The following is a 55,918-nucleotide window of genomic DNA, read 5'->3' as shown; positions in this document are numbered from 1 at the left end:
TGGCTTTTGGTCATGTTGCCCTCCTCGATCACGCAGAATTTTCTATTGAAACCTCGGAACGCGTCGGTTTAATTGGCCGCAACGGTACGGGTAAATCCTCGTTACTCAAAATCATCGCGGGCAAATTCAAACTCGATGATGGCCTGTTAGTCATGCAACAAAACATCAAAATTGCGTATGTCGAACAAGAGCCGCAATTTGATCCTGATCAGACCGTGTTTGATGCGGTTGCCTCTGGCCTAGGTGATTTACCAAAGCTACTGCAAGAGTACGAGGCGATCACGGGCCAATTTGGCGGTGATAATGACGAAGCGTTGATGGAACGTATGCACGATATTCAAGTGCAACTCGATGCCGCCGATGCGTGGAGTTTAGGCAATACAGTGGAGACGACTTTAGATAAGTTGAATCTCTCCAAAGACGCCATCATGAGCACACTGTCTGGCGGTATGAAAAAGCGCGTTGCGTTAGCTTGTGCATTGGTCAGCGCACCAGATGTTTTGTTACTTGACGAGCCTACCAACCATTTGGATTTTTCCTCAATCAAATGGCTAGAAGCCTTACTAAAAGACTTCAAAGGCAGCGTACTGTTCATCACCCATGATCGTAGCTTCCTCGACAATGTCACCACGCGTATTATCGAACTCGATCGCGGCAAAATCACCTCATTCCCAGGTAATTTCTCTACCTACCAAGTGCGCAAAGCTGAGCAATTAGAAATTGAAGAAGTTGAAGCCGCGAAATTTGATAAATTCTTAGCGCAAGAAGAAATCTGGATACGCAAAGGCGTCAAAGCACGTCGCGTACGCGATGAAGGTCGCGTTAAACGCCTTGAACAATTACGTCTGCAACGTGCAGCGCGTCGTGAGCAACAAGGGCAAGTACGTCTGGATGTTACAACCGGTGAACGCTCGGGCAAAATCGTGGCGGAATTGGAAAACGTCTGCAAGAGTTTTGGTCCTAAGAATATCGTCAATGATTTCTCCAGCATCATTATGCGTGGCGATAAGATTGGTTTGATTGGTCAAAACGGTGCGGGTAAAACCACTTTACTCAAATTAATCTTGGGTGAAGATCAACCAGATAGCGGCACAGTCAAACAAGGTAGCAAATTACAAATCGCCTACTTTGACCAAATGCGTACGCAACTCAATGAAGAAGTCAGTCTGGCAGAAACGATTTCTCCGGGTAGCGATTTTGTTGAGATTAATGGTCAGCGTAAGCACGTCATGTCTTATCTCGGCGACTTTTTATTCGCACCAGAACGCGCTCGTTCACCTGTCAAAACCTTGTCTGGTGGTGAACGCAATCGACTGTTATTAGCACGCTTATTCGCTAAGCCGGCAAACGTCTTGGTCCTTGACGAACCAACAAATGATCTTGACATCGACACACTAGAATTGCTCGAAGAACTATTAGAGGATTACGAAGGTACCGTGTTTTTAGTAAGCCATGACCGCATGTTCTTAGATAACGTGGTCACGCAAGTGATCGCGTCTGAAGGCAATGGTTTGTGGAAAGAATACATAGGCGGTTACACCGATTGGGAGAACTACAAAAATTCTCCAGCAGGCAAAGCAATTGCGGCACCAATCAAAGCAAAGACCGATAATAAATCTCCAGTCAGCAGCATGACTGCACCAGCGCCTAAAGCCGAAGCGAAACCAAAAAAACTCAGCTACAAAGAGCAAAAAGAACTGGATGAATTGCCGAATTTGATCAGCAATTTAGAAGCCGAGCAAAAGACGATTTCTGAAAAACTGGCAGACGGTGATTTCTACAAAGATGCAACACCTGATGACATCAAAAAACTCAATGAACGCTTCGCTGAGATCGACGAATTGTTGATGGCGGCTTTAGAAAAATGGGAAGCGATTGGCGGATAATTTGCTCAAATCTTAAGCGTAAAAAAGAGGAGCCTTTAACAACGGCTTCTCTTTCTTATTGGGTTCGGAACTAGTCGTGGCTAGTAGAACTTCATCAACGAGACGTCCAGCAAACCGCACAAGCAAACGTGCGACCTAGCGAGCAACCTTTCTAAAATCACGCAAGCGAAAGCCCATCACAAACAAAGAACTAAAGTACACCAACATACAGGTCAAAATCACACCACCCATGAAAGCAGCTCTGATCCAACGATGACTTTGCAGCGCAATCCAATCCAATTGCGCCGCCAAACCAAGGGCAACGCCGCCCATCAACAACAGCGCCACACCCAACTTCACAAAAAACTTGAGCCAGCCACTAGAAGGCGTATAAAGCTGACGTTGACGTAAGCCACGATACAGCAAGGCAGCATTAAAACACGCACCCAAACCCACGGACAAAGCCAAACCAGCCTGATGGATATAAGGCACAAACAGCACATTCATGATCTGCGTGATCACCAATACGATCAAAGCGATTTTGACTGGCGTACGAATATCTTGCTGTGCGTAAAACCCTGGCGCTAAAATTTTCACCAGAATCAAACCCGTTAAGCCAACACCATATGCAGCAACGGCTTTGGCCGTTTCATTTACCGCATGCGCATCAAATTTACCGTTATGAAACAATGTCGCCGTCAATGCATCCGACAAAGTCAACAGACCAACCGCCGCAGGCAATGCCAATAAGCAGGTTAAACGCAAACCCCAATCCAATAAGGAGGAATACTCAGTTTTATCCGCGTTCGCTTTGGCGGCAGACAGGCTAGGCAGTAAAACCGTACCGAGCGCGACGCCCAACATCGCCGAAGGAAATTCCATCAAACGATCAGCAAAATTCAATTGCGACGCACTTCCGTCTGGCAAGAACGAAGCCCACGTTGAATTGATCATGATACTAATTTGCGTTGCCGACACCGCCAACACCGCCGGCCCCATTTGTTTCAATACCCGACGGACCTTAGGATCACGCAATGCAAATGCCGGATTCCAAGACAGCTTTGGCAACATGCCAATTTGAATCAGGGAGGGAATTTGTATCGCCAACTGCAATACGCCCCCCACAAAAACCGCGCATGCGAGCGCATAAATCTGCTTTTCTTTTCCAAACAAAGCGAGCGAAAAATACGCTGCAAGGATGAAGCAAAGATTCAATAAAACTGGCGTAAATGCAGGAATCTTAAAACGTCGCCAAGTATTCAAAACACCACTCGACAAAGCAACCAAAGACATGAAACCAATATACGGAAACATGATACGGGTGAGATTGACGGTCAAATCAAATTTTGAGGTTCCCAAAAAACCTGAAGAAAACATCAGCACCAACAACGGTGCACCAACTACACCAATCACGCAAGTAATCAACAAGGCCCACACCAACACGGTAGCAACATGATCGACCAATTCTTTCACTTCAAGATCAGAACTCTTATTTCGATATTCAGCAAGAATCGGCACAAAAGCTTGCGAAAATGCACCTTCGGCAAATAAGCGTCGGAAAAAATTCGGAATTTTAAATGCCTGTACATAGGCATCCATCATCGCTGTCGCACCAAAATACGCGCCAAATAAAACATCACGAATCAAGCCCGTGATGCGCGACAACATAGTCATACTGCTAATAGCAGCCAGTGTTTTTAATAAGTTCATAGGGCGAGATTATAGCCGCTGCACAAGTTGAAGATTCATATTCATAGAGAGAAAAGAAAGCAAATTCGCAGAAAGCCGAAAATTGGGCATTTACCGTGAAATTAAACTCTGCTATACTTTCGAGCTTCCCAAATGGCTTTAAGCAATTAAAGGCTTTTGACGAATTCGGAGAGATGGATGAGTGGTTTAAGTCACACGCCTGGAAAGCGTGCGTAGGTTCATAGCCTACCGGGGGTTCGAATCCCCCTTTCTCCGCCAGAATATATAAGGCTCTCCACGTGAGAGCCTTATTTTTTGCGCTATTCAAACTGATTGCGCTATTCAAAACCAGTTCCCACAATAAATGTCCGGAACAACTTCAGAATATTATTTTTTTGTGTGAGGGGGTGTTTATTTTGTCACCAAGTATAAAGTATCAAAAAAGGTCAAAATCCCGCATCCTATATACGTTTGCGGGTTTTTTTATTGGTTTTTCAGTTTGGCACTAATTGATGAAAAATGATTAGTTTATAGTTGGGTTATAGAAAGAGTTTGATTGGAAAATGGCACCGAATGACTACTTCTTGCTCATTACCGCCCGATAAAGTGTCTCTAGGTCGTCATCTGACAGTGCAATCATTGTAGTTTGATTGAATTTTTCCTTCATATAAGCGATACGCCATGTGCCAAAGTCCCTCTCTTTGCACCTAGAATGGATCGCGGAGATGCGAGACTTGCGCCAACTTGGCATTTTCTTCGGTGCCGAAGCCATGCTTTTGGTAATGGCGGCCTGTTTTATCAACCAGGCTTTCGCTTTATCAAAGTTTTCAGCCAGAATCTCATCGTACTTATTGACCTTCATGTGCTTATTTAGCGAATACATCACTGAGGCAGGCGTTTTGGGAGTCTTTCTTACCACTGAGGCTTCGACTACTTTATCTCTCAAATCCAGCAATTGCCGTTTTTGCTCAGCACTGATCACTCCAACGCCAGTTTGTACTACTACCGTAGATTTAACGCTCTGAGGCGCGTGATAGTGGTTTGTCGTATGGTTTACAGTCTTGTTTATCGTCTGCTGACCGTTATTTATCTTCACGCCTTCGCCACCACTCACCAGGATACTCACGCCTGGTATGAAACTCTCTTGTTTTGGCTTTGTCTCCCTAGGTTTTCTTGGCTTTGGGCTTTCTTCCTTTGGTTCAGTATTGTGTGTAAGCAGCTCTTTTAATTCTGATAGTGGTGATTGAGGCTCTTCGATGATTGCAGTTGGTTTTCTTGGGAATTGGATTATTTTTGCTTTTGGTCGATCTGTCATAGTGTTGCTGGTAAAGGTTATGCGGTCAATTGGGTGATTATTTCTATTACAGCTGGATCAATACGGTTTTTCTCAATAGATAACTTATACAAAGCTTCCACCGCCTTGCGTTTATTAGCAGGGGACATTGTTTTGCGTGATTTTTCAAGGTGTAGATCAATTACTTCCATTGCTTCGGCAAATAGAGACAAATCATCCGATTTAGGCTGCAAAGTAGGTACTTCAGCCTGAAGCATCTCGCCATCTCCACTAATAAGCCAATTAATGTTTAGTCCTCTTTGGTAAAGCTCTATCAGCAGCTTACTGTTAGGTAATGACCTGTTGGCCTCATTACTTTGAAGTCCTGTCGTTGACATATCCATCTCGTTGGCAAATTGAGTCTGCGTCTGTTTCCTCGACTCCCTAAACATGCGCAATCTATCGCCAATTGTTTGCTTCGCACTTTTATCCATATCGACCCAATTTGAAGTGCGCAAAAAATTGCGCACTTATTTGTGCGTTTAACACAAAAAATTAATCTTTAAAATCAAACACATACATTATTTTGTATTCAACCCATGTATTTTTTAAGTGCGAAACACAAAAAATAGATTGCACACACAATTTTGTGTGTTTATAATTCGTTCACTAGCCCGATTTTTTACACCGTTTATACAGGAAAAAAAACCAATCATGAAAACTTCACTCGTTAAAGAAAAGCCACAAGATTGGCACCCTGCAGATATTAAAGCAGCGTTAGAAAAACAAGGTTATACATTGCGTCAACTGTCCATTGAGTATGGCTACGCTGGTGGCATTGTCCAAAAAGCTTTGACGCAACCCTATCCTTCCTGCGAAACCATTATCGCCGACGCAATCGGCACTAAACCTCAAACGATTTGGCCAAGTCGATATAACGAAGATGGCACTCCAAAACGTCTTAGAAAGTTTGCTAACACTGTTAGACATAAGTGTACCACTGGCACAGTAGTTGGCAACGTTGAAATTGCTGTGGGGATTTGACCATCATGCGCCGTCGCGTTCTTCCACAGCCTGGTCAAGTCGAAATAAATTTTTTTGACGTGCCTGTGGCACCAAGTAATGAAGCAGGGTCTTTGGATATTGCTCATGCGGTTCGTGACGTTCTGGTCGATATGCTCGCCGCTGCCAGAGTGGCTGAAATGGATCGCTTTGAGATTGCTACTGCGGTCTCACGTTTAACGAATCGCGGTATGACGAAAGATATGCTTGATCAGTATTGCGCAAATAGCGCAGACAGTAAGCGTTTTCCGTTAGAAGCGTTACCCGCTTTAACGGTAGTAACTGGTGACTACCGTCTTTTAGAGTTTATTGCTGAATGCTGCGGTTGTCGGATTCTGCGCGGTGAAGAAGCCATGGTGGCTGAGCTTGGCGCATTGGCGATGCAAGAGAAAGCGATTAAAGATCGCCTGAAACATATCAATACACACTTGCCCATAGGGGTCGCTGAGAAGTTATCTGCTGAAGCGTTAAAGCGCTTGGGAGTGAAATGATGAATGTCGATTTTAAAACACTCGCAGCAGCGTTAAAAGTAAGTAAACGTGCGGTAGAGATGCGTTCAAAACGCGAAAACTGGATTTTTATTGAAGAGACTGGACTTGGTGGAAAAAGAAAGTTATTCCCCGTCGAGAGGTTACCTAGAACTGTACAAAATTTCTTAACCGAGCACACCAAAGCTGAGGCTGCTGTTTTAAATCACAGCGTCTATCTTAGTTTAAAAGAAAAAGCTGCCAAGGAAAAAGAAGAAAAACGCCTGCGTGGTGAGCAAAACCTATTGACGTTAATGACGCCGCTGGCATCTGCACGTCAAGCACGATTTGATGGTCGTTTGGCGATCATTCAAAGCTGGGAGCGCTTTTGGCATACCCAGTATCCACTTAAAGCGAATGGTAAGCGCCCTGGTAAGAAAGCGAGCATGCAGAGCTTTGCCGAAGCCTATGCTGAACGTAATTTAAAAGGCTATATGGCGATTTCTGAAGCTGTATACGCTGAGTTTAACACTGTCAGCCTACGTACTTTGATACGTTGGGAAGCTGCTTATAGCGAGAATGGCCAGGCAGGATTGATCGATCATCAAGACGGCGAAAAGCAAAAAGCCAAAGGTATCTTCACCCGTCAACCTTTATTAGAGCAAGCCGTGGTCTCTTTGTTGCTGGCCAAACCGCATATATCGGCAATCGATTTAATGGAGGTCGTTCGTAGAGCCTCCGTTGATCAAGAAACAGGTGAAGTGCTGTTCGAAGTGCCTAAGTATGACGTGACTTGCAGCTTCATGAATCAGTGGAAAGCGAAGAATGCCGAGCTGTTTTGTGCCGCGACTAATCCAGATCAATGGAAAAACAGTTTCATGGTCGCCTATGGCGATGCTGATGAGGATGTGGTGCGTTTAAACCAACGTTGGGAAATGGACGCGACTCCAGCAGATTGGATGCTTATTGATGACTTTGGTACTAAGAGGCGTTACAGCGCATCCGTTGTGATCGATGTCTATAGCCGTCGATCTCTAGTGGTGCTGTCACCAACACCAAGAGCGGAAACGCATGCCCTAGCTTTGCGTTTGGCGATGTTGTTATGGGGCGTACCTGAACAGGTTGTGACAGACAACGGTAAGGACTACTTGGCTAAGAATTTTGTTGGTGCGCTTGATTTGCTGGGCATTGATCACTTTCGCACTAATCCCTTTAGCCCATGGGAGAAGCCGTTTGTTGAGCGTATGAATCAAACGATGCTGCATTCTATTTTAGAGGTCTACAGCAGTTTTATTGGACACAACGTGGCCGAGCGAAGCGCAATTGAAGCGCGTCAAAGCTTCTCGCAGCGCCTGTTTGATAAAGAAGTCAAAGAAATTGAAATGGCGATGCCTGCGGCACTGCTCCAGGAACGCATTAACTTATGGTTAAACGGTACGTATGAACAAAACAAGCACGAAGGGATCGGTATGTCACCGTTTGCACGTGCAGCCAGTTATCAGGGTGAGATTCGTCGTATCCAAAACGAACGCGCATTAGATGTACTGCTTGCCCCGCCTGCCGGAAAAGGTACGTACACCATCACTAAGAAAGGTTTGACGATACAGAAAGCCCAATTCTTAGCAATGGAATTGGCAGTGATGACTGGTAAGCAGGTTCAGGTCTATTTAACGGATGACTATGGTCAAGTCGTGGTCTATTACGAAGGCAAGTTTGTTTGTGTGGCGCGTTGCCCTGAACGGACTGGTATTAGTCGTCAAGAGATTGCCGTAGCTGGGCGCAAAAAACAAAGAGCATTTATCGCAGATCAGAAAAAATCAGCCAAGAGCTTCAAGCTTGACCCTGATCAGTTGGTCTCCGACATCTTGCAAGATCGCGCTTTGGCTGCAGGGAAGCTGGCTATGTTACCGAAGGCCGCGAAGGCTTATTCAACTACAGCGCTATCAGCTTCGGCAGATGCCGCCAAAACACTGGATGGTGCTGTAGCCCACACACCAATCCCTGCTGATTTGCAGCGCTTAATTGATAAGCGCAAAGATGAATTAGATGCACCAGTCTCTAAAAATGAACCCGCGCCAAGCAATGTGAAAGTGATTCCTGATACGCCTGAGTTGCGCTTCAGGAAGTGGTTGGGCTTAGATGAAATTATTCAACAAGGGGGAACTATCGACGATCCAAGAATCGCTAAATGGCATAGCAGTTATACGCATACACCTGAATTTCCAGGACAAATGCGTCGCTGGCAAGAATCGAACGCAGTAAATGAAAAACGCAATACGGCTGCAACCGTACTGCGTCTGAACAATGGCACTACTAACTAAGGAATCATTATGAGTAAAAGCGTCTTAAATAGCAATAGTAAGAGTCGGCCAAATGGCGGCATCGCGGCCATCGCAACGTTGGATGTAGTGACAGCTTCGCTGGAAAAATTAAACGGACGTCGGCAAGGTGTGCCTGGCATTGGCGTCTTATATGGACCTAGCGGCTGGGGGAAAACGTTTGCCACTAACTCATTGGCGAATGAAAGCCGTGCGTACTATGTGCAGATGCTGTCTGCATGGCGCAGCAAGGATTTACTGGCCAAGATTTTGGCGGAAATGGGTGTGTCGCATAAGGTAACGACGACATCTAAGATGCTTGATTTGGTGACTCAGCAGTTATCAGCATCACGTCGCACTTTGATCATTGATGAATTTGACCATGCCGTTAAATCCGATACGTTGATTGAACTGGTACGGGATATTTACGAAGGATCACAAGGCTCTTTGCTCCTGGTTGGGGAAGAAATGCTGCCGCGCAAACTGGAGGCATGGGAACGCTTTCATAACCGCGTTTATGACTTTGCGCCAGCGCAACCAGTGAGCCATAGCGACACCGTTAAATTGGCACCTATCTACTGCCCTGATGTCGATTTGCATAGTGATGTCGTCGATAAGCTGGTGACTATCTCTAAAGGATCTGTACGTCGCATCGTGACTTGCCTGGCGACGATACACCAGCATGCTCAATTGTATGCATTAGACCAAATCGACGTGGCCACTTTGACTGAGATTGATTTGCCAGCCAATCGTGCACCTGATCGGAGGGTGTAAACATGGCGAGAAAATCAGCCTGTGTCGAAATGGTTGGCGGCAAATCGCCACGGCAGCGAATTTGGGAAACTATTCGCTCAGTAGGCTTGGATTGCGACGAGACCTTTACACAGCAGGAAATCGAGCACATTTCTAAAGTCGATGAAAGCATGGTGAAAGACTATTTTAAAGCCCTCTTGAAAGCGGGTTTTATAACAGTCTTTAACAGTGAGGTCGTCAAGGGCATCTGCAAGCGTAACTACTATCAATTGAAAACTGACAATGGGATCGAAGCGCCCCGCATTGATAAAAAGGGAGCGTTAATTGAAGAAGGTAGCGGCAATGAGCGCATGTGGGGAACGATAAGACGCTTATTTGTGAATCAGTCGTTTAACTATCGGGAACTGGCTGCGTTCGCTTCCACAGCAACTAATTTAGTGTCAGATGAAACTGCTAAGAGCTATGTATCTGCTTTGTATAGCGCGGGGTACTTGGAATGCACTGTACCTGCAGTACGCGGACACAAAGCTAAACCAGCTAGTTACCGCCTAATGCCAAACATGAATAGTGGAAGGCGTGCACCAATGATTCAAAGAACAAAACGTGTGTTTGACCCCAACTGGAATCGTGTTGTGTGGACAGAAGAAAAGGAGATTGATGATGAGCAGTAAAGAGAAAAAGCCACAGCCTTATGTCAATGAATCATGGTTTATTGGCTTGATGCGTGAAGTGAGTATGTCGAGTAAAGCTGCTGTTGGCGCAAAGATGGGCATTAAACGCACTGTGATTTCCCAAGTGTGTAATGGATGCGGCCCCTATGGAGATGGACGGTCTAGCGTTAAACGTATTGAACAAGCCTACCGCCGTACCTATGAGCAAATTATTTGCTGCCACACGAAACAAGTGGTCAACGTTGAGCATTGCCGAGAAATGGCTTTATGCAAGGCACCAACACACAACCCTTTGCGGATGATCCAGTGGCAGGAGTGCCAACGTTGCGAGTTTAAGCCGATGGCAGAAACCGATGGCAAAGCAAAGAAAGGATTTTCGGAAGATAAGCCAATGCAGCAAGCAGGAATCATTGACAAAGTAACTTTGCCTTTGCCTGAAGTTGGCGCGCCTCAAGTGATGGAGTTTTTATGAAACCATTTATCAACTCAAAACCAATAGTGAACGCCATCCGCCGCGCTGCTATCTCGATTCATATTCATGTGATTGATATGAAATATCAAGCCCTAGGAAATTATTTAACGGATGCAGAACAAAACAAAAAAGAAGCAGAAGCAGCGCGTAAAGAATTACTCATGCGTCGTGTTGAAGCCAGAACCGAATTACTCAAGTTAGGAGGTCGTTAAATGGAAACGCCACTGGAACTACTCTCTAATAAGTTAAGCGCTGGCTTGAGTCCAACCTGTGACGACCTCGAAGCAGCACTTAAGCAATCTTTAGTTGAACGTGATGAATTTCAAAAATCGACAGTTGATTTAAGTCAATGGTTAATGAATATGGTCGTCGCTCACGTCGCAAACGATCTTCCAAAGGTCGAAGCCATTCTTGTGGATTTCATCGTCAATCGCGTCAAATTTGAAGTAGAGCCTGCCTCTCCTTCAAATGAGGAAGCGGTGGTGCATTAATGCGTACAGCATGCCCAGCGTGTGGCGCTGAAATGAGCCTTGACGCGATGATTAATCACGATGCTGCCCGATCTGCGATTGCGGCAGCAATGGGAATGGATTTAACGCTTGGCAAAGCTCTGGTGCAGTACCTCGCGTTATTCCGTCCATCTAAGCGCAGTTTGAGTTTTGATCGTGTAGCAGCGCTATTAGAGGAACTGGTGCCTATGGTGCAAGCAGGCAAAGTAACACGCAATGGCCAACACTACGCCGCACCGCGTGAAAGTTGGAAGCTGGCGATTGAAACCGTATTGGCCAGCCGAGGCACATTGCAACTACCGCTTAAAAGTCATGGCTACTTACTCGCGGTATTGATCGGTGCAGCCGAGAAGTTAGAAGCGAAGTTAGAGCAAGCAAAAGAAGCGCAACGTCAAGGCGTTGCGGGAGCTGGTAGCCATCGCCAAGACGTCGTGCAAGGTGTGACAAAACTTGAAGTACCACAACCAAAGCAACCGATGCCTGAAAGTGTTCGTCAGGCATTGAAACCCAAACCTAAATAACAGGAGAAAGCGTGAATTTATTTGAACCGCATTACCCGTGGCCACCGCCACCAGAAACAGATGAAGCACCCAAGCAGCAAGAACCAAAACCCAATGATCGCCGAATACCAATCGGCCCTACTGATGTGTAAGGAGAAATGATGAATACAGCAGAACAATTTGAAGTGCCAGCAGGTTTTATGAAAAATTCCGTTGGTCACTTGGTGCCAGTGTCACTGGTAGCACCTATCGATAAGCAGCGCGATCAATTGGTGCAAGAACTTATTCAAAAAGCGGTAGGCGTTAAAGAAGCCTTGACCGCATTTAAAGCGCAAGCATTTGGTGATATCGCCGCGTTTGTTGATTTGAGTATGGAGCAGTACCAAGCCAAGCTTGGCGGCAAGAAAGGCAACGTCACACTGTTTAGTTTTGATGGTAAATACAAGGTGCAGTTTGCCGTATCCGAAAAGATTCAATTTGACGAACGCCTGCAGGCCGCGAAGTCTTTGATTGACGAATGCATCAAGGATTGGAGCCAAGGCTCCAGCCCTGAAATTCAGGTCTTGGTGCAAGACGCATTTAAGACTGATAGCGAAGGCAATTTGAACCATGCCCGTATTTTGGGATTGCGTCGTTTAGATATCAAGGATGAACGCTGGAACAACGCCATGAAGGCAATTGGTGAATCAGTTCAAGTAGTCGGAAGCAAGCAATACGTGCGCTTCTATGAGCGTCGAGGCGATACCGACCAATACGACGCTATTCCATTGGATATGGCTGCTTTGTAATTTGTGCTGTAACTGCCTAGCTGCTCGTGGCATAGCCAACAAAACGAGCATCAGCGCAAAGGGTAAAACTGGATGCGCCGAATGACCCACGACAAGGGTCGATTTTTATAACTATTTAACGCTATGAGGTAACAACATGAACAAGCAAGAATTAGTAAAACACTTAGCAGAATCCGCAGATGTCACTAAAGCACAAGCGGAATCGGTATTGAACACCTTGGTGACAACAGTAGTAGACACGGTACGTTCTGGTAATGAAATTTCCATTACCGATCTAGGCAAGTTTGGCACGAAAGAGCGTGCTGCACGTAAAGGCCGTAATCCTGCAACTGGTGAAAGTATTGAAATTGCTGCAAAACGCTCACCTAAATTTAGCCCTGCCAAAGCGTTAAAGGACGCGGCTGCAGCTTAGACAGTAAGAAGCGAAACAAAGCGGCCTAGCCGCTTTGTCTGCAAGCCGTGGTGGCCTTGCACTGAAGAGCAGCCGAAAGAGAGATATGGATAAGAAAACCGCAATCGAAAAAATACGCAAATGCCTGGCATTGGCGAAATCTAGTGAGCCGCATGAGGCTGCTGCAGCGTTACGTCAAGCGCAGAAGCTTATGGAGAAGTTTGGTATTGATCATCCTGAAATATTAGCTTCTACGATTAGTGAAGACTTTGTTAAAAGCAGTGCCAGCAAAATACCAGCGCGTTATGAAGTGCATCTGGCAGTTGTTATCTGTGAAGTATTTGGATGTCAGATGATATTTTGCCGTCGCCTAAGCAGATCAAGAATGGCGATTGAAGGTGGCTATTCGTTTATTGCGGCTGCACCTATTCCGGAGATTGCGACTTACACCTTTGCGGTATTACGCCGCCAGTTGACTAAGGCGCGTGCCAACTACATCGCGACAGCGTTAAAGCGTCATCGTAAGAATAAGACCGCAGCAGCTGATATGTTTTGTGTCGGTTGGGTTGAAGCGGTGCATAACCAAATCCAACAGTTAAGCCCAACGCCAGAACAGGAAGAAGCGATTGCGGCTTATATGAAAGCCAACCATGCAAAGCTATTACCGTTAAAAGAACGTGAGCGTAAGGTCAGCGGCACTAGTGGTCATAATCATCTTTGGAATGGCTTTGCTGAGGGTAAGAAGGTCACGTTAAATCGTGGTGTTGGCAATCAAGAGCAATCATTGATTGGAGCGTGACATGATCACGAAAGAACAGTGGAAAGAAATTGAAAACAATTTAAGTAGCTCATTCGGACAGGTTGAGTTGCTCATTGATGGTTTTAATGTGCTATTGGCAGTTATGTGTGTCAAACCAAGGAAGTATGAAATTGTCACTTATGTAAATGGCTGGGTTCGTGGAGAATTTATGTCCGAAGGTAGTGATGAAGGTCGTCGCTTTTATCGACCTGTTACCAAATTTATTTGGAGCGAGAAAGAACGCGCACAATTCATAAAAATATATGGCGGCAAACGTTGCCCTAAAGAGAAACTGGCAGACTTTAATAAGTCTATTACCGTATTGCACTCGAATTGGACGAACGTAACAGCAATGCGTCGTCACTTCGAGAAAAATAATAACGAACTGTCTGTAGTCAGAATTGGACTTTCACCATGACATTGAAGAACGCCGATCAAATGCGCAAGGCAGAACTAGCACAGATACATATTGCTAAAACACAGCTTGGCCTTGCTGATGATGAATACCGTTCCTTGCTGTTGAGCGTGACGGGCAAGACATCTAGTAAGGATTTAACGTGGCAAGGGCGCAAGCTATTACTTAATCACTTTAAGAAGATAGGCTTTAAGGTAAAGGCGAACAAAGCAGGTAGACCTGCTCCAGTTGTGACCGGAGATAAAACTAGTCTAATAAGCAAAATCGAAGCACAACTTGCAGAGGCGCAGTTACCGTGGGCGTATGCAGATGGTATGGCAAAGCGTATTTGCAAGGTTGATCGTATTGAGTGGTGTGATCCTGAGCAACTGACCAAGATCATTGTGGCGTTAATCAAAGACGCAAAACGGAAAGGTAGGTACACAGAATGAGTGACCCAAATACAGATCGAGTTTTGTCCAGCGCGGAAGGAACCGTGCAGCTATTGATTCGATTGATCGGTGAAGGTGCTGCTATGCGTATGATGGACCCGAAGGCTTTGGGTGGCGCTCGTTATGCTTTTCCAAAGAAAGAAACAGGCTTGGGTGCGCAAAGCTATGCTTACTTGGTTGATGTCGTTGGAACTGAAAACGCAAAACGGTTGTGTGAACATTTTGATGGTGATGATGTTTATATCCCAAAAATGACCGAGCATTATCGGCATCAACGTAATGTTAGGATAGTAAACGCTTATAATAATGGTACTTCGATACGAGAGCTGGTGCGTGATTTTGAAATCAGTGACCGTCGCGTTTGGGAAATATTAAAGACCACAGATATGACAAAGAAAGATCATCATCTGGATGAAGGGCAAGCAAGTTTATTTTGACCAATTGAATCGTTAAATGGAGAGATGGAAGAATGTCTAAGTTATGTTTGAAGTGTAACTACACCCGCCAACCATCAGATACCTCTCCTGAATATGAATGCCCAAAATGTGGCGCGATTTATGCGAAAGTGGAAGAGTATTTAGCTTCTCAAAAAGAAATTCAGAAGAATGAACAGGCATCCTTAGCTCAAGCCAGACTAACTAAAAATTGGAGTAATGTAGATCCAACGCTCATCAAGAAAGAGCTGAAAAAAGTAATTTTCTCGACAATTGAGAGTGTCCCAGGTTACGAGATTGAGGAAATTGTTGATGTGGTATGTGGCGATTTTACACATGCTTTTGGTGCCATGAGTGAAGCTATTGATGGCTTAGCTAGAAATTTGGTGGGGTCTGGTAGAAGCCATCATACTGAGATCTTAATTACTAAAGCAAGAGCCGAAATTTTAAAAATCTTACAGCATGAGGCTATGGCTGCTGATGCACATGCGATTATCGGATTGCGTTTTACTTATGAGGAAATAAGTGGAGCCAATGGGCATGGTGTCTTTATTGTGACTGGCATGGGTACTGCAGTGAAATTGAAAAAAAAGCCGAGTCAGTAGATAGCGAACATGCATTGCATGAGAATTGAATCGAACTACACTAAAGACCGCCATGACGCGGTCTTTTCTTTTATGTGAAGCCCATCATCTAGGGCAAGTATGTCACCCCTCCTAAACTGGGGTCTTGATTTGTTTAATTAATTAAATCTTGATAACCGTTTAGGAGCCCCATGAAAAACTTTCTCAAAATTCGCATGATGGACTGGCTGCTGATCGCGCTGGCGCTATCATTGGCAATCTTTTTCCTCTACCCACAACAACTACCAGTCAGTCTTTATAAACTCAACCTGATCGCAATGGGTGGATTTGGCGGCTATTGGCTAGATCGCTCTTTATTCCCGTATGCACGTCCTGACCGCTTTCATGCAGCAGATGATGAAAGTGATAATGCCAACATCGATGGCGGCGGTCTAATTTTTAACCTGGAATGCCAAATTCCAAATGACTTGCTTTTTGCAGTCGCGCAGATACGCCGAGCTTTAATTGTCTCCGCATTCATGATCGCCATTGGGTTGGGTGCTTAAATGCGCTGGCTGATTGCCACTTTTATTTGCGCCATGTGCTTTACTGCGATGGCGCAATCCATCCCGCCCGCTGCTTTCAAGCACAAAGCGGATTTAACGCGCATCGCCCACGCTGAATGGGGCTTGGATGCGCCCATTGCTACCTTTGCTGCGCAGATACAGCAAGAGAGTGGCTGGAACTCACAAGCAGTATCCCGTGTTGGTGCGGAAGGCATGGGGCAATTCATGCCAGCTACCGCGAAGTGGTGGTGTAGCAAATACAGTATCAGCGTAATCAATTGTCAGCCTAAAAATCCAATTTGGGCAATGCGCTCGCTCGCCCAATACAACCTATGGCTATATAAACAGATCAGAGCAGTTGATCACTGCCAGCGTATGGCAATGACCTTATCCGGTTTTAACGGTGGATTGGGATGGGTATTCAAAGATAAGGAACTTGCATTCAGTAAGGGACTGAATCCGCAAATCTATTTTGAACAGGTAGAGCTAGTCAATGCTGGCAGGTCTACAGCCAATTTTAAAGAAAATCGGGATTATCCAAGACGCATCTTGTTTCGTTACGAAGCTTTGTATCTAACGTGGGGTAAGGGTTCCTGTACTAGTGAGGTGTTGCGATGATCCCTAATTTTTCAAAGCCGTTGCTCGTCGTTTGTCTCTTTCTATTGGTTGGGCTTGGTCTAATGACGAGGAAAGCGGAGCGATTAGAAACTAGTATCAAGTTACTAAAGGCCGAGCACAAAGCGAACCTAGATGCTACCGAGAACGCAGGTAAAAAACGTTTGATTGAAGCAAATGATAAAGCGAATTTACTCGCTGAAAATTTGCGCTCAACGCAAGATGAACTTAAAGAAGTGAAAGAAAGGAAGCAACATGAAATCGTTAAGTATGCGACTAATCGCACTTGTTTTAACGCTGACCTTGTCCGCGTGCTCAACAGTGGAACCGAAGCAGGAGGTGACTCTTCAGGAATGTCCAAGGCCATCCCAAGCGTTGACGCAACGGATGAAGCCGTTACCACCGATACCGACGTCGCGCTCTGGATCAACAACGCAAAAGAACAATACGAAGTCTGCCGCGCCCGATACCACGCGCTGATTGACTTTAATCCATCTAAACCCATCGTCCCGATACAGCATGACTGATATGAATGATCGCGCAAGTGCGCTTGAAGAACAAACGCGTGAGCGTGCATTGGCAGCGCAAGTGCAGCGTGCCGGATTGATAGGTAAAACTATTGAAGACAGTCGGCAACATTGCTTAGATTGTGGCGACGACATTCCAGAGGAGCGCCGTCACGCAATGTTAGGTTGTAAACGTTGCACCCATTGTCAAGAGATACGCGAAAAGGATTTTTATGAGCGTTGAGATTTCGACTGGCGTAATTGTAATGGGTGCATTTAATTTGCTCATGTTGTGCCTCGCCTTTTTTGTGCGTCAGTGGATGAATCGGCAGCAGCTTGAAACCGATAGCGTTAAATCCAAGATGAACAAACTGACGGACGATTTTCATCATTATCAGTTGGATTCTGCTTTGCAGTTCGCGCAAAAGTCAGAAGTTACTGATGGCAGAAAAGAGCTTCTCACTGCGTTGGGAAGTATCAACGCAAAGATCGATCACATTACCGACAAACTAGACAAGAAAGCCGATAAACCATGAGTACACCCGACAACAAACCAGTAAGTGAAGAACTCGCCTTGCTGCGTTCGATTAATCATAAGGTGGGTGAGGTCTCACATAAAGTCGATGACATCGATGCTCAAATGAGTAAATTTAAACGACAAGCAGCCCTCTACGGAGCTGGCGCTGGTGCCGTGTCTGGTGCGATTGTCACAGCTGGCATTTTGGCAGCTAAATATAAATTGGGGCTGTAATGGCACATCCAGCAGAGACACGTGACAAAGTACGACGTGCTTATGTGTTTGACCGTCTGTCTTTGGAGTTGGCGGCGGTTAAGGTTGGTGTGTCCTACGGCACAGCGTCGCGATGGAAAGCGGCAGCATCGGAACAAGGTGACGACTGGGATAAAGCACAAGCAGCCCAGTTGATGGCTGGTGGTGCGATTGAAGATATAGGCCGTCAAATGTTGGCAGGCCTTGTCATCCAATACCAATCAAGCATGGAAGAACTTACTAAAGACAGTAAATTGAATCCAACTATCAAAGTTCAATTACTGGCTAGTTTGGCTGATGCGTTTAATAAAACGATCAGTGCCTCTAAGCGACTGTTGCCTGAAACCTCTGAATTAGCTACCGCGATGGAAGTGATGCAGAATCTGGCAACCTTTGTACGTCAACGTTATCCACAGCATGCCAACGCCTTTACTGAAATCTTAGAGCCATTTGGTGAGGAGCTAGGAAAAACGTATGGCTAATAGAAGTAGCAAGTCAACCAAGCTGACGAAAAAGGAATTTTTGACCCAGGTCGCGGATCTGGCCGCAGGGATGCGCCTAGCGATTGAGTCTGAATGTGATGGATTCGACCCTGATCCAGATAAGATTCAGGCGCGTCGATTACAGGCCTTCGGGTCTTTTCGTTTTTTTGCGCAGACCTATTTTCCGCACTACATCAAACATTCACCAGCGACGGTACACGACTACCTTTTTGATCGGTTTCAAGAGGTTGTCGACAATGATATCGGTGATCATGACGCCATTGCTGCGCCGCGTGGACACGCTAAATCAACCATCGTGACTCAGATAGGTACTTTATGGTGCATCGTCACAGGCCGTAAGAAGTACCCGTTAATTGTGATGGATGCTCTTGATCAGGCTTTGCCAATGCTAGAAGCAATCAAAGCCGAACTTGAATTTAATCCGCGTTTATTGATAGATTTTCCTGAAGCTACAAAACAAGGTCGGGTTTGGCAAGTAGGCGTTATTGTCACGGCCAATGATGTCAAAGTCGAGGTTTTTGGATCAGGCAAAAAGATTCGTGGTCGCCGTCATGGCCCGTATCGCCCTGACCTCGTTATTGGCGATGATTTAGAAAATGATGAAAACGTTCGAAGCCCAGAGCAGCGAGACAAGCTGATGACGTGGGTGTTAAAGAGTTTACTATCGTTGGGCTATGCCGACGACAGTTTAGATGTATTTATCATTGGCACCATCCTGCACTATGACTCTGTACTGTCTAGACTCATTAATAACAAGCTGTGGCGCGGCAAGAAGTTTAAAGCGGTGGAGCAATGGCCGGAAGATATGGAGCTTTGGGATAAATGGACTGAGGTTTTGTTAAATGAGGGTGAGGCCGAAGCGTTAAATTTTTTCCGGTCACATCCTGGTATGGATGCAGGTGCGAAGATCTGTTGGCCAGGTGGGACGACGTTTTATAAATTGATGATCAAACGTGCTCGCGATGGTAAAGAGGCGTTTGACTCCGAGCAGCAGAATGATCCAGTGTCCGGTGAGGATGCACCATTTGCCAACTGTATCCATTTTTGGGTCAATCGGTTGGCTGAGTGGGTTTTCTTCGGTGCTTGCGATCCATCTCTTGGCAAACAAGGCCGCAGCCGAGATCCGTCAGCTATCTTGGTCGGAGGGGTGAACCGTGAGACGGGTGTGCTGGATGTAGTTGAAGCCAGTATTAAAAAACGCTTGCCAGACAAGATCATTGAAGACGTAATCTCATTTCAAAAAATATACCGTTGTTTGCTGTGGGGTGTTGAATCAGTTCAGTTTCAAGAGTTTATGCGAACGGAGTTAGTCAAACGCTCAGCTATCCAAAAAATACCGGTTCCTGCACGTGCAGTTATCCCGAATAGCGACAAGATCCTGCGTATAGAAACTTTGCAGCCGCATATGGCGAACAAGCTCATTCGCATTCATAGCACCCACATAACGCTGCAAGAGCAGTTACGTCATTTCCCGAAAGCGGATCACGACGATGGTCCCGATGCACTACAGATTCTTTACATGATCGCGACAACGGGTTTTGCTAGTTTTGATTTTCAGGCAGGTGGAAATAAGCGAGATCACAGCAGTGAAGATGAACAAAATGACGATGAGATCTACACAGGCGCTGGCGCTTGGTAACAACTTTTAACGGAAAACATCATTATGGCAACGATAGTAGATCAACACGGCAATCCAATCCAAAGTCAGATTTTGCACGAGCCACAAACGGCGAAACTTATGCAGTTGCATACTGAGTATGCTAATCACCCCAGTCGAGGTTTAACGCCTGTCCGACTTGCTGGCATTTTGCAGCAGGCCGAGCAAGGTAATTTAATTGCGCAAGCGGAGCTATTCGCAGATATGGAAGAAAAGGATGGACATCTTTATGCGGAGATGGACAAGCGCAAACGCGCCATCTTGACAGTCGATTGGGAAATAAGACCACCTCGTAACGCCAATGCTAAAGAAAAAGCGCAGACAGAATACTTGACGGAAGTAATTCAAGATTTTCCTAGTTTTGATCAACTACTACTAGATGCATTCGATGCAATTGGTCATGCATATTCGTGTATCGAGTTAGATTGGACTTTGAGCGGTAGGGAGTGGTTAGTTGGATCAGCAGTGCATCGGCCTCCTACATGGTTCACTGTTAACCGCTTTGATCAGAATGACCTCCGCTTGCGTGACAATACGCCTAATGGTGCAGAGCTGATACCGTTTGGATGGATCGTGCATAAGCATCGTGCGCGGACTGGCATACTTTCCCGCTCTGGATTGCACAGGATATTAGCATGGCCGTTCCTTTTTAAAAATTATGCCATTCGTGATTTGGCCGAGTTGCTGGAAATCTATGGAATGCCAATTCGCCTTGGTAAGTATCCACCAGGTACTAGTGATACCGAGAAAGCGACGTTGTTACGCGCTGTGACTCAGCTAGGGCATTCTGCTGCAGGTATTATTCCCGAAAGTATGGCGATTGAATTTGAAGCTGCTGCGCAAGGTAATCATGATCCTTTTCAGGCGATGATTACGTGGGCTGAGCAGACCATGTCAAAAATTATCTTGGGTGGAACCTTATCCAGTCAAGCTGATGGAAAATCGTCCACCAATGCACTTGGCAAAGTCCATGATGATGCTAGGCGAGAAATATTGGCATCGGATTCTAAACAGCTTGCACCCACATTGACGCGAGATCTCTTGTATCCACTGTTGGTGTTAAATGGCCACCAGGTTGAAGACATGCGTCGGATGCCACACTTTCATTTTGATGTTCGTGAAATCGAAGATTTCAAGATGCTTGCTGATGCTTTGCCCAATTTGGTCAATATGGATATGCCTGTTCCTATCTCATGGGTTCAACGTAAGCTGTCTATTCCTTCTGCACAAAATAACGAGCCGATCTTAAAATCAGTTAAAAGTGCCAGCCCTGCGTTAAATGCAATGAGCGTTAATCGTCTTGCAGCTTTAAAAGCAAATAATCAAAACCCTATTGACCAGTTAGAGCAAACGACAAATCAAAGGAATGATGCGGTTTGGTCGCAAGTGATTGAACATATTTCGACGATGGTTGAGTCAGCAAATAGCTTGGAAGAGCTGCAGAATACCCTACTTGCTGCCTACGGCACATTACCTCTGGAAGATCTTCGAACGGTAATGGCCGAGGGCTTAATGTTAGCTGAGTTGGCAGGTATGGCGGATGTAAAGGCCGGAAAGTAAATGGCTGATTATATTCAATATCCGCCATGGAATAAGCCGTTTGCTGAGCAAGTAGCATTCTTTAAGAAGAAGCTGAACTTGCCTTCAGAGCGCTGGGATGACATTCTAAAAGCAGCTCATGATAAGGCGTTCATGGTCGCAGGTGCGCAAGGGGCTGACCTCTTACACGACCTCAACGGGATCGTTGCTAAAGCGATCGAGAAAGGAACAGGCTTAGCAACATTTCGAAAAGAGTTTAAAGCCATTGTCGCTAAGCACGGTTGGAGCGGTTGGACTGGTGAAGGTAGCAAAGCGGGTGAAGCTTGGCGAACTAAAGTGATTTATCAGACGAACATGTCTACCAGTTATGCGGCAGGTCGATGGGCGCAACTTAAAGACCCTGAGCTACTTAAAGTTAATCCGTACTGGCAATATAAGCACAGTGATGGATTAATGTACCCAAGACCAAAGCACGTTAGTTGGAATGGTTTAACGCTTCCACACGATCACGTGTTCTGGACGACGCACTTCCCGCCAAATGGCTGGGGTTGTCATTGTCGTGTTATCTCTGTCAACAAGTCTGTCTATATGGAAGCGATAGCAAACGGACGAGGCCCGGCAAATGCCCCAGCTACTGATGACATTGCTGGGATTGATGATGGCTTTGCTTACGCACCTGGCGCAGGCGTAGACTCTAATTTTCGTCAATTGGTGCAAGATAAACTCATCACTTATCCTCCTGCGATTACCAAGTCGCTCACGCGTGATATCAATCGGTATATAAACGCGACTGATACTGCCCCCGATTTTGTTAGGCGAGCACTTGCAACTCCGACGCTAGTTGAAACCTTATGGCTAGGTTTTATAGAAGATGCTGCTGCCCTTAGTAGAACGCTTGGTGAGGATTTAACGGGGTATATGGTGACTATGCGATCCGATGCGCCTAGGCACGTTGAGCGCTCGCATGGCGGCGATAGCGGCACGCAGCGGCCTGCGGAACCCAAGGATTACGTGCACCTAATCGATGTTGTGAATCAACCTGACACGATAATAAAGGGGAACGATAGCGGCAAATTTGCCAGAGTTGTTTTAATGAAGCTGATCGACGGGGAAATGTTTCGTGCGGCGTTTGAAGTGCAGCCTGGGAAAAGAAATAAAGCTTTAACGCTGGTTTCGCTGGTCATTAAGACTGGTAAGTAGCTGCGGAAGTTAATGCTGCACTATGTGCCCTCTAACCTGACGCTCAAAGCGAGGCCGCATCTGCTACTTACCAAATATGAATAATAGCATAGGAAAAATATGTTAAAAACAGAATTTAACGGTGATGTGGCGCAAGCAGCATTGACACGCCTTATAGAAGTGATGGGTAATCCAGCGCCTATCATGCGAGAAATCGGTGAGCGACTGATGGAGGTATCTAAGCAAAGCTTTGAGACATCTTCCTCGCCAAGTGGCGTGCGTTGGGCGTCAAACAGCGAAGCGACAATTATCGATTACTTAAATAAGTTCAGCGGTAGCTATAAAAAGGATGGAACAATCTCAGCAAAGGGAACGCGCCAAGCTATTAGTAAAAGACCTTTGATTGGATTAAGTAAGGACTTATCTCGTCAATTTAGTTACACGGTAGATGCCAGCTCAGTGACGGTTTTTAATACAATGCCTTACGCAGCCATGCAGCAATTCGGTGGAACAAAAGCGCAGTTTCCTAATTTGTGGGGCGATATTCCGGCTAGGCCTTTCATGCCTATGGATGCGGCTGGCCAAGCAGACGAAACCGCTGAAAATATTGTTCTCGATATCGCTCGATACTACATTGATAATGCAATTCCAGACTAAAATTGAAAATGGGCGCTCAAGGCATTTTTAACGTGCTCTTCGCTAGTTTCCTTGTCTTTGATCTTTGCATGCCGTTAAACATGCGTTAAATTCAGTTTAAACGGCAATCCCGTTTCATATTCTCGGTGCTACTTACGGTTTAATTCGAATAAGCGATTACATAACCCTCTGAAGCACATCACCTCCGTTGCCACAGATTTACCGCCGATCATGGCGGCATGTCAAAAAATACTACTCACCAAATTGCCGCTGCAACACTCTTTTTTGAAATCCCTGAGGATCAGTCTAAGGGGCTTCAAATTCTGCCAGCGGGTTCATTTAGAGCACAAGATGGTCGCCCTGACGATTGTGCAGCATGGATCACTACACGTGAGATTGCAGCAGGAATCATTGGTATTGCATCGAATTCGCAGAACCGCTTGGTGATCGACTATGAACATCAGACGCTTAATGCGGAGAAGAATGGGCTTCCTGCACCAGCCTCTGGTTGGTTTAAGCAAATGGAGTGGCGTGAAGGCGAAGGCCTCTTTGCAACCGATGTCGAGTGGGTCGCCAAAGCAGCGGCCATGATTAAAGAAAAAGAGTATCGATACCTTAGTCCTGTCTTTGCGTATAGCAAAGTGACGGGTGAGGTTAAAAAGATTCTACATGTTGCCCTAACCAACACACCAGCGTTAGACGGCATGCAAGAAGTTGCGTTAAAAAATATTCAATCTAGCTTATCGCTAACCTTTCCTGATGAGGACACTATGAATCCAACTTTGAAATTACTCCTAATCGCACTCGGCTTAGCTGAGACGACAAGCGAGTCCGATGCATTGACCGCTGTGACAGCTTTAAAGGCGAAGGCTGATCAGTTGCCAGCAAAAGATCAAGAAATTGCTGCGTTAAAAGCGAAGGCAGACCAATTGCCTGCTAAAGATCAGGAGATTGCTGCATTAAAAGATGCCTCTTTGAACGCTGGCAATCCTGATCCGGCAAAGTTTATGCCTGTGGCTGCGGTCAAGCCGCTCCAAGACCAATTGGCCGCATTGTCTGCATTAGTCAAAGGCCGTGAGGTTGATGAAGTTATTACCGTGGCACTGAAAGAGGCTCGTTTATTGCCAGCTCAGGAAGCATGGGCGCGCAATTTGGGGGCTGAGAACATGCAATCGTTAAAAGACTACTTGGCCAATACAACCCCGATTGCCGCGTTGACTCAGCAACAATCAAAAGGCAAGCAATCCCAAGCCCAGGCAGATGCATTAGGCGAAGATCAAGTTGCGATCTGCAAAGCATTAGGTATTCCTCAAGACGATTTCAAGAAAACGATGGTGGCCACTTAATCGGGTCAGTCGTAGAGCGCTGTTTTAAACGTTTTTTCAATTACTAATATTAGGAGTCAATTATGGCGGCTGCAACAACAGATCGGAATACGGCTCGCCGTAGCGGTGTCGTATCCGAATTCGCAATGAAGGGTGCGACTAAAATTTTTGCTGGCACGATGGCGGCTATCGATACTGCCAATGGCTTGGCAATTCCAGGTAAAACGAGCACAACTTTAAAAGTGGTTGGCGTAGCCCAAGCATTTTTTGATAACAGTGCTGGAGCTGATGGTGACCTCCGTGTACGTGTTTTTCGTGGTCCTGAAAGCCTATTTCGCATGGCAAATTCCGCCTCAGCTGATTTGATTACCTTGGCAGATGTTAATTCAGATTGCTATGTGGTGGATGACCAGACTGTAGCAAAAACCAGCGGTGGTAACACTAGAAGTATCGCTGGAAAGATTCGTGACGTTGATAGCGGTGGTGTGTGGGTTGAGTTTTAACTATCCACCTTAGATTCACGTTCTATTTTGTCGATTATCAATATATATAACCAATGAGGTTCACATGATTATTAATCAAAGCAATCTTGCAGATCTGTTCAAGGGCTACAAGTTAATTTTTCAAAACGCGTTTAATGAAGTTAAAAACGACTACGAGCAAATCGTCATGACCGTGCCTTCGGGTACATCAAAGGAAGTCTATCCGTGGTTAGGTAGTACAACCCGCTTTCGTGAATGGATAGGCGCACGTGTTTTACAAAATCTGACGACTCATGATTTCACGATCAAAAATAAGTCTTGGGAAAATACGGTCACTGTAGATCGCGAAGCAATTGAAGATGACACCTATGGGATATTTAAGCCCATGTTCGAACAACTGGGGCAAGACGCTAAGAAACACCCTAACGAGCTTATCTTCTCGTTGTTGTCAGCTGGTTTCTCTTCTCTGTGCTTCGATGGTCAATATTTCTTCGATACCGATCATCCCGTGTTGAATGACGACGGCACGATCTCTTCTGTATCGAATTTTGGTGGTGGTTCTGGCCCTGCGTGGTTCTTGCTCGATACGAGCCGCTTTATTAAACCAATCATCTACCAAGTGCGCAAAGACTATAACTTTGTTGCGATGGATAAAGAGACTGATGACAACGTCTTTAATCGCAAAGAGTACATCTATGGTGTCGATGCGCGAAGTAATGTGGGTTTTGGGTTGTGGCAGTTGGCGTTTGCATCTAAACAGCCATTAACGCCAGAAAACTACGATGCCGCACGTACAGCCATGCTCAGCATGCGCGGCGATAACGGTAAGCCGTTGGGAATTAATCCATGTCTTTTGGTTGTACGCCCAAGCCAAGAAAGCGCGGCTAAGAAGATTCTGCAGGCGGAAAAGAATGATGCTGGTGCAACCAATATCTATCAAAACACCGCTCAACTGTTATCGACACCTTGGCTCTTGTAGGCTTAGTCAAAGGTAATCGGGCGATTTGATTTTACTTCGCCCGATAGAGAGAAGTAGATTGGGAAATTTCAAATTCAAATAGGAGCATGGCATGGCTAAAATTAAAGTGTTGCGCGTTGTGAGTCGCGCAAGTTCATTTCGACGGGCTGGGTATCAGTTTTCTGCTGAGCCAAAAGACATTCCGTTGGCAGATCTGAAGAAAGAGCAAATTTCCGCAATTTGCAACGATCCAGGGCTGGTGGCTTATGAGGTCGAAGTTGAGGCTGACGAAGCTGAAGGCGTTGAAGATAACAAAACTCCAGCGCCAAAGACCACCACAACGACTACACCCAAGAAGAAGTAACGATGATGTATTGCAGCCGCTCCGATTTGATTGCCGCGTTTGGTGCAGAAGAATTGATTCAACTCACTGATCGTGAACATGCAAGTAGTATTAACGACGATACCTTGGACAAGGCAATCAGAGCGGCACAGGCTGAAATAGACATCTGGCTTGCAGGTAGTTATAAGCTGCCGCTTCCCGCCGTGCCTGAGGTTTTAACGAGGATGGCATGCGATATCACCCGTTATATTTTGTCAGGCGATATTGGCGAAGACCATCCAATAGCGCGGCGTCATCGTGATCAACTGATCAAACTGAAAGCAATATCACGAGGACAAGCATCCTTAGGATTGGATCAGGCAGGATCTCAAACAGCGAGAGTTGACCTTGTGCAGATTGCACCTGGTCGAAATGATTTTGGTGATCGGGGGCGCTGGTAATGAAAGAAGATGATGATTACTTGATGCTTGAGGATCTTCTGGTTGAACGCATTAAATCGGAATTGCCGGATATCAAGGCGGTAATGACGGCCATGGATCTGGCAAGTGTGCAAGGGGCGCGACAGATTGAGCCTGCTGTACACGTTGTTTATCTTGGCGATGAAGTCGGTGACGATAGTAGTTCCCAAGGCGGCAATGGTGCAGCGCAAGTCGTGACGCAGCAATGGATGGTGGTCTTGGTCGTTAAATTTGCTGGAACCGTCGCCTCTGGTAAAGGTAATCGAAAAAAGGCAGGTCCACTTATTACTAAGCTGCTTCGGACGCTTAGCGGATGGCAGCCCAAAGGTGCATTTAGGCCATTACGTAGAATTCGCGCTCCCAAGGTCGGTTATGACAATGGATTCGCGTATTACCCCTATGCTTTTAAAACAACTCTGGTACTTAAGGGTTCTACTTAGGAAATATCATGAAAAAAATCAAAGTTGCATTGCTCAAACCACATACTGACGCAGGAAAGAGTTATGGCCAAGGCGATGAAATTGAAGTCGATGAGCCGACTGCGGACTGGTTGTCGAAAAACGGCATTGGTGAGCGGTCAGACTCTTCAATTGCCGAGGGGTCACCTACTAAAAAAAGTAAGTGAGCGAAATCTTTTATATAAATTGTAGGAGTACATAATGTCTAATTATTTATTAGGGCAAGGAAGTATTTATGTCGCGGCGCGAGATGCGAATGGCAAACCTAAGGCATTGCGCTGGTTGCGCGACGTCTCAAGTGCAAAAATCGCTTTAAAGACTTCTGAGGTGAATCATAAAGAATCATTCTCTGGTCAGCGTGCGACAGCGAAAGTGATTACTACGGGCAAAGAGGCATCCATTGATTTAACGTTGATGGAAATGTCGGGCGAGAATTTGGCCATGGCTACGCAAGGCAAACTTGCTCAGGTCACAAACGGTAGTATTACCAATGAGGTGCTACCTGCGGGTCTTGTCGCTGGTGATCGCGTCGCTTTGAAGTATCCAAAAGTATCTGCCGTTGCCATTACCGATTCGACGGGTACACCTGTCACACTAGATCCGGCTAAGTATCAAGTCAACGCAGAATATGGTGCTATTGTATTGAATGATTTGACGGGTGTTACGCAACCGTTAAAGGTTGCTTACTCATACGCCGCACTAGAAACCGTGGCTATCTTTGCGGAAGGTCAAAAAGAGACCTTCTTACGATATGAAGGCATTAACTTGGCTGAAGAAGGTAAGCCAATCATCGTTGAACTGTATCGGGTCACAGCCAAACCGTTAAAAGATCTTTCTTTGATTACCGATAAATTGTCGGATATGAATATCTCTGCTGACGTGTTGATCGATACGACAAAACCTGCAAATTCTGACCTGGGACAGTTTGGCCGGATTTTGCAAGGTGCGCCATAAAACCGATTAACTAACCGCGATAGCGGCATCCCTCTGAAGCCCCTCTACTGGGGCTTTTTTTATTCGATCTTCATACTTGGGTCTAGCACTATTTATTCAGACCAATGGAGATTGACATGTCAAATACAACACCCGCTACAGCATCAGATTCCGTTTCTAACGACGACCTAAGTCAAATAATTCCAACTATCAAAACGAGAAAATTTAACGGTGTCGATGTCACTATCGCACGCTTTAAGATGGGACGCCTTCCTGCTGTCTTAGCAGCCATCGCTCCATTAAAAGAGATGCTCACGTTGAAGGACAAATTAGATATCACATCGCTGTTTATGTTGCATGCAGACGAGTGTTTAACGTTGACCGCTGTATTGGCGAATCAACCGCGTGTCTTTGTCGATGAATTAGAACTCGACGAAGGGGTGGAGCTTTTAACTCAATTGCTGGAGGTGAATGCAGATTTTTTTGTCCAGCAAGTCCTGCCGTTGTTGACAGGCATGTTCAAAAAAATAGCCGCCGAATTGACTCAACGAGCCGAAGCCCTTGGGCAGAACAATTCCAACTCTTAATTGAGTCTGGTCATAGTCTTCAAAGCATATTGGATTACACCTGGTCGCAATTCTTGGCATTTACAAAGAGTGCTGAACGACGGCGTAAACAGAAGCAAGAAGAGTTGTTCGTGCTTACCTTTGTAGCCACGCGAGGCGACGAAGATGGTGTTAAAAAAATGCTGAAAAGCTTGGAGTGTTAAGTGAATAGTCTCGCGCTCGAACTGAAAATTAGAGCAATAGTAGAAGGCTTGGCCAATGTGTCTACATTGACCAAAGAGCTGCTGTCGATTGGCACATCCGCGACGGAGGCAAGTTCGACAGCAGTTTCTGCCGCAAAACGCACTGAGGCGGCGTATGACGGATTAGGTGAGCGCTCTTTCGCTGAAATACAAGCTGAAATCGTCAAGGCAAAGAATGCCTACGAGGCTTTGGCTACCAGTGGTAAGACTTCTGCTGCAGAGCAGTCTACTGCGGCATCCTCGACGGTTAAGCATATCGACGAATTGAACGAAGCACTGCAGGCTAGTGCTGCTGCCGCTGCTGAGGCTGAAGCTGCAGCGATTGCTGCTGCGAATAAAACAGAAGCGGCGTATAGCAATCTGGGGATACGTTCATTCTCGAAAATTCAAGCAGAAATTGATAAAGTCAAAGCGTCTTATGAGCACTTAGCTAATAGTGGTCAATTATCTGCAGAGGAGCAATCCACCGCCAATGCAGCCCTAACGAAACGTATTGCAGCGTTAAATGCGGAAATTCGATCTACCGCTACTACTGCAACAGAGACGGGCAATGTTGCTGTATCGTCCGCGCAAAAAATGGATGCGGCATATAGCACGCTGGGTACGCGTTCATTTGCAGAGATTCGCGCAGAAATAGCTAAAGTTAGGACGGCCTATAACGTCTTGGCTACCAGTGGTCAGTTGTCTGCAGGTGAGCAGTCTGCCGCGCTGGGTGCGACGACTAAGAAGATTACTGAGTTAAATCAAGAGATGCGCGGAGTAGCACCTGCTACCAAAGACGCGGAACGGGGCATGTCTGGTTTAACTAGCTCAACACACAGTTTACTTGCTGGCTTAGTTTCGGTTACCGCTGCGATTACTTCTACCAAAAATGCAAGTGAAGCAGCGATGGAATTGGATCGCATGCGCAATGCGATGCAGGCGACTATCGGTTCTGCTGAAGGCGCGGCCAAAGAATATGCATTTGTTCGTGCAGAGTCTGATCGCCTCGGATTGTCACTACAAAAGACAGCGCAGGACTATACCTCTCTAACAGCGGCAACGAAAGGCACCACACTAGCTGGTGAACCGACGCGCAGGATCTTTACTGCAGTCGCAGAAGCTTCAGCGGTTTTGGGGTTATCGGCAGAGAACACATCTGGGGCGTTGTTAGCTGTAAGTCAGATGGTTTCAAAAGGCACTGTGTCAGCGGAAGAGCTGCGCGGTCAACTTGGCGAGCGGTTGCCAGGGGCGTTTCAAATTGCGGCTCGTGCAATGGGTGTCAGTACCGCTGAGTTAGGAAAAATGCTCGAGACGGGATCTATCGCGACTGATGTCTTCTTACCTAAGTTTGCAGCCGAGTTAAAGAAAACATTTAACGATGGATTGCCTGGCGCAGTCGGAAGCGCTCGTGCTGAATTTGCACGTTTAAGTAACACCATCTTTGAAACTGCTGCAGCAGTCGGTCAATCAGGTTTAAATCAAGGGTTGGCTGAAGCGGCGAATATCTTAAGAGGGCAATTATCTGATCCAGCCGTACAAGAAAGCTTGAAATCGTTAGGACGGGTAATCGGTGAACTAGCTGTAGCAGCAGCTAAGATGTCTCATGAATTATCAGTCATTGCTGAAGTGGCGGTAGGTAGCTATCTGTTTGAAAAAATAGCTACAAGTGTCATTAAGATGACCACAGTCACTTCAGGTGCCGTTGTACCATTCGCGGGGCTTGCGGCGGCTATCAGAGGTGTGGCCTCAGCATTATTAAGTATAGCGCCCTATATAGCGGCGCTAGTGGTCTTTTATGAGACGACGAAAGCCGTTGCTAATGCTGTCGTAGAGCATGCAATAGCAACTCGTAAGTTATCCGATGCTGAGAAACAGCGCGTGACTGACTTGCAGGAACAAAATGCAGTGTTACGCGCCAGTATCACTTCACATCAACAATACTCGGATGTGCAAGTGAAGACCGCTCAGCAAGTGTTGGCGCTCAGCCCTGCTCAATTAGCGGCTTACAAAGAACAGCTGGAAGCAAAAAAACAACTGGAATTTCAAGAGTACGTCCTAGCAGCCAATATGCGGGACTTGGAAGCGCTGCGAGCACAGGAAGCAGCATCCCTTGGAAAAAGCAAACAGGAAATAGAAGGTCATGCCAACGCTTCAAAGGCCGCTGCTGCCGAAGCAGCCAAATGGGGTGCAAAGGCTGCTGAAACACGTATGGCTATTGATGAGTTATCGACAGCTAGTAAAGTTGCAGCTTTGGCCGTTAGCGATAAATTGACCCCTGAAGCGGCAAAATTGATTGTCATGTTTGAGGAGATGATCAAGAAAAGCCCTGATGTCTCTGCAGCATTGAAGAAGATGTTCGAAAGCTTCAATCCAAACAGCTTATCAAGCGTTAAAGCGTTGATGGAAGCGTTGGATTCTATTGGTAAGAAAGGTGAGGCATCAGCCAAGCAAATACATGATGCTTTGGAAAAAGAGATCAATTCGCTGGATTACAAAGGACTGATCAACCTGCAAACCATGTTGGATCAAACAGGCGAGAAAGGTACTGTAGCTGCAGGCTTTGTAGTTCAAGCATTAGGGAAAGTTAGTGACGCTGCAAAAGAAGCAGCAGATGACTTCGTGCGCCTATCAAAACAGATGACAGCACTATCAACGTCTGAAGTCAATGTGGCCAAGGCACATTTGGACATGGTGAAGGCTGAAATAGAAGTAAGGCGAGCCAAACTTGATGTCACAGAAAAACAAAACACTTACTTGAGGGAAGGCACAGAAGTCGCTCGTTTGGAATTAGATCTGGCCAGAACCAATCTGGAAATATCTAAAGCGAAATCCATTGAAGCAAAGCTGCAGTTTGAACAAGCAGTCGCGGCTAAAAACGTATTGATCGCTCAACAGCGTCAATTGAATGCAGAGATTGACATTGAGCTGCATCGTGGTGACGAACTGTATGTGCAGAAAGCCCGCCAGGCACAAGAAAACACGGCTGCTGCTCAGCAACAACTTGAGGTGGCCACTAGAGCTGTCAATAAGCAAGAAGAAGCGGTGCTAAAACTAGAAGAGCAAGGTATTCAGCAAGAATTCTTGGTTGACCAAGCCAAGGCCGCTGAGGAAGAGACTCGGCGAATCAAAGACAACATGAATGATGCGTCGAAGGCTACGGACAAAGCGGCAAAGTCAATGAATGACCTAGCTGATGCATCTAAGAATGTAAAAGCCCCGCCAGACCCTAACACTAACAACACGAACAATCGACAAACGCCGAATTCGAAGAAAGAGGAAAACGAATTTATAGCGGAGACGGTCGATTCTTTAACGCGCAAATTTCAAGACGCAGGGCTTAGCTATGGTGGTGCGCGGGTTACCGCAGAACGTTTGGTCAATAAGCAAATGTATGTTGATGTGAACGCGGAGATAGAAAAAGTCAAAGCGGACATCAAAGCCAATGCTAATGGCGCCACAAATGGTTTGAAGGGTGTCGGTGCCAATGCTGGTGGAAGCGGTGGTTTTGCATTTGACTTTAATCAAATGGGAAAAGTGTCATCCCAATCTCTATTAAATCAACTGCCAAGTAGTTCCAGTTCTATGTCAGCACCGAACACTAGTAGTGCGCCATCCAAAACAATCCAGGTTAATTTTACTGATGGAAGCGGTAAAAGTATCCCTGTCACGGTAGATGCAGCAAATGAACAGGCTTTATTAAACATGCTGAAGAAAGCCAAAGGAGTATCGAATTGATTCTTAAAAATTTGGTGACCAATACTAGCCTCAGTCTATCGCATGATTTGCGTTGGATCGATGAGCATAGCTGGTCGAAAGTCGTATCTAACGCTCAGTACAGCATAGCTGGTGCGCTGATCATTGAATCGGCTGTCAAGCAAGCTGGGCGCTTTATCACCTTGCAACATCCTGAGCCAGAAATGGCTTGGCATACCAGAGACATACTTGATCAATTGTTAGCCTGGGCTTCAGTGCCCGACTTGCAAATGCAATTGACGTTAGATGATGGCCGTATGTTCGTCGTTGTGTTTCGTCATCAAGAATCACCTGTAATTGAATCTGAGCCAGTGACGGGCATTGCTTCCTCAGATCCAGATAGCTGGTGGCGCTTTACTTTGAAATTAATGGAGATTTGATCAATGGCAATCTTAGAAGGTGACATCAAGTTACTGAAATCGCAAGTGATGGACGACGTGGATGAAGGCGGTGGCCGTGCCACTGGTGTTGAAATAGTGGACGGTGCAAGCAATGGCATCTTTCCAGACATTTCAGAGCTTGATCGCGCCTATGGTCGTGTCAACTTGCGCAAAGTTTTTCCTAAAGTTAATGTCCCATCGGTCGAGAGCTACTATGGGGCGAACATGATTATCTCAGACCCGCCAGATGATCCAAAAGTGACTTGTACACTCTTTACCACTCGCGATGGTTTTGATAAGCGTAGTGATGCCAAATTACAGCTTGAATCGTATGTCGTCGCCGGGCCACTCGACAATATGATACCGTATGGCCAGCAAGTAATTGGTCAACGTGCAGTTTTAGCTTATCAGCGTGTAGAACATGCAATGCCTGAAGTGGGTCAGGTATTTGCACTGGTTACGGAAACAGGTGTCATTAAACAGCAATATTTTCGAATTCAGGAGATAACATCCAGCGTCCAAACTTTTGAAGATGGACAGGGTACGTTTGATCGACGCGTAATTTTAATTACGACTAGTGACCCTCTGCGTTATACATTCCCAGGTGAAGAGCCACAGCGTATATTCAATTCTGCCCTATATCCAAATAGTGCGCGTATTCGCAAGACCTCTGTAGTTGATTTGGCTCGTTATTATGGTGCACAGGCTTTAACGCAGGCGTCGTTGCTTGGTTCGCTTGACGTTAAAGTGGATTCGCTTTACACGTCACTGGTGCCAAGTTCGACTATCGAGACTCCTGTTGTGTCAGCGACGATCCAGGGCGCGACAATCACTGTTGCATCAGGTACGACGGTTAGTCGCCCTTCGGCAGATTGGTTAAACAATGCTCCCATGTACTTTGGTGGGGGTATCGCGCCGAGATCTTTAACGCTTACCGCTGTTGGCGGAACCAGTACATACAATCCAAAGACGGACGATGGTGCTGGGAATATCGTTAATGCGGCAGGAAAGGTCTTGGGCGCTGTTGATTATTTAACTGGGAGCATCACACCGGATCTAACTGTGGCTGGTGCATGGACAATCGGATCGCATGCTATCGCTTATACATACGGTGCAGCTCAACAGCAATCATCATTTACTGACAGCATTGAAGTAACACTCGCTAATCGTGGGTCTGTCTATACAAAGAGTATGCAACCTCATCCATCTCCTGGAACGGCATTTGTAGACTTTATGGCGTTAGGCAAGTGGTATCGATTACGAGATGTTAATGGTGACGGCCAGCTTAAAGGCGATGAAACCGCTTACGGATCGGGGTCGGTCAATTACACGATGGGAACCCTTGTTGTAACACTTGGTGCTTTGCCTGACGTGGGTAGCCGCGTTATCTTTTCTTGGGGTTCGAAAGTCGATACTTTTGTTCGTAGCACTAGTGTATCGGGCTTATACAATAAGGTGACTGTGGCACAAGGAAATATTGATCGTTCCTCATTGTCAGTCACTTTAACCAAAGCTGCAGCGAACATAACATTGACAGACAGCGGAAGCGGCGCTTTGTCGGGCGGTGGTTTAACGGGTAAAGTCAATTATTCGACAGGTGAGATTGTCATTAATGGTGCACGTGACTACAACACAAATATCGTTGTTAGTTACTCTAGGGGTGCTGTGGCCGGAACACCTGGCACAGTAGAAAAGAACTTTCCAAGTGGTGACAGAGAACCAGACAATTCGTTAAAACTCTTGACGAATACACTGTCACCTATTAAGCCGAGAACGCTAACGATTGATTACTACGTTAGCCGCGTCGAAAATATCTCAGCATCGCCAACTGGCGAAAACCGTTTTGTAACTTTGATCGATGACGGCTCTGGTAATGTCATGAAGTCGCGTGACAACGCGATCATAGGTACGATCAACTACACGACAGGCGTTATCCAATTTCAACCGCGTGGTTTAGAGACTTTATACGTTCGTGATTTGGAGCCTGACGGCGATTTAATATCGGTTATACCAACTGCCGTGCAATGCGACATCAACATACATAGTGCCGTATTGGTGAAGTTTCAGACTGTCGCCTCGATGGCCACTGTGACGACTGAATCCGAAATGTTTAACCCGCCTTTGAAATTCAAGATTTCTGAGAATGAAAAGATTGTATTGGGTAGTTTGGTCTTCACTCTAGGGGCATCGCGCTATATTGATCGGGCAGGACAGCTTTTCAGCTCGATTGACCTATCAACTGGATCTGGGGTGTTATCTGGCACAGTTGATCACACATCGGGAGAAGTATCTGTTACCAAATGGGATGTAGACACGACACTTTCAATCAAATCCTGTTTAACGTTCGTGGATGGCCGCGGTGTCTGCAAGGCGAGTTTTAGAACAACTGGAGCACCAATACGTCCAGGTAGTTTCTATCTGCAGGCAACTGCAATAGACGGCACATTGGTTACTGCTACTTCTAATGCCGATGGCGACATCACAGGTGCATTTGTTAGCGGAAAGGTTAAAAATGGAACAGGCGCAGTAACTGTACGTTTCGGGAAGATGGTCGCTGCTGCAGGCAATGAGGCGGCGTGGTGGTATGACGCTGCAAGTGTCGTCGGTGGTCAAATCTTCAAACCATTACTCGTTAATCCTGAGACCATACAGTACAACACCGTAGTTACATCAACACTACCACTCGACGCAAGCGTTTTAGGTATTGATCCTGTCCGGTTACCGAGTGATGGTAGGGTGCCAATTTTACGCACTGGCGATATGTGCGTCATACATCACACGACGAAGACAACCGCGCAGTCGGTGTCCAACAGTGATGTAATTAGTGTTGGTAGAACAAGGCTATCCCGCATGCGTGTGTATGGTGCTAACGGCGCTTTAATCACATCCGGTTATACGGCTGACCTTGATGCTGGAACGGTTACTTTTACTGATGTGAGTGGTTATAGCCAGCCTGTGCGCGTTGAGCACCGTATCGAAGATATGAGTTTGCTAGCGGATGCACAGATCAATGGCAGCCTGCGTCTTACTCAACAGCTCACACATGATTTTCCGATTGGCTCTTATATCAGCTCTGCTTTAATTATCGGTGATATGAAAGCTCGCGTCCCAATCAATTTTGATCAAGCGACGTGGACGGGAAATGCTTGGTCAGATGCTGTCAATGGATCGCCTGCAACGCCAACTTTTAACGATGCTTTATATCCAATCGTTGTTAGTAATACTGGTGCGATAACAGAACGTTGGGTAGTTCAATTTACTAGCACTACGGCTTTTCAAGTAATCGGGGAACATGTCGGTGTAATCGCGATTGGTAATACTGCGACTGATTGCGTACCGCTCAATCCTGCTTCGGGTGATCCTTATTTCTCCATACCTGCATTGGGCTGGGGTTCTGGCTGGGCGGCAGGCAATATTCTTCGATTTAACACTGTAGGAGCACTGTTCCCCGTTTGGATAAGTAGAACCATTCAGCAAGGTCCAGCGACATCGCAAAACGATTCTTTCACTGTTTTAATTCGCGGCGACATTGATCGCCCATAATAAGGAAATGCAATGACATCACCAGTTGACACAAGCGTTAAATTCTTTAGCTCACTTATGGCGAACTCCCCTGTTCTAAATGGGGTAGCGGGGTCATTGATTGCATTGCTCGATGCAGTTTTGGTAAATGGTTTTGGACTCAAGTCCGCAGATAGCTTAGTTGTATCGGGAGGCGTGGCCACGATCAGTGTATCCACAGGGCACTCGGCGGTGGTGGACTCTGTTATTTTAGTAGCGAATGCAAGTCCATCAGATCTAAATGGTGAGCAGCGCGTCACGGCTGTGACCGGAAATACCGTCAGCTTTGCAACATCGGTAACGAACCAGACAGCGACTGGCGCAATCACTTTTAAGATCGCGGCGGCGGGTTGGACAAAGGCGTTTTCGGGTACCAATTTGGCTGCGTACAAGTCACCAGACTTAACCGCTACTGGTAGCTACTTGCGCGTTGACGACACTAATCCACGTTTTGCTAAGGTGGTAGGGTACGAAACCATGACCGATATTAATACGGGGTCAGGCGCTTTTCCAACTACTGTACAGATGGCGACAGGGTTATGGTGGTCAAAGAGCCAGTCAGCAGACACCGTGGCGCGTCCTTGGTTTTTTATTGGCGACACCAAGAGTTTTTACACACTCAGAGCAGCAGCCTCAGCGAACTACCCAACGTCTTACGAAATTTGCTTCTTCGGGGATATCGGTACATTCAAAGCTGGCGATGCTTACCACTGCACGATTCATGGTATGACTTCAGATATATCGAGTAGCTATGCTTCAAGCGATCACTTACTGAACTTTTCTGCTACGAGTTCTACAGGTATTTATATGGCTAGATCCTACAGCACATTGGGGTCAGCTATACCTATTGTCAAGTCCTGCCCAACGGTAACGGGGTCAACTGGTTTTTATTCAGGGGACGGCACAACATCAGGTTTTAGCTACCCTAATCCTGTTGACGGCGGTTTATTTACAGCGCCAATTTATATCAGTGAATCATCATCTAGTTATGCTCTGCGCGGCACTATGAGAGGGTTGCTTGGGGTTCCTCAGCGTGTACCTTTGGGATCATTTGCGAATGGGGATATGATTACAGCCATAGCTGGCCTACCAAATCGTAGATTTAAGACCTTCACTATAGGTCAACAAATGACCTCAACCGGCTTATATGTAATAGACGTAACGGGTCCGTGGGCGTAGTGATATGAGTAAAGATTACAGCCTTTTACCTATTGCTGCCAGACTACCCTTGACGGGTAGTGCTGGTGATACCGTTAAAATGTACACTCCCTGCCGAATCAATGTGGGGATGTGGGTAAGGGATGGCTGCGACTTTTCCGCTTCCAGTGGTAGGTTCGGTGGTAGTGGGTTGCAGTTTTCTACAACCACCAATCGACTGTATTTCAGAGAAGGGTTCATTGGGGATGACGTTAGCGGCGGCGACTTCACTGTCTCGTTTTTCTTTAGAACTACTACAGTAGCGAGGGCGTATCAAACCCTAGCGGGTATCGACTCTTCAAACAGCATAGGGTTAAAACTGGCTCAAATTTGTTTCTATGCGAGTGGCGCTTACCAAATCACAGGTCCAACCATTACTGCTAATACTTGGTATCACGTTGCTTTATGCAAGATAGGTAGTACAACTACCCTGTATCTCAATGGGGTGGGTACTTCAGTGTCTAGGAGTCTGAAGTTACTCGTAAAATACATAGGGGGTAACAACAGTTCATCCGAGGGTTTTGCGGGGGACATTAGCGAATTTACCTACGCTAACAAAGCACTGTACTCGGCAAACTTTACCCCGCCATCGGCCGCAATGAGCCTAGACTTATTTGACGAGTCTATGTCCGTAAATAGAAACGTGGGTTTATTAGTACGTGGGTATGTGGCGAGTGCTAGGAAGTTCGGTCACATACCTGTATCCCGAGTCATGAAGGGTCTGGCGTTCGGCTATGCAAGGATTGTCGGAACTGTAAAAGAAGCCCATTTACCAAGCGATTTACCTCTTTCTCGTCGCGTTCGTCTTTACAGAAAAGCCGACGGTCAATTGATCGATGAGACTTGGAGTGATGCCGCAGGGAATTACGCATTCACCAATCTAGCAATTCAGAAATATTATGTGGTCGCTTTCGATCATACCGACAATTACAACGCAGTCATTAAAGACAGCATCACTCCCGTACTCTAAATATGACAAGTTCAATCCAAGTTGCAGCGGCCACAAAACAGGCAAAATCGGAAGCCACACGGGTAAAGATCGACGCGGGGTCTGGTCCAGGTCGAATTGATTTTTACACCTCCCCTCGCACTGCAATTGATGCTGCTGTCACGGCGACACTGATTGCTTCTATAACGCTAACTGATCCTTGCGGGACAGTTGACAGCACCGGACTTCATTTAACTTCCATTACACCTGGTCAAGTCGTTTCTGCTGGTCTAATTGCATGGGGGCGTGTCGTAGACAGCGATGGGCATCCTGTATTTTCTGGAACAGCATTGCAGATTGATGACCCTCTCGTTTCGACTGCAGCGTTTAAATTGGACAAAGTTGATGTCCTGCTCGGTAGTTTCATTAGTCTTGTCCAAGCTGATCTTGCCGAAGGCGGATGATGGGCGACTTTGATCTTCGTTTTAAGGCTCCTTTAGTAACCACTCATCCCGTTGATTTACGGTTTAATAGTGGTGACGATGTCGCGCCTGAAAACAAGGTTGTGCTAACTGCGGCTATTGACGCGCCAACGTTAACTGCCGTCGTTTACAAAGTCGTGAATGTTGCTATGGCCGCTTCAATCGAAGCGCCGACAATGAATAGCCAGGTTAGTTTTAATAATGCTGTCTATCGTGGCCCAGTAGGTAAGGCTGTAAGTGCATGGACGAAATCACAAAATTTAAATATCCAAAGCACTGATAAAAGCGAAAAACCGAAAAACGTTAAACGACACATTGAATCTTACGTATCCAATGCGATGTCTAAATTGCGAACGGTCGACATTCTCATTTTTAACGCTAGAACAAAGAAAAGTGATCGTAGCATCAGTTGGCAAGCAACAAAGTCTGTAGGTACTGGCTCATCATCGGCTTACGCAAGTCTTGCAAAGTCAAATCGTTATAGAGCTTTAGTTTGGGATCAAGCCGTTCGTGTAAATAAAATCTCAGCAAGCCTGCATGTCGATTTGTTGCAACTTCCTAGCGTTAAAAATTTGACTAACTGGTATAGGGCAATAGCGAAGCAGAGGACTTCAGTTGACCCGTTTAGTATTGCGCAGATTAGACAGTCACAGAGAATGATCCAATGGGATCAAGGTAAGAAACCAAATTACGGGAGATATGTTCGTCCGGTAGATCCAACTTTGCCTGATGGATATAAACCTCCATTGGGCAATGCGGTAGCTCTGCTGTTCAAAGAAGCTGCCACAACCGATACAAATGTTCTTTTTGGTATCCGCCAGACCGCACCTGCAAAAGTAGTTATACCCTCTAAAAGGACATATATTGTGATTAATAATGTAGAACTAAGACGTGTAGACGGTAATCATTTGCTTCCAGACGTGAGCCTTACAATGAATATTGATATGGATTCATGGACTTGGGCGTTCTCAGCTAGCATGCCTGCCTCCGCGTTATCTTTGGTAGAGCCTGATGCTCTTGGTGACCCAGTTGTATTGGAAGCGCGCATTAATGGCCAGTCCTACTTACTTTTGGCAGAGGGAATCAGTCGAGATAGGACATTTGGTAACTCATCTATTACAGTGAGTGGGCGTGGGCAATCAGCGATGCTGGCCGACCCTTACAGCCCCATATTAAGCTTCAGAAATAGTGAAGAGCGTACGGCTCAGCAGCTAATGCAAGACGTGTTGCAAACAAACGGAGTTACGCTTGGATGGTCGATTGACTGGCGCATTGATGATTGGCTCGTGCCTGCTGGCGCTTGGAGCCATCAAGGGAGCTACATGGCAGCATGTACGGCGATAGCGGCGGCTGCGGGTGCATTCATACAGCCCGATCCTGTTGGTAAGACTCTAAGAGTACGTAAGCGCGTACCCGTTAAACCATGGGAACTATCAGGCGCTACCCCTGATATTGAATTACCATTGGCTGCGGTGGTAAAGGAGTCTGTCAATTGGATTCAATTACCATCTTACAATTCAATTCATATCAGCGGCAGCTCAATTGGAGGCGTTAACGGTCACGTTCGGCGCGCTGGGTCAGCTGGAGATATGGAAGCGCCAATGATAGTTGATGCCCTGATTACAAGTGAAATTGCCGTAAGGCAGAGAGGTATTGCAGAGTTGGCCAATACAGGGCCAAGCGCGATCTATTCATTGGCTTTCCCAGTATTTCCAGAGGTAGGTATTATCGATCCTGGTACTATCATTCGCTATGTTGATACACATAATTTAACGGGCATAGTTTCAGGAGTTTCAATTGCGGCTCAAGGCTCAACTGTTAGACAAACGATAGAGTTACAGACTTATGGCTAATCTATATCGAATTTTTAAGGACTTAATACCTGAGTCACCTTTGTTAATAGGTGAAGTCGTGGCGTCACATTCAACATATTGCGATATTCAATTGCCAGGTGGTGCCTACATTACTGCACGTGGAGTAAGTACAGTTGGCAATAAGGTATTTGTTCGGGATGGTGTGATTGAGGGAGTAGCACCTACTTTAACTGTCGTAACTGTAGAGATATAGTCCGCATTGGATAGTTTACACGTTGCTTAACACAGGTGCTAATATTGAATCTCAAAATTAGTACCATGACCCGCCGCCATGCAAATAGACACCGAAATCAAGCCTCAATTATTTATCGATCGTGCGCATGCCGAGCGAGCAAAAGGTTTTAATAATCACCCCAAGCGCTTCGAAGTGTCTCTTCCTTTGTATGCAAGCCTTCAACGCATTGCGACACCAAACCCAATGTCGGGCGTCTACTACGATATGAATTTTCAAACCCAGAAATGCTCACTATATTGTCTAGGTCTAATTATTCTTCCAATCGAAGAAATCATATTCCCCAGGCTAATCACAGCTGGCAATAAGATCGAAGAACTCTAGTAATTAGTAGGTCTTTTTGCCTGAAAGTTGGCACCTAACTAGTGCCAACTTCGGCACAAAATGGTGCCAAAATCGGCGCGGCCTTACATTTTGAGACCCGCTCAACGACGTTAATTTATATTGCCATTTCAATTGTAGGCATCTAACATCCGACGTTAAAATGCATATAGATATTCGCACAAGTAATCAAATTTTAACTATCGCCATTGATCAATTGGCGTATTAATACTTTGCAATGTATGTGAATTATTTTCGCATCGCATTCCAATGTAACTTATCCATACACAAAAATTGTCATGCCAAAACCCAAACCACCACCAATCGGAAGATGCGTCCATTGCTTAACCGAAAACGTTCCAAGAAATTGGGATCATGTTATTCCAAAAAGTTGGTATCCAGATACCACCCCCGCCAACTTGGAGAAATGGACAGTTCCTTCGTGCTTTGCATGCAATGCAAGTCTTGGCATTATTGAAGATGAATTATTACGATATCTCATTTGTTGCGTTAACCCAAACACCGAGGCAGCTTCAGGTATATACAAAAGAATACTAAGGAGCATGGATCCGAACGCAGCAAAAAGTGAAAAAGACGCACGCATCAGACTAGCAAGACGCAATAAACTGTTAGAAGGAATGCTCCACGGTGAAGAAATTCCTGAGAAAGGGATTTATCCAGGCCTTGAAGAACGTTGGGCTCGACCAAGACAAAATCAAAGCGCAATTATAGTTACAGAAAAAAGTTTTCGCCGCGCTACTGAAAAAATCGTACGTGGAATAACCTATATAGAAACAGAGCAATTTATTGAATCCCCATATGAAATTGATTTCTTTGCACTTACAGATATTGGCGCAGCAGACTTGATAGACCTACTTGATCTTTATGGAACAACATACCAAAGAGGGCCTGGTATACAAATTAGGAAATTAAAAACAACTGACGACCCCGTTGCAGCCATGTTCTCAATAAAATTTTGGAACACCGTAACAATGTATGCATCTGTAATGCCGCGAGAGAATAATGACTTGACCATCTAACGGTAAGTAAGGGCAAGTGCACTAATTTAGATCGAAGAAATCAAAATTCCGACATTCAAATCTAAAAATATTCAAATGACAACAAATGAGCTACCGAAGCGGATCGACAAATTCAGGTTTTCGTCTATACACTCGGTCTGTAATTTTACTGTCGGCGTGAGACAAAAGAGCTGAAGCATGTTCTAAGGTTTTTGCATCACTAGCGCACTTAGCTCGTAAATCATGTTCGGTAAATTTTTCCTTTACTTTAGTCTCGGCCATAACGCGAGCGAAGAAACCTCGCCACAAAGATTCCCAACCACCAGCCCTACCAGTAATCTCATTAAAGTACCCTTTTCCATCACGATTGCAAAACAAAAATGGTGATGACTGGGTTGGTCGAACTTTCTTCGCCATCTCGACCGCATGACGCAATTCATCTGACCATTTAATTACCATACGTTTGCCCGTGGTAGTTTGCGTCTTACCTGGCGTGAAGTGAATGCCATCTTCCTGCAAATTGGACATTGTAAGACGCAGCAAATCACCTAGCCGCATGCCTGTAAGTAGTTTCACTCTGATATAGGCCTGAACAGCAAGTACGCTACCAAATTTACGTTTAGACTCCAAAGACAAGCATTCAACGATTTCCCAATCCTCGACATAGCGAGTTCGAGCTTTTTCGCCAGTTAGACGGATCTCGCCTTTAAATGGGTGCTGATGAATAAATCCCCACTCCACAGCTTTAGTAAATGCATGCGACAACACCTCAATTTCTCTACGTGAACCTGTACCACCTCCACGCTTTTCTATGTACTGGTAAATGTGCATAGGCTTAATGTCGAGCAAATGAACGTCAGCAAACACAGCACGCAATGGTTTAACAGCGACTCGATTATGCGTTTGCGTTGTTATTTTCTTGCCTGGCACAACTTGTAGCATGTAACGATCTAGCAATGCGCCAATTGTTTTTGCTTTATCCACGACACCAATACGATCAGCCCAAACTTTATAAGCTTCTGGCAAAGTAGCGCCTAGCCTAAATTTTTTCTTACCATCCCACGTTGATTCTTGACCAACAGGCACTTGATAAAAATAAGCGCCATGTTCATGCTTCCAACGTGCAGGCAAACCTCTATTTTCTGGATTACGCGCTCGTGGCATTCAATGCACTCCAATTCGGCTCTGTGACCATTTTCGTTTTCTTATCTGACTTACCGCTCAAAATACTCTCAACGTGAGATCGCAATACGGCAACACTTCCATCTGGGCGCAATCGATGTTCAATACCCATCTTGCTTAAAGTCTTTGACTGGACATTGTGATGCACCCGCCTTGTCAGTTCTCTTATTTCATCATCGGTCAGAAACATAGATCGAATCCTCATTAATTGATACAAGGCGCAGTAGCAACCCAACAAACACCTAATGCTTGATTAGAAAAGAATGTCATTCCCTCGCTGTTATGTGTAGCACCTAATTGCATGACGTGAGAGAAGGCTTCAAATGCATCTGCACCGTATGGCAGTTGATAATAATTTTTCTCAGGTACANTAGTTCGTGCGTATCCTGATCTTTTGAAATGTATTTGCTGATATAACCCGCCAATTTGTGCGCACCATGCTTACCGAATCCAAACCTATGCGGATCACGCACATTGATTTGTCCGCCTTGTTTTCCATCGTCTGACAGCCCTACAATCTTCTGCCAGATGGCGCGAATCAATTGATAAACTTGGCGACCGTGCACAGCCACATGAATATGAAATGCACCACGTTCTTGACGCTCCACCGTGGCTACATAATGAAAATCTTTATGCTTCCCCATACGTCTACGGAATAAATCCCAATCCTTCTTCAGTCGCTCAGTGTCTTGCATATTTTCGCGATAAGTAAGTGTCAGCATACGATCAACAGCAATAGCTTTACAACGCAGTCTGACAGCCTGTTTAGCGCGTTTGGCGCTATCTTCATCGTTCTGCCCCCGCTTCTCAGAATCGCCGCGCTTAGATCGATTTGGCATCGGTAACGAACCTGTTTGCTTAATCCGAACAGAGCGAGTTGCACAAATCTCTCTTTGCCCATCAGGAAACTGACGGTCGTAAATCATCCAAGTAGTTTTTAAAACAGGTCCATCGTCTAATAACCAATTTGCGGTCTCATCTTCTGTAGCAAGCCGCCTCTCGTCAAACTCAAAATTCTTGCTTGAACATTGTGAATCATCTATATTACTAAACATTGATGCAGCTCCTTAGTAAATGCGTCAATCATGGAGACGAACACTTGCAGGTGTTGCGTCTCTTTTTTTTTACAAAACCATTTTTTTAAACAAACCTTTGTGACCCTTGCCGCCCCAGAATTTTGCTGTTTCCGTTAAGTGTCCCTAATACAAGTTTAGGCGCGCTGCGCGCGCTTCCGTCCTCGCTGGCGCTGCGGGCGTCACGCTGCTCACGACGCCTATTTCTTTTGTGCTGGATGCTGCACGAAAGGGCAAAACAAAATTACTGAATCTCCTATCGCTTAAACATGCTTGTTTGCGGGATACGCTGTTCGCTTCGCGAAGGTCTACCGACCCGGCAGCTACCGCAAACATCGGACGATGAAGCCGCCCGAACGCGACATGTTTAAGTAGAACCATCACTGTTTACCAACCACTTTTTTGTCTACAAAAATAAAGGCATCAACCGACAAAAGATTAATTAACATGCGCAACTTCGCCCACCTGAGAACGGACTCTCAAAATTTGCAGCATCAGTAAAATTTCAGTCCTTGAACCATCGTTACTTTTTGTATGAAAGAGCTTCGGCAGAAATGACATCCCAGAATGCGTATCCGTATTCTTGTCCTGGGTAAGTCCACCAATTAACACTAGCTCACCATCAGCCACACTTACGGTCGTAGACAACTGACGCTTAGTCAAAGTGGGAGAATTGTTCACACCTGTTTGAGTTTTTGCGAAATCACTGATTTGTTGATCGATGGTCATATCAACTGTAGATTCTCTGACTACAGGTGATAAATCAAGAATTACACCCGAGGATCGATATTCAACAGACTGGACGGGTTGACCGCCATTTTGAGTATATGTGACAGCGCCGAGCGTTGGAACGTCCTGACCGACCGTTAAACGCGCCTGTGTGCCTGATTTAACTCTAAGCTGTGGTGTTGATATGGCGTTGAATCGTGTATCGCCAGAAAGCGCCGATAGAGCAGCATCAATATTTGCTGATTTGATCGAAATAGAGTTCGCCAAACTATTCACGTTACCAATTGATAGCCCGAACCGTCCGCCGAGCAAATTAAGCGCCAAACCAAACGCCGATCCTTCTGTTTTTCCGGTCGTCACTTCATACACGACTAATTTCACAACCACTTCACCAGTGGCGAGATCGACCATTGGTAAAATTTTCTTTAACTTTGAAACTTCTTCTGATGTTCCTTGAAACACTAAGGTGTCGCTTTCTTGATCAATCGAAGCGGCAACCGATCCAGGAGCCGCGGAATTAGGTGGATTCTTTGCACCGACACTCGCATGTACCTGACGATTTACGGTAAATGCACCAGAGGTGAATAGCGGTGTTAGAAGGCCGGTTAAATACGAAACTTGGCGATACTGTGGGCGGTACACAAACACTTCGGTGATTGGTTTAACTTCCTCTGGGATTTTCTTCGAGAATAGGTAATCAACGCCTTTACGTGTTTCAATTTGAAAACCTAACGAATCCATAAACTCATGCCAAAAGAGTTTCAAATTTCCGCTTCCTGTATCAAATCGAAATGACACTAGGCGGTCATCTTTCAGCACCGAGGGATCAATTACGTAAGGTTGCTTCAAGGCTTCCAAATACACGAGGCTAATCACTTGGGCAACATTCACTGACTGAAAATCAAATTTCACTTCCTGAATGTCTTTTGCAGGAACGATTAAAGCCTTAATTCCACGTTGCTTTTGGATCTTCTCTATAACGGCGTTCGTGCTAGCAAATGCATTGACATGAAAGAGGATCAAAATAGCTAAGAAAATCAATTTCATTTAGCCACCTGCGGGACAATTGATTTGTCGTTTCCACCTGACCACCTAGACACATGTTCACCATCAATCTCGCCAATGGCAATTGCACCAGAACCATGAAATACCGATGGTGATTCAACTCGCAGCTTTCCTGATTGGTTTGATAAAACCACCCACCGCATTTTCTTAGACTCAAATTCACCGACAATGCGCCATGAATCAGAGAAACCGTCCGTATTGACGGGAGCAGCTTTCACATCGTGTTGTCCGCTTAGATTTTTAGTAGAGTCCTGTGTTGCAATTGACTTAGTGTATTCGTTACTAAGCGATTTATTTTCAGAACCTCGGTTAAAAAATCGCGATACGCCATAAATGCCACCCGCAATCATTAGAAAGACGATGACAGCAAGTACCCATATACGCTTATTTGCCAAGATATTTTGACGTTTATCAATCGCATTTTCTGTACCGGAACCACCGGCGTAACTTTGGTATAAAGGGAAAATTTCAGGATTGTATTTTTTCTGGCGATCATCAATGCGCGTCTTACCATTCAGTTTCCAACCTTCGTAAATTTCAACACGATAGAGTTTGGAAAAACCTAAGGACTTATGCTTGTGCATCCTGAATGCAAACTCAATGACGTTCTTTACTGAGCGATGCAAACCAGTGATGTCTTGTGTCATGAGAACGACATCACAAGCAACCGATGTTTCAGGATGAACATAGTGTCTATGCATGCGAAAGAACTGCATATGCTCGTGACATAACTTACCACTATCAGTTCCCCAAAAACGCCAAGCCTCATCGACCACAACGAGATCACCACCCTTAACCACCGATTCCAATTCAGGCTTTTCCTCGTCAGGGAAAAATTGTGGTTGCAATATACGATCATTTTCTACGTGAACAATTTGACCTAATTTATCAATCTGTGCATCACGCTTATTCACTAGATATTCATGAATCAGATCTTCATTAATTCCCGCAACGTTTGTCACCACACGACGACCTTGTGACACAGCATCTAATACAGGTGAAGAGACAACTTCAAAAGTTTTCCCTGACCCTTGCAAACCGACATACGCATTAATGGCCATGATCAACCAATCAATGGAATACGACGAATAATGAAGCGAGTGACATAGGCAGATAACACCGCACTCACTCCACTTGAAAAACTCATCAAATCTAAAAAATACCAAACGGAACTTGGAATTGTGACTAATGAATTACTCAGCGATGCAGCCTTACCCGCACCTGGCAATAGGCCATAACTAGTCAGCACAGGAATGAATTCTCTAACTACAAAATAAAGCGCGTAAAACAAAACAAATTTCACCACCACTGAGCGCAATAGGAAGCCGAGAAAACTTTGTAGTGCAGAAAATAAAATTCCAAATAGTGCAGCAGGCATAACGACCTCACGCAGAAAGAAGAATAAAGATGCCGACTAGAATCCAGACGGTTAACATGACTGCGGCTATCGTTTGTCGATGTTGCTCAGCAATCGCACAATGGCTATCCATCACAATCGACTTATCAAAAATCATAAATTGCGGCTTTGGACATTCACCAACGTGTTGCGGCGTTTGGTAGTTTTTTAGTTCAGGAAATAGCGTAATCAATGGATACAATATTTCAGTCGAAGATGGTGTTTGTTCTAAAGTGGGTGCTGGAATTTTAGGGTCGGCACCAAGATCGACTTTTGGCGTATTCACCACATTCACATCTTGCAACGGAAGTGGATTAGGATTAGCAGAAGTACCGCTGGCGGTAACGGTCGGGGAAACAGGGACAGTGACACTACCGAGGTCATTGGGCGGTGCTAAAAGATCTTTAACAGTTGGTGCAGCCATTGGATTTTCAGCGAGCCACGGCGCAACATCAGTAACTGTCACTGGTTGCGTCACTGAGTACGGCAAACCTTGATAACCAGGCTGAGCGGCAGCACGCATCCAAGCTTGATCAACGAGTTTAGCCAAAGTATCAGGTGCAATTTTTTCAGCGAGTTCTGATGGCGTAATCGCCCCTACTAATCCATCCAGATTTTGTACCGACCGCGGAATCTCCGTCGGAAAAATCAAAATTCTTTCGTCATCAGAATTCCAAGGTCTAGTTATTTGTCCATTGGTTGACAACGATGCGCCAACACCACTGGCGATTGCATTCGCACATTCATCTATCGGGAAGTAACACACCGTCTCTGTCGAGGCAACACCGACTAAACGACTTACACCACTAGCGGCTCTTTCAAGATGAGGTTCTACCGCCCATGTGAAATACGTCTTTGTTTTAAATACACCGTATTGATAATCGTAGACTTTGACGGGAAAGAATTTCTCTTTCAGTTCGTTCAAACTCCAATACACCAATGCAACCTTGCCAGCCTTGGAGTCACTGGAATAGATATTGCGCTGATAAGGAATATTGACGTTAGGTAAAGGTGGATAGGCGTAGCAAGCTTGTGAAGGAAAACAATCTGAGAGGCGATAAATGCTCACCTGTGCACCATAATGTTCACCCCAAGGATCATATTGTGGATTTTGTGAAGGGGGAGTGTAGGGAACTGGTTTTGCAGAACCTGACGAATTAATGGTTAAAGAATTGTTGTTTAACATTAGAGACGTTCCACCGGCAATGATCGCACCACCTACCGCTAAGATTCCCATACTTGCAGCGATAGTCAACCAAACAGGCGCACCCGCAACCGCCATCCCTACTCCTGCCACAGTACCTGCAACGTTTAAGGCGGTAACCGAGCTACTAGCACCGGCTAAGGTTGCTGCAATACGTGGGTCATTGGCCGCAAATCCACGAGTAATCGCCGTTCTCGTAATCACACCACCAATTGCCCGATTCACGACGAAATTTGCCGCAGGTGCTACAACGGGTACTTGTGAATAGACTTTTTGCTGTTGTAAGAACATGGCGAAGAGCACCACTAGAACAAATATCTTCTTCAACGTTAAGGCGATAAGAATTTTCTTCATATGAAAACACTCAACAATGACTGAATGAGATACACGGCGCCAATAACCATCATCAAACCAATTGTTGTGATCAGTACGAATTTCAAAATGGTATAAATTGGAAAGACTGCTGCAACCACGAACGGCTCCCACCACTTATCGTAGCCAGCCATACATGCGCTCAAAACGGCGCACCAATAAGCACACCACACAGCAGCTAAACATAAAAATATGATGCTATTTTCCATTTCGCTTACTCCTAGAATTGGTTGTCGATACCTTTAATGACTGCCCAAGCACAGACAATTCCCCATGCAAAAATAATTAAATACCAAAGCTGATTAATGGTCATAGTCGTCGCCTTTTCTGCAATTGATAGGGAATAAAAAAAGGGAGCATTTGCCCCCTTTTCTGCTACGCGTAACTTACGCGCCTTTAATCATGCTAATGACCGTTTTAGCGCCCTTAATCGCAACGTAAACGCCAGCCAAAGAAACGGCAATCGCCAACACTGCCGTCACAACTGTGCCAAAACTAACAGCAGAAGTTAATGGCGTTAAATCAGGACCACCGTCAGCCAGAGCAGAACCGGAAACAACAATTGCACCTACCAATGCCAAACCACGTTGAATATGTTTGTTCATGTTAAAACTCCTTTATAAAAATCTGGGGAAGCGCCCAGTCGCATCATCAACCCCGACGTATCATGCCGAGAACTTGACCGATTCCGTGCGATACAAAGTAAAGACCAACGACCATGCTAAATGCGAGTGTCCAAATACCTGTTGCATGGACATAATCGAATTGCCCTAACGCTGCATCGATATCATTTTTCCTGCTTGGATCAAGAAGATAGGCTTGCACTGTCGCTGGCACATAAAATTGCGCACCTACTTTGGCACATGCGATCTGTTGTGCAGCGGTTGCGCTTGTTGATGGGACGCACACCACTACTGTTTGAATTGATCCAGCAGGCATCTTTATGCCGCTTTCTTATCGGCTTCTTTTGCCGAACCAGATCGAGGGGTGCTGTTAACAATTGACCCATATGGATGTAAATGCGTTAAACGAGCAGTGACACGCAGGTCTTGACCTACCGACAGTTCAAATTCGGCTAAGTATTCACCGACTGGTGTTTCATTGAGATGGCGGGGCATAAGTAACTCCCCGACTACTACTTGTTGCCCCTTTTCCGCACTTTCAGAAGTGACTATGCATTGAGCCAATTTCATTTGACCTGGCTCTCCGGTTTTTTTGCTTTTGAAATCAATCGTTTTAAATGCGACGATTCTTAAGTGATGTTTTGAGTCTACTGACATAGCGGTGTTTTCCTTTAAACGAGATATAAATTAACAAAAAGAAATTTAAATAATTTTCCGTTATTGAATTGATGACCTCTACGTCATCAAGCTTTTTTTTCAAAATAAAATTGAACAAAACCATTGAGAGAATTCAAAGTTGAGAAATACACTCAAATTGACTAATTTACTGAGTAACCTAATTAGCGAATTGCTCTCTCAATAGCTTAATTAAAACTAACTTTAGATTCATATACATCGATTAAAGGTTCGAATTAAACCTTCAATTGGGAAAATTCAAGCAAAAGTACCTAAAAATCAAATTGGCACAATCTACTCAAATTGACTAATTTCAGGGATAATCCAATTGCTAACCAGAACCAAAAATAGATCAATTAGAACTATCATTCGTTTCAATTAAAACGAATGATAGTTCCAAACAATCTTGACGTCAAGAGGATTTGAACACCATGCTTGCAAATCGAATGAAAGAACTGATCAGTCACAAAACGACTGAACTAAAAAAATACAAGGAATTGGAAGAATTAACTGGAATAACCGCTGCAACATGGCGTAGTTGGTGGAATCGTGGAAGTACACCTAGTGGTGAACTGATTGAAGCTGCTTGCAAACTGTGGCCAAATTATGCTTTTTGGCTGGTGACTGGTATCACTGACCAATACCATGGTCATGATTCACCGAAATTATCAAAAAATTTCAGGCGAAGAACAGCCGCATACGATCTATTTGAAAAAAAGATTGAATTCGAAAAGTGGCGTGAAAAGAACCCGGTCACTGACGCAGAAAGCGATCAATATTTTCGGGATAATTTGGCTGCGCGTGATTCTAAAATATTAGAATCAAACCTTACGGCTGACTCGATGAATCGAATCCAGCAGATGGACGAATTTCACCACGAGATCACTACACTTACGCATATCCGTGATGATCAAGAAGCAGCACTATTGCGAGCTGAAGATCAAAGTAGTCAAATCAATTAGCCTGAACATTCTTTAAAAAGATTTTGCACAAGATTTAGATCAATCTTTTTTACAAGGTCTATTTTTCAGTTTTCGATAGTTATCGACCGCACGAAATAACAGCCAGCAAACATAAACAGTCCAAAATGAAAGGGCAAGCAAACCACCCCAGAAATAAAGTACTGCAGTTTTTAAGGTAGCCACTTGATCTGGACTTAAGTCCGCCGCATAGTCACCAAAGTGAGCGATAGAAAATGCAAACAAAAACGACAAAATACCAATATAAAACATACGTTTAAAAGACTGCCAAGTAGTTGGCATAGGTTTCAAATCTTGAGAATTTAAAACCACAGGCATCTCCCGTACTCCCCTAAAAACAGGAATCACCGACTCTGCAATTTCTTCGAATTCAAGTGCCTTTTCATGCTTTCCTTGACGTATCAATTTCAATTTTTCGTCTTGAATAACTTGCTCCATTGAACGGTTTGGATTAGCAATTAAAGTCTTCAACGATTCTTCAAGAGCCTGTGCCTCAACAAGCATATTGGCATCACGCAATTTTTTTATCATTCGTCGTTGATCACGAACGACAAAAAATAACATCACCTTTTGAATAAATTTCACAAAAAAATATCCTCTCTGTCATCCCCATCAAATAACTGCGGCCAATCGACTGTTGACAAAATAGTGCGGCATCACTTTTTTTGTTTTGCAAAGCGAGAACAATTCTAAAGTTGTCGCTTCCGACGCAGTCTATGGTGCAATGTCCAGTCTAATCAGTGGGAGCTATTTTCTGCCCCCAAAATACGAAAGCAAGAATCGTTTCCGCTATGGATAACGAATGTCGCTTTACCCTACAAGCAAAACTCCAAAACGGAAGGGCTTCTAAGATTTAAATTTGGAAGTAAGTTTAAGTCTAATTTATATGCACCAGAAAAATTAAACAGTTGACGATATTTAAAATTCTAATCTTATTATAAACGATTGCAAAATCACGTCAAATTCCATTTCGTGGTTGCCATTTTTTCAGTACATTCGACTTAGCTCAGTGACAAATCGGTTTGTAGCTCAACCATCCTCAACGGTAATTAAGAAACTGCAATTATCTTTTTGCAGCAGCATCGTAGACAGCGCTTCTTTCCCGTTTGCCTACCGCAACAACAATCACAATGAGTTCACTGTCTCGCACCTCGTACACGAGCCTATAACCAACACTACGCAATTTAATTTTGTAGCGATCTTTATGACCATTCAATTTTGCGGACGGCACACGCGGATTAGCCAATCGTTCAGTTAACTTAGCTTTAAATTGTTCTCGCGTACTGCTATCGAGTTTTCGCCACTCTCTTAATGCTTCATCTAAGAAACCAAGCTCAAAGGTCATCAAGCTTTACCTTCACAATTGGCTGACCTTTGCGAGCATCGGCAATCGCATTAAGTTCTAAATCTTCAATTCGATCCATCAAAGCTTCATAAGCTTTTGCAGGAACACAGTAAAACGCAGGTTCATTACGATTAAGAATAGCGACAGGCATTCCCTCCCCAGCAGCAACCGTACCCATAGGATTTTTCTTGAGTTCTGAAACACTTGCAGACGTTTCAGCTAATATAAGATGAGGCATAGATCACCTTCAGAGTCATTTAAAGCACCTATATTAGCACCATTAACAGGTCTTAACAAGAATAACAAATGCAACCATATAGCCGGAAAAATTGCGCTAATAGACAATTATCAACTCAATCAAATCAAGCACTTAGATGTGTATAAACGCAAATTCAATAGCGCAAAAATTTAAATGCAGACCGTTTATCCATGCGACATTTCATAGCATAAACGCACAGGTTCATAGCCTACCGGGGGTTCGAATCCCCCTTTCCCGCCAGAATACAAAAAGCCGCGTAATCTTGATTACGTGGCTTTTTATGTTTACACAATTACAAACCACACCATTTGCTCAGCAAATAATGTGCGCCCATCACTACGCTGCAGACGGCGCCCCCTCACAAATTTGAAAATATATTTTCTATTAAAGTGAGAAACTGCGATTTTTAAAATCCCGGAACAACGTTTATCTTAATAAACTGTCTGCTACATACAACGTAGCTTACAAAACGATACAAGAAGCTGACATAGGGTATCCAAGCAAAATCAAGCTATTTTACGTGCATGCCTATACAAATTACTTTCTTTACTGCCGAGCCAAGTAATAAAAATAAATTTTCATACACAGCACTTCATTGACAAGCCTGACATTTGCCTGCATGCTTGCCTCGCAATCTTATTTTGCATTAATAAACTCCCTCAAGCTCAACAAAAATATAAGATGAAAAAGACACTTCTTAGCTCGCTCGCGCTTGCTTGCGCCATGGCCGCACCATCTGCATTTGCTGATGTTCAATATCAAATCAAAATCACCAATCCAGTTCAGCATTTAGCGGAAGTGCAAATCGACTTTCCCGCTGTTTCAGGTAAAACGCTGGATGTGCAGATGCCAATTTGGCGTACAGGACGATATGAAATACTGAATTTGGGTAAAAACGTCCGCCAATTTGTCGCGACCAATGGTAAAGGCAAAGCTTTAAGTTTTGCGAAAACCGACAAAGGTACTTGGCAAGTCAAGACACAACCTGGCGAGACCGTCAAAATTTCTTACGAGGTATACGCCAATGCATTAGGTGAGCGCACTCAGCACATTGATGACACACATGCCTACTTAGATGCCAGCGGCATTTTGATGTACGCCGCGCCGTTCCGCAGCCAAGCGGTGAAAGTCAGTTTGGACACACCGAAAAATTGGATCTCACGTTCTGGTATGGACAAGGGAAATTGTGATCATTGCTTCGTGGCGAAAAACTACGACGTATTGATTGATTCACCGATTGAAACCGGTGAACATGAGTTCCATAGCTTCGATGTCGATGGCAACACTATTGAATTGGCGATCTGGGGTCGTGGCAATTACGATGGTAAAAAGATGGCAACTGACTTGAAAAAAGTAGTCGAAGAAGGCCGTAAGTTGTTTGGTGCATTCCCCTTCAAGCGCTACTTATTTATAGTGCATGCGACTGATGGTGTTGGCGGCGCGACCGAGCATATCAATTCTACCGTGATTCAAAAACCTCGCTGGGGCTTCGCTCCTCGCAAAGAATATCTGGGATTCATCCGCACTGCCGCACATGAATTTGTCCACACCTGGAATGTGAAAGCTTACCGCCCTAAAGAGATGGTACCTTACGAATATCAAAAAGAAAATTACACACGTTTGCTATGGATGGCCGAAGGTAACACCTCGTATTTTGAAGAGTTATTAACTTTACGTGCTGGCATACAAACACGTGATGAATTCATGGAAGAATTTGCCAAAGCCCTACTCGCTTACGAGCATCAACCTGGCCGCTTCCAACAATCTGCGGCAGAGTCCAGCTTCGATGCGTGGATAGACGCAGGTGGTGAACGCGCACGCAATGCCTCTGTCAATATTTATAGCAAAGGTATGTTACTCGCAACTGCCATGGATATCGCGATCCGCGAACAAACCAAAGGCGCTAAAGGTTTTGAGCATGTACATCAATATCTGTATCAACACCATACCGTTGATAAAGGTGGCTACTCAGAAGCTGATGTGCGTACTGCCTTAAAAACAGTAACGGGTAATGATTGGTCCGCATGGTGGGCGAAATATGTCGATAGCACGGGCGAGATTCCATTTAGCGAATTGTTCACCCACGTTGGCATGCGCTATGTCGTAGAAGGCGGCAAAGATGATGAGCAAAAAGAGGAATGGTTCACGGGA

At 45.2% G+C, this 55,918-nt stretch carries 66 protein-coding genes, 1 tRNA gene and 1 other RNA gene (2 of these 68 only partly in view); 51 read left to right on the top strand and 17 right to left on the bottom strand.

What is annotated here, in order from left to right; genetic code table 11:
• Positions 1–1,886, top strand: partial view of an ATP-binding cassette domain-containing protein gene (locus ACFFJH_RS07900; RefSeq protein WP_390211492.1) — the 3' portion only. Its footprint begins 31 nt before the window's first position; the window shows 1,886 of its 1,917 coding nt (coding positions 32–1,917); its start codon lies off the left edge, out of view; it ends in the stop codon at positions 1,884–1,886.
• A 135-nt stretch (positions 1,887–2,021) separates the two neighbouring features.
• Here the strand turns inward: ACFFJH_RS07900 and murJ are convergent, their stop codons facing one another.
• On the bottom strand, positions 2,022–3,575 hold the full coding sequence (gene murJ / locus ACFFJH_RS07895; RefSeq protein WP_390211491.1) for a murein biosynthesis integral membrane protein MurJ: 1,554 nt from the start codon (positions 3,573–3,575) through the stop codon (positions 2,022–2,024).
• Positions 3,576–3,742: 167 nt separating this feature from the next.
• Between murJ and ACFFJH_RS07890 the strand changes: the two genes are divergently transcribed.
• Positions 3,743–3,833: transfer RNA gene (locus tag ACFFJH_RS07890), tRNA-Ser, on the top strand.
• Positions 3,834–4,131: 298 nt separating this feature from the next.
• Here the strand turns inward: ACFFJH_RS07890 and ACFFJH_RS07885 are convergent.
• Together ACFFJH_RS07885 and ACFFJH_RS07880 are read right to left on the bottom strand one after the other, a co-directional pair.
• Entirely contained in the window at positions 4,132–4,869 is a 738-nt protein-coding gene (locus ACFFJH_RS07885) for a hypothetical protein (protein ID WP_390211490.1), read from the bottom strand.
• 17 nt (positions 4,870–4,886) lie between these two features.
• Complete coding sequence (locus ACFFJH_RS07880; RefSeq protein WP_390211489.1) at positions 4,887–5,225, bottom strand: hypothetical protein; 339 nt, start codon at positions 5,223–5,225, stop codon at positions 4,887–4,889.
• 316 nt (positions 5,226–5,541) lie between these two features.
• Between ACFFJH_RS07880 and ACFFJH_RS07875 the strand changes: the two genes are divergently transcribed.
• The 47 genes from ACFFJH_RS07875 to ACFFJH_RS07645 all read left to right on the top strand — a co-directional run bounded on the left by ACFFJH_RS07875 (position 5,542) and on the right by ACFFJH_RS07645 (position 42,885).
• Complete coding sequence (locus ACFFJH_RS07875; RefSeq protein WP_390211488.1) at positions 5,542–5,871, top strand: helix-turn-helix domain-containing protein; 330 nt, start codon at positions 5,542–5,544, stop codon at positions 5,869–5,871.
• A 5-nt stretch (positions 5,872–5,876) separates the two neighbouring features.
• Positions 5,877–6,380 carry a hypothetical protein gene (locus tag ACFFJH_RS07870; protein WP_390211487.1) on the top strand — a complete coding sequence of 168 codons (504 nt, stop codon included), beginning with the start codon at positions 5,877–5,879 and terminating at the stop codon, positions 6,378–6,380.
• Positions 6,377–8,677 (top strand): DDE-type integrase/transposase/recombinase, encoded by a 2,301-nt coding sequence (locus ACFFJH_RS07865; RefSeq protein WP_390211486.1) that lies wholly within the window; start codon positions 6,377–6,379, stop codon positions 8,675–8,677. The genes ACFFJH_RS07870 and ACFFJH_RS07865 overlap by 4 nt, the downstream gene beginning before the upstream one ends.
• Positions 8,678–8,686: 9 nt before the next feature.
• The gene (locus tag ACFFJH_RS07860) at positions 8,687–9,448 is read left to right on the top strand and encodes an AAA family ATPase (RefSeq protein WP_390211484.1); all 762 of its coding nucleotides are present in this window, start codon (positions 8,687–8,689) and stop codon (positions 9,446–9,448) included.
• A 2-nt stretch (positions 9,449–9,450) separates the two neighbouring features.
• Positions 9,451–10,098, top strand: a complete 648-nt coding sequence (locus ACFFJH_RS07855; protein WP_390211483.1) for a hypothetical protein — start codon at positions 9,451–9,453, stop codon at positions 10,096–10,098.
• Positions 10,085–10,570 carry a MarR family transcriptional regulator gene (locus tag ACFFJH_RS07850; protein WP_390211482.1) on the top strand — a complete coding sequence of 162 codons (486 nt, stop codon included), beginning with the start codon at positions 10,085–10,087 and terminating at the stop codon, positions 10,568–10,570. Before ACFFJH_RS07855 ends, ACFFJH_RS07850 begins: the two co-directional genes overlap by 14 nt.
• Entirely contained in the window at positions 10,567–10,782 is a 216-nt protein-coding gene (locus tag ACFFJH_RS07845; RefSeq protein ID WP_390211481.1) for a hypothetical protein, read from the top strand. Before ACFFJH_RS07850 ends, ACFFJH_RS07845 begins: the two co-directional genes overlap by 4 nt.
• Positions 10,783–11,061 carry a hypothetical protein gene (locus ACFFJH_RS07840; protein ID WP_390211480.1) on the top strand — a complete coding sequence of 93 codons (279 nt, stop codon included), beginning with the start codon at positions 10,783–10,785 and terminating at the stop codon, positions 11,059–11,061. It abuts the gene before it with no gap.
• Between the two features lie 32 nt (positions 11,062–11,093).
• Entirely contained in the window at positions 11,094–11,600 is a 507-nt protein-coding gene (locus tag ACFFJH_RS07835; RefSeq protein ID WP_390211478.1) for a hypothetical protein, read from the top strand.
• Between the two features lie 137 nt (positions 11,601–11,737).
• Positions 11,738–12,367, top strand: a complete 630-nt coding sequence (locus tag ACFFJH_RS07830) for a DUF3164 family protein (RefSeq protein ID WP_390211477.1) — start codon at positions 11,738–11,740, stop codon at positions 12,365–12,367.
• A 136-nt stretch (positions 12,368–12,503) separates the two neighbouring features.
• Complete coding sequence (locus tag ACFFJH_RS07825; protein ID WP_390211475.1) at positions 12,504–12,779, top strand: HU family DNA-binding protein; 276 nt, start codon at positions 12,504–12,506, stop codon at positions 12,777–12,779.
• An 8-nt stretch (positions 12,780–12,787) separates the two neighbouring features.
• Positions 12,788–12,857, top strand: an RNA gene (locus ACFFJH_RS07820) — hammerhead ribozyme type II.
• Between the two features lie 7 nt (positions 12,858–12,864).
• Complete coding sequence (locus tag ACFFJH_RS07815) at positions 12,865–13,557, top strand: DUF2786 domain-containing protein (protein ID WP_390211473.1); 693 nt, start codon at positions 12,865–12,867, stop codon at positions 13,555–13,557.
• A 1-nt stretch (position 13,558) separates the two neighbouring features.
• Positions 13,559–13,975: a hypothetical protein gene (locus ACFFJH_RS07810; RefSeq protein WP_390211472.1), complete on the top strand. Its 417-nt coding sequence runs from the start codon at positions 13,559–13,561 to the stop codon at positions 13,973–13,975.
• Positions 13,972–14,403, top strand: coding sequence for a gp16 family protein (locus tag ACFFJH_RS07805; protein WP_390211471.1), 432 nt, complete (start codon positions 13,972–13,974; stop codon positions 14,401–14,403). Before ACFFJH_RS07810 ends, ACFFJH_RS07805 begins: the two co-directional genes overlap by 4 nt.
• A complete protein-coding gene (locus tag ACFFJH_RS07800) occupies positions 14,400–14,840 on the top strand; it encodes a Mor transcription activator family protein (RefSeq protein ID WP_390211470.1) in 441 nt (146 codons plus the stop codon). Before ACFFJH_RS07805 ends, ACFFJH_RS07800 begins: the two co-directional genes overlap by 4 nt.
• A gap of 32 nt (positions 14,841–14,872) precedes the next feature.
• Positions 14,873–15,442: a YbjQ family protein gene (locus tag ACFFJH_RS07795; protein ID WP_390211469.1), complete on the top strand. Its 570-nt coding sequence runs from the start codon at positions 14,873–14,875 to the stop codon at positions 15,440–15,442.
• 170 nt (positions 15,443–15,612) lie between these two features.
• Positions 15,613–15,966, top strand: a complete 354-nt coding sequence (locus tag ACFFJH_RS07790; protein ID WP_390211468.1) for a putative holin — start codon at positions 15,613–15,615, stop codon at positions 15,964–15,966.
• Positions 15,967–16,584 (top strand): transglycosylase SLT domain-containing protein, encoded by a 618-nt coding sequence (locus ACFFJH_RS07785; protein ID WP_390211466.1) that lies wholly within the window; start codon positions 15,967–15,969, stop codon positions 16,582–16,584.
• Positions 16,585–16,646: 62 nt separating this feature from the next.
• Entirely contained in the window at positions 16,647–17,108 is a 462-nt protein-coding gene (locus ACFFJH_RS07780) for a hypothetical protein (RefSeq protein WP_390211464.1), read from the top strand.
• On the top strand, positions 17,101–17,331 hold the full coding sequence (locus ACFFJH_RS07775; RefSeq protein WP_390211462.1) for a TraR/DksA C4-type zinc finger protein: 231 nt from the start codon (positions 17,101–17,103) through the stop codon (positions 17,329–17,331). Before ACFFJH_RS07780 ends, ACFFJH_RS07775 begins: the two co-directional genes overlap by 8 nt.
• Positions 17,321–17,623, top strand: a complete 303-nt coding sequence (locus ACFFJH_RS07770) for a hypothetical protein (RefSeq protein ID WP_390211460.1) — start codon at positions 17,321–17,323, stop codon at positions 17,621–17,623. Before ACFFJH_RS07775 ends, ACFFJH_RS07770 begins: the two co-directional genes overlap by 11 nt.
• Complete coding sequence (locus ACFFJH_RS07765) at positions 17,620–17,838, top strand: hypothetical protein (RefSeq protein ID WP_390211459.1); 219 nt, start codon at positions 17,620–17,622, stop codon at positions 17,836–17,838. Before ACFFJH_RS07770 ends, ACFFJH_RS07765 begins: the two co-directional genes overlap by 4 nt.
• Positions 17,838–18,338: a DUF1804 family protein gene (locus ACFFJH_RS07760; RefSeq protein ID WP_390211458.1), complete on the top strand. Its 501-nt coding sequence runs from the start codon at positions 17,838–17,840 to the stop codon at positions 18,336–18,338. Before ACFFJH_RS07765 ends, ACFFJH_RS07760 begins: the two co-directional genes overlap by 1 nt.
• Positions 18,331–19,998 (top strand): phage terminase large subunit, encoded by a 1,668-nt coding sequence (gene terL / locus ACFFJH_RS07755; RefSeq protein WP_390211457.1) that lies wholly within the window; start codon positions 18,331–18,333, stop codon positions 19,996–19,998. Before ACFFJH_RS07760 ends, terL begins: the two co-directional genes overlap by 8 nt.
• Positions 19,999–20,022: 24 nt before the next feature.
• Positions 20,023–21,576 carry a DUF935 domain-containing protein gene (locus ACFFJH_RS07750; RefSeq protein ID WP_390211455.1) on the top strand — a complete coding sequence of 518 codons (1,554 nt, stop codon included), beginning with the start codon at positions 20,023–20,025 and terminating at the stop codon, positions 21,574–21,576.
• Entirely contained in the window at positions 21,577–22,755 is a 1,179-nt protein-coding gene (locus tag ACFFJH_RS07745) for a phage minor head protein (RefSeq protein WP_390211454.1), read from the top strand.
• A 99-nt stretch (positions 22,756–22,854) separates the two neighbouring features.
• The gene (locus ACFFJH_RS07740; protein ID WP_390211453.1) at positions 22,855–23,391 is read left to right on the top strand and encodes a phage virion morphogenesis protein; all 537 of its coding nucleotides are present in this window, start codon (positions 22,855–22,857) and stop codon (positions 23,389–23,391) included.
• A 218-nt stretch (positions 23,392–23,609) separates the two neighbouring features.
• Positions 23,610–24,716 (top strand): phage protease, encoded by a 1,107-nt coding sequence (locus ACFFJH_RS07735; RefSeq protein ID WP_390211452.1) that lies wholly within the window; start codon positions 23,610–23,612, stop codon positions 24,714–24,716.
• 62 nt (positions 24,717–24,778) lie between these two features.
• Positions 24,779–25,198, top strand: a complete 420-nt coding sequence (locus tag ACFFJH_RS07730) for a hypothetical protein (RefSeq protein WP_390211450.1) — start codon at positions 24,779–24,781, stop codon at positions 25,196–25,198.
• Positions 25,199–25,262: 64 nt separating this feature from the next.
• Positions 25,263–26,156 (top strand): Mu-like prophage major head subunit gpT family protein, encoded by an 894-nt coding sequence (locus ACFFJH_RS07725; RefSeq protein ID WP_390211448.1) that lies wholly within the window; start codon positions 25,263–25,265, stop codon positions 26,154–26,156.
• A 91-nt stretch (positions 26,157–26,247) separates the two neighbouring features.
• Complete coding sequence (locus ACFFJH_RS07720) at positions 26,248–26,499, top strand: hypothetical protein (protein ID WP_390211447.1); 252 nt, start codon at positions 26,248–26,250, stop codon at positions 26,497–26,499.
• Between the two features lie 2 nt (positions 26,500–26,501).
• Positions 26,502–26,918: a gp436 family protein gene (locus ACFFJH_RS07715; RefSeq protein WP_390211445.1), complete on the top strand. Its 417-nt coding sequence runs from the start codon at positions 26,502–26,504 to the stop codon at positions 26,916–26,918.
• A complete protein-coding gene (locus tag ACFFJH_RS07710; RefSeq protein ID WP_390211444.1) occupies positions 26,918–27,376 on the top strand; it encodes a phage tail terminator protein in 459 nt (152 codons plus the stop codon). The genes ACFFJH_RS07715 and ACFFJH_RS07710 overlap by 1 nt, the downstream gene beginning before the upstream one ends.
• Before the next feature lie 8 nt (positions 27,377–27,384).
• Positions 27,385–27,561: a DUF7210 family protein gene (locus tag ACFFJH_RS07705; RefSeq protein ID WP_390211443.1), complete on the top strand. Its 177-nt coding sequence runs from the start codon at positions 27,385–27,387 to the stop codon at positions 27,559–27,561.
• Between the two features lie 34 nt (positions 27,562–27,595).
• Positions 27,596–28,348 carry a phage tail tube protein gene (locus ACFFJH_RS07700; RefSeq protein ID WP_390211442.1) on the top strand — a complete coding sequence of 251 codons (753 nt, stop codon included), beginning with the start codon at positions 27,596–27,598 and terminating at the stop codon, positions 28,346–28,348.
• Between the two features lie 116 nt (positions 28,349–28,464).
• Complete coding sequence (locus ACFFJH_RS07695; RefSeq protein WP_390211440.1) at positions 28,465–28,914, top strand: hypothetical protein; 450 nt, start codon at positions 28,465–28,467, stop codon at positions 28,912–28,914.
• 182 nt (positions 28,915–29,096) lie between these two features.
• Positions 29,097–32,852, top strand: coding sequence for a tape measure protein (locus tag ACFFJH_RS07690; protein ID WP_390211438.1), 3,756 nt, complete (start codon positions 29,097–29,099; stop codon positions 32,850–32,852).
• Entirely contained in the window at positions 32,849–33,250 is a 402-nt protein-coding gene (locus ACFFJH_RS07685; RefSeq protein ID WP_390211436.1) for a hypothetical protein, read from the top strand. Before ACFFJH_RS07690 ends, ACFFJH_RS07685 begins: the two co-directional genes overlap by 4 nt.
• Before the next feature lie 3 nt (positions 33,251–33,253).
• Complete coding sequence (locus ACFFJH_RS07680; RefSeq protein WP_390211435.1) at positions 33,254–36,793, top strand: hypothetical protein; 3,540 nt, start codon at positions 33,254–33,256, stop codon at positions 36,791–36,793.
• A gap of 57 nt (positions 36,794–36,850) precedes the next feature.
• The gene (locus tag ACFFJH_RS07675; RefSeq protein ID WP_390211434.1) at positions 36,851–37,990 is read left to right on the top strand and encodes a hypothetical protein; all 1,140 of its coding nucleotides are present in this window, start codon (positions 36,851–36,853) and stop codon (positions 37,988–37,990) included.
• Positions 37,991–37,994: 4 nt separating this feature from the next.
• Positions 37,995–38,978 carry a LamG-like jellyroll fold domain-containing protein gene (locus ACFFJH_RS07670; protein ID WP_390211433.1) on the top strand — a complete coding sequence of 328 codons (984 nt, stop codon included), beginning with the start codon at positions 37,995–37,997 and terminating at the stop codon, positions 38,976–38,978.
• 2 nt (positions 38,979–38,980) lie between these two features.
• Positions 38,981–39,400, top strand: a complete 420-nt coding sequence (locus ACFFJH_RS07665; protein ID WP_390211432.1) for a hypothetical protein — start codon at positions 38,981–38,983, stop codon at positions 39,398–39,400.
• Positions 39,397–41,271 carry a hypothetical protein gene (locus ACFFJH_RS07660; protein ID WP_390211431.1) on the top strand — a complete coding sequence of 625 codons (1,875 nt, stop codon included), beginning with the start codon at positions 39,397–39,399 and terminating at the stop codon, positions 41,269–41,271. Before ACFFJH_RS07665 ends, ACFFJH_RS07660 begins: the two co-directional genes overlap by 4 nt.
• Before the next feature lie 58 nt (positions 41,272–41,329).
• Positions 41,330–41,485 carry a hypothetical protein gene (locus tag ACFFJH_RS07655; protein ID WP_390211430.1) on the top strand — a complete coding sequence of 52 codons (156 nt, stop codon included), beginning with the start codon at positions 41,330–41,332 and terminating at the stop codon, positions 41,483–41,485.
• 78 nt (positions 41,486–41,563) lie between these two features.
• On the top strand, positions 41,564–41,848 hold the full coding sequence (locus ACFFJH_RS07650; RefSeq protein ID WP_390211428.1) for a hypothetical protein: 285 nt from the start codon (positions 41,564–41,566) through the stop codon (positions 41,846–41,848).
• Between the two features lie 296 nt (positions 41,849–42,144).
• Positions 42,145–42,885: an HNH endonuclease gene (locus ACFFJH_RS07645; RefSeq protein WP_390211427.1), complete on the top strand. Its 741-nt coding sequence runs from the start codon at positions 42,145–42,147 to the stop codon at positions 42,883–42,885.
• Between the two features lie 90 nt (positions 42,886–42,975).
• On the opposite strand, the gene ACFFJH_RS07640 is transcribed toward ACFFJH_RS07645, so the two are convergent.
• The 11 genes from ACFFJH_RS07640 to ACFFJH_RS07595 all read right to left on the bottom strand — a co-directional run bounded on the left by ACFFJH_RS07640 (position 42,976) and on the right by ACFFJH_RS07595 (position 51,165).
• Complete coding sequence (locus tag ACFFJH_RS07640) at positions 42,976–44,028, bottom strand: tyrosine-type recombinase/integrase (RefSeq protein ID WP_390211426.1); 1,053 nt, start codon at positions 44,026–44,028, stop codon at positions 42,976–42,978.
• On the bottom strand, positions 44,012–44,236 hold the full coding sequence (locus ACFFJH_RS07635) for a DUF4224 domain-containing protein (protein WP_390211425.1): 225 nt from the start codon (positions 44,234–44,236) through the stop codon (positions 44,012–44,014). Before ACFFJH_RS07635 ends, ACFFJH_RS07640 begins: the two co-directional genes overlap by 17 nt.
• A gap of 103 nt (positions 44,237–44,339) precedes the next feature.
• Positions 44,340–44,768: a rolling circle replication-associated protein gene (locus ACFFJH_RS20260; RefSeq protein WP_446697462.1), complete on the bottom strand. Its 429-nt coding sequence runs from the start codon at positions 44,766–44,768 to the stop codon at positions 44,340–44,342.
• A 789-nt stretch (positions 44,769–45,557) separates the two neighbouring features.
• Positions 45,558–46,895: a type II secretion system protein GspD gene (locus ACFFJH_RS07630; RefSeq protein WP_390211424.1), complete on the bottom strand. Its 1,338-nt coding sequence runs from the start codon at positions 46,893–46,895 to the stop codon at positions 45,558–45,560.
• A complete protein-coding gene (locus tag ACFFJH_RS07625) occupies positions 46,892–47,974 on the bottom strand; it encodes a zonular occludens toxin domain-containing protein (RefSeq protein ID WP_390211423.1) in 1,083 nt (360 codons plus the stop codon). Before ACFFJH_RS07625 ends, ACFFJH_RS07630 begins: the two co-directional genes overlap by 4 nt.
• Before the next feature lie 2 nt (positions 47,975–47,976).
• Complete coding sequence (locus ACFFJH_RS07620) at positions 47,977–48,291, bottom strand: DUF2523 family protein (protein ID WP_390211422.1); 315 nt, start codon at positions 48,289–48,291, stop codon at positions 47,977–47,979.
• Between the two features lie 7 nt (positions 48,292–48,298).
• Positions 48,299–49,867: a hypothetical protein gene (locus ACFFJH_RS07615; protein ID WP_390211421.1), complete on the bottom strand. Its 1,569-nt coding sequence runs from the start codon at positions 49,865–49,867 to the stop codon at positions 48,299–48,301.
• Positions 49,864–50,094 carry a hypothetical protein gene (locus ACFFJH_RS07610; RefSeq protein ID WP_390211420.1) on the bottom strand — a complete coding sequence of 77 codons (231 nt, stop codon included), beginning with the start codon at positions 50,092–50,094 and terminating at the stop codon, positions 49,864–49,866. The genes ACFFJH_RS07615 and ACFFJH_RS07610 overlap by 4 nt, the downstream gene beginning before the upstream one ends.
• Positions 50,095–50,271: 177 nt before the next feature.
• Entirely contained in the window at positions 50,272–50,490 is a 219-nt protein-coding gene (locus ACFFJH_RS07605) for a hypothetical protein (RefSeq protein ID WP_390211419.1), read from the bottom strand.
• 46 nt (positions 50,491–50,536) lie between these two features.
• Entirely contained in the window at positions 50,537–50,824 is a 288-nt protein-coding gene (locus tag ACFFJH_RS07600) for a hypothetical protein (RefSeq protein ID WP_390211418.1), read from the bottom strand.
• A gap of 2 nt (positions 50,825–50,826) precedes the next feature.
• Entirely contained in the window at positions 50,827–51,165 is a 339-nt protein-coding gene (locus ACFFJH_RS07595) for a hypothetical protein (protein ID WP_390211416.1), read from the bottom strand.
• A 464-nt stretch (positions 51,166–51,629) separates the two neighbouring features.
• On the opposite strand from ACFFJH_RS07595, the gene ACFFJH_RS07590 reads away from it, so the two are divergent.
• Positions 51,630–52,145: a hypothetical protein gene (locus ACFFJH_RS07590; protein ID WP_390211415.1), complete on the top strand. Its 516-nt coding sequence runs from the start codon at positions 51,630–51,632 to the stop codon at positions 52,143–52,145.
• A 39-nt stretch (positions 52,146–52,184) separates the two neighbouring features.
• Here the strand turns inward: ACFFJH_RS07590 and ACFFJH_RS07585 are convergent, their stop codons facing one another.
• The 3 genes from ACFFJH_RS07585 to ACFFJH_RS07575 form a co-directional block, all read right to left on the bottom strand.
• A complete protein-coding gene (locus ACFFJH_RS07585; protein ID WP_390211414.1) occupies positions 52,185–52,748 on the bottom strand; it encodes a hypothetical protein in 564 nt (187 codons plus the stop codon).
• Between the two features lie 478 nt (positions 52,749–53,226).
• A complete protein-coding gene (locus ACFFJH_RS07580; protein ID WP_390211412.1) occupies positions 53,227–53,508 on the bottom strand; it encodes a type II toxin-antitoxin system RelE family toxin in 282 nt (93 codons plus the stop codon).
• The gene (locus tag ACFFJH_RS07575) at positions 53,498–53,746 is read right to left on the bottom strand and encodes a type II toxin-antitoxin system Phd/YefM family antitoxin (protein ID WP_390211411.1); all 249 of its coding nucleotides are present in this window, start codon (positions 53,744–53,746) and stop codon (positions 53,498–53,500) included. Before ACFFJH_RS07575 ends, ACFFJH_RS07580 begins: the two co-directional genes overlap by 11 nt.
• Before the next feature lie 702 nt (positions 53,747–54,448).
• Here ACFFJH_RS07575 and ACFFJH_RS07570 point away from each other — a divergent pair.
• A protein-coding gene (locus ACFFJH_RS07570) for a M61 family metallopeptidase (RefSeq protein ID WP_390211410.1) crosses the window boundary here: on the top strand, positions 54,449–55,918 show its 5' portion. 360 nt of this gene lie beyond the right edge of the window; 1,470 of the gene's 1,830 nt are visible here — the first part of the coding sequence; its start codon is at positions 54,449–54,451; its stop codon lies beyond the right edge, outside the window.

Source organism: Affinundibacterium danionis (assembly GCF_042432465.1).
GTDB classification, from domain to species: domain Bacteria; phylum Pseudomonadota; class Gammaproteobacteria; order Burkholderiales; family Burkholderiaceae_D; genus Undibacterium; species Undibacterium danionis.
This window is presented reverse-complemented; position numbering and strand designations above follow the sequence as displayed.

Excerpts from the sequence above, each read along its gene's own strand:
- ACFFJH_RS07595 (WP_390211416.1), bottom strand. The coding sequence starts at position 51,165 with ATGTCAGTAGACTCAAAACATCACTTAAGAATCGTCGCATTTAAAACG.
- ACFFJH_RS07695 (WP_390211440.1), top strand. The coding sequence starts at position 28,465 with ATGTCAAATACAACACCCGCTACAGCATCAGATTCCGTTTCTAACGAC.
- ACFFJH_RS07640 (WP_390211426.1), bottom strand. The coding sequence starts at position 44,028 with ATGCCACGAGCGCGTAATCCAGAAAATAGAGGTTTGCCTGCACGTTGG.
- ACFFJH_RS07765 (WP_390211459.1), top strand. The coding sequence starts at position 17,620 with ATGAGTACACCCGACAACAAACCAGTAAGTGAAGAACTCGCCTTGCTG.
- ACFFJH_RS07590 (WP_390211415.1), top strand. The coding sequence starts at position 51,630 with ATGAAAGAACTGATCAGTCACAAAACGACTGAACTAAAAAAATACAAG.
- ACFFJH_RS07625 (WP_390211423.1), bottom strand. The coding sequence starts at position 47,974 with ATGGCCATTAATGCGTATGTCGGTTTGCAAGGGTCAGGGAAAACTTTT.
- ACFFJH_RS07710 (WP_390211444.1), top strand. The coding sequence starts at position 26,918 with ATGAAAGAAGATGATGATTACTTGATGCTTGAGGATCTTCTGGTTGAA.
- ACFFJH_RS07810 (WP_390211472.1), top strand. The coding sequence starts at position 13,559 with ATGATCACGAAAGAACAGTGGAAAGAAATTGAAAACAATTTAAGTAGC.
- ACFFJH_RS07800 (WP_390211470.1), top strand. The coding sequence starts at position 14,400 with ATGAGTGACCCAAATACAGATCGAGTTTTGTCCAGCGCGGAAGGAACC.
- ACFFJH_RS07650 (WP_390211428.1), top strand. The coding sequence starts at position 41,564 with ATGCAAATAGACACCGAAATCAAGCCTCAATTATTTATCGATCGTGCG.
- ACFFJH_RS07730 (WP_390211450.1), top strand. The coding sequence starts at position 24,779 with ATGGCGGCTGCAACAACAGATCGGAATACGGCTCGCCGTAGCGGTGTC.
- ACFFJH_RS07635 (WP_390211425.1), bottom strand. The coding sequence starts at position 44,236 with ATGTTTCTGACCGATGATGAAATAAGAGAACTGACAAGGCGGGTGCAT.
- ACFFJH_RS07630 (WP_390211424.1), bottom strand. The coding sequence starts at position 46,895 with ATGAAATTGATTTTCTTAGCTATTTTGATCCTCTTTCATGTCAATGCA.
- ACFFJH_RS07610 (WP_390211420.1), bottom strand. The coding sequence starts at position 50,094 with ATGGAAAATAGCATCATATTTTTATGTTTAGCTGCTGTGTGGTGTGCT.
- ACFFJH_RS07725 (WP_390211448.1), top strand. The coding sequence starts at position 25,263 with ATGATTATTAATCAAAGCAATCTTGCAGATCTGTTCAAGGGCTACAAG.
- ACFFJH_RS07675 (WP_390211434.1), top strand. The coding sequence starts at position 36,851 with ATGGCGAACTCCCCTGTTCTAAATGGGGTAGCGGGGTCATTGATTGCA.
- ACFFJH_RS07865 (WP_390211486.1), top strand. The coding sequence starts at position 6,377 with ATGATGAATGTCGATTTTAAAACACTCGCAGCAGCGTTAAAAGTAAGT.
- ACFFJH_RS07785 (WP_390211466.1), top strand. The coding sequence starts at position 15,967 with ATGCGCTGGCTGATTGCCACTTTTATTTGCGCCATGTGCTTTACTGCG.
- ACFFJH_RS07665 (WP_390211432.1), top strand. The coding sequence starts at position 38,981 with ATGACAAGTTCAATCCAAGTTGCAGCGGCCACAAAACAGGCAAAATCG.
- ACFFJH_RS07575 (WP_390211411.1), bottom strand. The coding sequence starts at position 53,746 with ATGCCTCATCTTATATTAGCTGAAACGTCTGCAAGTGTTTCAGAACTC.
- ACFFJH_RS07850 (WP_390211482.1), top strand. The coding sequence starts at position 10,085 with ATGATGAGCAGTAAAGAGAAAAAGCCACAGCCTTATGTCAATGAATCA.
- ACFFJH_RS07720 (WP_390211447.1), top strand. The coding sequence starts at position 26,248 with ATGGCTAAAATTAAAGTGTTGCGCGTTGTGAGTCGCGCAAGTTCATTT.
- ACFFJH_RS07860 (WP_390211484.1), top strand. The coding sequence starts at position 8,687 with ATGAGTAAAAGCGTCTTAAATAGCAATAGTAAGAGTCGGCCAAATGGC.
- ACFFJH_RS07580 (WP_390211412.1), bottom strand. The coding sequence starts at position 53,508 with ATGACCTTTGAGCTTGGTTTCTTAGATGAAGCATTAAGAGAGTGGCGA.
- ACFFJH_RS07760 (WP_390211458.1), top strand. The coding sequence starts at position 17,838 with ATGGCACATCCAGCAGAGACACGTGACAAAGTACGACGTGCTTATGTG.
- ACFFJH_RS07750 (WP_390211455.1), top strand. The coding sequence starts at position 20,023 with ATGGCAACGATAGTAGATCAACACGGCAATCCAATCCAAAGTCAGATT.
- ACFFJH_RS07705 (WP_390211443.1), top strand. The coding sequence starts at position 27,385 with ATGAAAAAAATCAAAGTTGCATTGCTCAAACCACATACTGACGCAGGA.
- ACFFJH_RS07875 (WP_390211488.1), top strand. The coding sequence starts at position 5,542 with ATGAAAACTTCACTCGTTAAAGAAAAGCCACAAGATTGGCACCCTGCA.
- ACFFJH_RS07815 (WP_390211473.1), top strand. The coding sequence starts at position 12,865 with ATGGATAAGAAAACCGCAATCGAAAAAATACGCAAATGCCTGGCATTG.
- ACFFJH_RS07780 (WP_390211464.1), top strand. The coding sequence starts at position 16,647 with ATGACGAGGAAAGCGGAGCGATTAGAAACTAGTATCAAGTTACTAAAG.
- ACFFJH_RS07795 (WP_390211469.1), top strand. The coding sequence starts at position 14,873 with ATGTCTAAGTTATGTTTGAAGTGTAACTACACCCGCCAACCATCAGAT.
- ACFFJH_RS07645 (WP_390211427.1), top strand. The coding sequence starts at position 42,145 with ATGCCAAAACCCAAACCACCACCAATCGGAAGATGCGTCCATTGCTTA.
- ACFFJH_RS07680 (WP_390211435.1), top strand. The coding sequence starts at position 33,254 with ATGGCAATCTTAGAAGGTGACATCAAGTTACTGAAATCGCAAGTGATG.
- ACFFJH_RS07775 (WP_390211462.1), top strand. The coding sequence starts at position 17,101 with ATGACTGATATGAATGATCGCGCAAGTGCGCTTGAAGAACAAACGCGT.
- ACFFJH_RS07870 (WP_390211487.1), top strand. The coding sequence starts at position 5,877 with ATGCGCCGTCGCGTTCTTCCACAGCCTGGTCAAGTCGAAATAAATTTT.
- ACFFJH_RS07620 (WP_390211422.1), bottom strand. The coding sequence starts at position 48,291 with ATGCCTGCTGCACTATTTGGAATTTTATTTTCTGCACTACAAAGTTTT.
- ACFFJH_RS07605 (WP_390211419.1), bottom strand. The coding sequence starts at position 50,490 with ATGAACAAACATATTCAACGTGGTTTGGCATTGGTAGGTGCAATTGTT.
- ACFFJH_RS07805 (WP_390211471.1), top strand. The coding sequence starts at position 13,972 with ATGACATTGAAGAACGCCGATCAAATGCGCAAGGCAGAACTAGCACAG.
- ACFFJH_RS07840 (WP_390211480.1), top strand. The coding sequence starts at position 10,783 with ATGGAAACGCCACTGGAACTACTCTCTAATAAGTTAAGCGCTGGCTTG.
- ACFFJH_RS07790 (WP_390211468.1), top strand. The coding sequence starts at position 15,613 with ATGAAAAACTTTCTCAAAATTCGCATGATGGACTGGCTGCTGATCGCG.
- ACFFJH_RS07660 (WP_390211431.1), top strand. The coding sequence starts at position 39,397 with ATGATGGGCGACTTTGATCTTCGTTTTAAGGCTCCTTTAGTAACCACT.
- ACFFJH_RS07830 (WP_390211477.1), top strand. The coding sequence starts at position 11,738 with ATGATGAATACAGCAGAACAATTTGAAGTGCCAGCAGGTTTTATGAAA.
- ACFFJH_RS07825 (WP_390211475.1), top strand. The coding sequence starts at position 12,504 with ATGAACAAGCAAGAATTAGTAAAACACTTAGCAGAATCCGCAGATGTC.
- ACFFJH_RS07735 (WP_390211452.1), top strand. The coding sequence starts at position 23,610 with ATGTCAAAAAATACTACTCACCAAATTGCCGCTGCAACACTCTTTTTT.
- ACFFJH_RS07745 (WP_390211454.1), top strand. The coding sequence starts at position 21,577 with ATGGCTGATTATATTCAATATCCGCCATGGAATAAGCCGTTTGCTGAG.
- ACFFJH_RS07770 (WP_390211460.1), top strand. The coding sequence starts at position 17,321 with ATGAGCGTTGAGATTTCGACTGGCGTAATTGTAATGGGTGCATTTAAT.
- ACFFJH_RS07880 (WP_390211489.1), bottom strand. The coding sequence starts at position 5,225 with ATGTCAACGACAGGACTTCAAAGTAATGAGGCCAACAGGTCATTACCT.
- ACFFJH_RS07885 (WP_390211490.1), bottom strand. The coding sequence starts at position 4,869 with ATGACAGATCGACCAAAAGCAAAAATAATCCAATTCCCAAGAAAACCA.
- murJ (WP_390211491.1), bottom strand. The coding sequence starts at position 3,575 with ATGAACTTATTAAAAACACTGGCTGCTATTAGCAGTATGACTATGTTG.
- ACFFJH_RS07670 (WP_390211433.1), top strand. The coding sequence starts at position 37,995 with ATGAGTAAAGATTACAGCCTTTTACCTATTGCTGCCAGACTACCCTTG.
- terL (WP_390211457.1), top strand. The coding sequence starts at position 18,331 with ATGGCTAATAGAAGTAGCAAGTCAACCAAGCTGACGAAAAAGGAATTT.
- ACFFJH_RS07700 (WP_390211442.1), top strand. The coding sequence starts at position 27,596 with ATGTCTAATTATTTATTAGGGCAAGGAAGTATTTATGTCGCGGCGCGA.
- ACFFJH_RS07855 (WP_390211483.1), top strand. The coding sequence starts at position 9,451 with ATGGCGAGAAAATCAGCCTGTGTCGAAATGGTTGGCGGCAAATCGCCA.
- ACFFJH_RS07615 (WP_390211421.1), bottom strand. The coding sequence starts at position 49,867 with ATGAAGAAAATTCTTATCGCCTTAACGTTGAAGAAGATATTTGTTCTA.
- ACFFJH_RS07600 (WP_390211418.1), bottom strand. The coding sequence starts at position 50,824 with ATGCCTGCTGGATCAATTCAAACAGTAGTGGTGTGCGTCCCATCAACA.
- ACFFJH_RS07835 (WP_390211478.1), top strand. The coding sequence starts at position 11,094 with ATGAGCCTTGACGCGATGATTAATCACGATGCTGCCCGATCTGCGATT.
- ACFFJH_RS07845 (WP_390211481.1), top strand. The coding sequence starts at position 10,567 with ATGAAACCATTTATCAACTCAAAACCAATAGTGAACGCCATCCGCCGC.
- ACFFJH_RS07715 (WP_390211445.1), top strand. The coding sequence starts at position 26,502 with ATGATGTATTGCAGCCGCTCCGATTTGATTGCCGCGTTTGGTGCAGAA.
- ACFFJH_RS07740 (WP_390211453.1), top strand. The coding sequence starts at position 22,855 with ATGTTAAAAACAGAATTTAACGGTGATGTGGCGCAAGCAGCATTGACA.